Annotated in this window: 54 protein-coding genes and 1 pseudogene (2 of these 55 running past the window's edge); 33 read left to right on the top strand and 22 right to left on the bottom strand. The window is 69.7% G+C overall.

Annotated elements, in window-relative coordinates:
- Positions 1-23: the 5' end (the start) of an asparagine synthase (glutamine-hydrolyzing) gene (gene asnB / locus ACXIZN_RS03110; protein ID WP_457952476.1), read on the bottom strand. The gene continues 1,912 nt to the left of window position 1, outside the view; the window shows 23 of its 1,935 coding nt (coding positions 1-23); it begins with the start codon at positions 21-23; its stop codon lies beyond the left edge, outside the window.
- 192 nt (positions 24-215) lie between these two features.
- Here asnB and ctaC point away from each other — a divergent pair, with 192 nt between their 5' ends.
- Both ctaC and ACXIZN_RS03120 read left to right on the top strand, forming a co-directional pair.
- On the top strand, positions 216-1,154 hold the full coding sequence (ctaC, locus tag ACXIZN_RS03115; RefSeq protein ID WP_371878829.1) for an aa3-type cytochrome oxidase subunit II: 939 nt from the start codon (positions 216-218) through the stop codon (positions 1,152-1,154).
- Positions 1,155-1,194: 40 nt separating this feature from the next.
- Positions 1,195-1,614 carry a cytochrome c oxidase subunit 4 gene (locus tag ACXIZN_RS03120; RefSeq protein WP_126733782.1) on the top strand — a complete coding sequence of 140 codons (420 nt, stop codon included), beginning with the start codon at positions 1,195-1,197 and terminating at the stop codon, positions 1,612-1,614.
- A gap of 64 nt (positions 1,615-1,678) precedes the next feature.
- Here the strand turns inward: ACXIZN_RS03120 and ACXIZN_RS03125 are convergent, their stop codons facing one another.
- Positions 1,679-2,554, bottom strand: coding sequence for a DMT family transporter (locus tag ACXIZN_RS03125; RefSeq protein ID WP_457952477.1), 876 nt, complete (start codon positions 2,552-2,554; stop codon positions 1,679-1,681).
- Between the two features lie 82 nt (positions 2,555-2,636).
- On the opposite strand from ACXIZN_RS03125, the gene ACXIZN_RS03130 reads away from it, so the two are divergent.
- Positions 2,637-3,599, top strand: coding sequence for a GlxA family transcriptional regulator (locus ACXIZN_RS03130; RefSeq protein WP_457952478.1), 963 nt, complete (start codon positions 2,637-2,639; stop codon positions 3,597-3,599).
- Here ACXIZN_RS03130 and ACXIZN_RS03135 read toward each other — a convergent pair.
- Positions 3,596-3,991 (bottom strand): cupin domain-containing protein, encoded by a 396-nt coding sequence (locus ACXIZN_RS03135; RefSeq protein ID WP_457952479.1) that lies wholly within the window; start codon positions 3,989-3,991, stop codon positions 3,596-3,598. The genes ACXIZN_RS03130 and ACXIZN_RS03135 overlap by 4 nt on opposite strands.
- Before the next feature lie 52 nt (positions 3,992-4,043).
- Between ACXIZN_RS03135 and ACXIZN_RS03140 the strand changes: the two genes are divergently transcribed.
- Positions 4,044-5,009: a helix-turn-helix domain-containing protein gene (locus ACXIZN_RS03140; RefSeq protein ID WP_457952480.1), complete on the top strand. Its 966-nt coding sequence runs from the start codon at positions 4,044-4,046 to the stop codon at positions 5,007-5,009.
- Positions 5,010-5,236: 227 nt separating this feature from the next.
- Here the strand turns inward: ACXIZN_RS03140 and trpD are convergent, their stop codons facing one another.
- From trpD to ACXIZN_RS03155, 3 genes are read right to left on the bottom strand one after another with little or no spacing between them, the layout of a single operon-like run.
- Complete coding sequence (gene trpD, locus ACXIZN_RS03145) at positions 5,237-6,268, bottom strand: anthranilate phosphoribosyltransferase (protein ID WP_126733778.1); 1,032 nt, start codon at positions 6,266-6,268, stop codon at positions 5,237-5,239.
- Positions 6,269-6,272: 4 nt separating this feature from the next.
- Complete coding sequence (locus ACXIZN_RS03150) at positions 6,273-6,683, bottom strand: hypothetical protein (RefSeq protein ID WP_016336048.1); 411 nt, start codon at positions 6,681-6,683, stop codon at positions 6,273-6,275.
- A gap of 42 nt (positions 6,684-6,725) precedes the next feature.
- Positions 6,726-7,160: a hypothetical protein gene (locus ACXIZN_RS03155; protein ID WP_457952481.1), complete on the bottom strand. Its 435-nt coding sequence runs from the start codon at positions 7,158-7,160 to the stop codon at positions 6,726-6,728.
- A 95-nt stretch (positions 7,161-7,255) separates the two neighbouring features.
- Here ACXIZN_RS03155 and ctaE point away from each other — a divergent pair, with 95 nt between their 5' ends.
- Genes ctaE through qcrB form a run of 4 tightly spaced genes read left to right on the top strand, consistent with a single transcriptional unit; the run spans position 7,256 to position 11,547 of the window.
- Positions 7,256-7,879 (top strand): aa3-type cytochrome oxidase subunit III, encoded by a 624-nt coding sequence (ctaE, locus tag ACXIZN_RS03160; RefSeq protein WP_091599208.1) that lies wholly within the window; start codon positions 7,256-7,258, stop codon positions 7,877-7,879.
- A 55-nt stretch (positions 7,880-7,934) separates the two neighbouring features.
- Positions 7,935-8,753: a cytochrome bc1 complex diheme cytochrome c subunit gene (gene qcrC / locus ACXIZN_RS03165; protein ID WP_126733776.1), complete on the top strand. Its 819-nt coding sequence runs from the start codon at positions 7,935-7,937 to the stop codon at positions 8,751-8,753.
- On the top strand, positions 8,750-9,883 hold the full coding sequence (gene qcrA / locus ACXIZN_RS03170) for a cytochrome bc1 complex Rieske iron-sulfur subunit (RefSeq protein WP_126733775.1): 1,134 nt from the start codon (positions 8,750-8,752) through the stop codon (positions 9,881-9,883). Before qcrC ends, qcrA begins: the two co-directional genes overlap by 4 nt.
- A complete protein-coding gene (gene qcrB, locus ACXIZN_RS03175) occupies positions 9,880-11,547 on the top strand; it encodes a cytochrome bc1 complex cytochrome b subunit (RefSeq protein ID WP_457952482.1) in 1,668 nt (555 codons plus the stop codon). The genes qcrA and qcrB overlap by 4 nt, the downstream gene beginning before the upstream one ends.
- 76 nt (positions 11,548-11,623) lie before the next feature.
- Here the strand turns inward: qcrB and ACXIZN_RS03180 are convergent, their stop codons facing one another.
- Both ACXIZN_RS03180 and ACXIZN_RS03185 read right to left on the bottom strand, forming a co-directional pair.
- On the bottom strand, positions 11,624-11,908 hold the full coding sequence (locus ACXIZN_RS03180; protein ID WP_005154220.1) for an Lrp/AsnC family transcriptional regulator: 285 nt from the start codon (positions 11,906-11,908) through the stop codon (positions 11,624-11,626).
- 37 nt (positions 11,909-11,945) lie between these two features.
- A complete protein-coding gene (locus tag ACXIZN_RS03185) occupies positions 11,946-13,664 on the bottom strand; it encodes a DEDD exonuclease domain-containing protein (RefSeq protein WP_457952483.1) in 1,719 nt (572 codons plus the stop codon).
- A gap of 85 nt (positions 13,665-13,749) precedes the next feature.
- On the opposite strand from ACXIZN_RS03185, the gene ACXIZN_RS03190 reads away from it, so the two are divergent.
- From ACXIZN_RS03190 to ACXIZN_RS03205, 4 genes are all read left to right on the top strand, one after another.
- A complete protein-coding gene (locus tag ACXIZN_RS03190; protein ID WP_457952484.1) occupies positions 13,750-15,138 on the top strand; it encodes an NYN domain-containing protein in 1,389 nt (462 codons plus the stop codon).
- A 233-nt stretch (positions 15,139-15,371) separates the two neighbouring features.
- Complete coding sequence (locus ACXIZN_RS03195; protein WP_192741105.1) at positions 15,372-15,614, top strand: hypothetical protein; 243 nt, start codon at positions 15,372-15,374, stop codon at positions 15,612-15,614.
- 445 nt (positions 15,615-16,059) lie between these two features.
- A complete protein-coding gene (locus tag ACXIZN_RS03200; protein WP_457952485.1) occupies positions 16,060-17,112 on the top strand; it encodes a C40 family peptidase in 1,053 nt (350 codons plus the stop codon).
- Positions 17,113-17,189: 77 nt separating this feature from the next.
- Positions 17,190-18,347, top strand: a complete 1,158-nt coding sequence (locus ACXIZN_RS03205) for a glycosyltransferase family 4 protein (protein WP_457952486.1) — start codon at positions 17,190-17,192, stop codon at positions 18,345-18,347.
- 162 nt (positions 18,348-18,509) lie between these two features.
- Here the strand turns inward: ACXIZN_RS03205 and ACXIZN_RS03210 are convergent, their stop codons facing one another.
- Positions 18,510-19,133, bottom strand: a complete 624-nt coding sequence (locus ACXIZN_RS03210; protein ID WP_457952487.1) for a uridine kinase — start codon at positions 19,131-19,133, stop codon at positions 18,510-18,512.
- A 124-nt stretch (positions 19,134-19,257) separates the two neighbouring features.
- Here ACXIZN_RS03210 and ACXIZN_RS03215 point away from each other — a divergent pair, with 124 nt between their 5' ends.
- The 7 genes from ACXIZN_RS03215 to bsaP all read left to right on the top strand — a co-directional run bounded on the left by ACXIZN_RS03215 (position 19,258) and on the right by bsaP (position 28,106).
- Positions 19,258-19,611, top strand: a complete 354-nt coding sequence (locus ACXIZN_RS03215; RefSeq protein ID WP_126733768.1) for an SRPBCC domain-containing protein — start codon at positions 19,258-19,260, stop codon at positions 19,609-19,611.
- Between the two features lie 194 nt (positions 19,612-19,805).
- A complete protein-coding gene (locus tag ACXIZN_RS03220) occupies positions 19,806-21,086 on the top strand; it encodes an adenosylmethionine--8-amino-7-oxononanoate transaminase (RefSeq protein ID WP_457952488.1) in 1,281 nt (426 codons plus the stop codon).
- A 239-nt stretch (positions 21,087-21,325) separates the two neighbouring features.
- A complete protein-coding gene (locus ACXIZN_RS03225) occupies positions 21,326-23,584 on the top strand; it encodes a bifunctional SulP family inorganic anion transporter/carbonic anhydrase (RefSeq protein WP_457952489.1) in 2,259 nt (752 codons plus the stop codon).
- 252 nt (positions 23,585-23,836) lie between these two features.
- Positions 23,837-26,044, top strand: coding sequence for a SulP family inorganic anion transporter (locus ACXIZN_RS03230; protein ID WP_457960446.1), 2,208 nt, complete (start codon positions 23,837-23,839; stop codon positions 26,042-26,044).
- Between the two features lie 54 nt (positions 26,045-26,098).
- On the top strand, positions 26,099-26,815 hold the full coding sequence (gene bioD, locus ACXIZN_RS03235; protein ID WP_185927164.1) for a dethiobiotin synthase: 717 nt from the start codon (positions 26,099-26,101) through the stop codon (positions 26,813-26,815).
- 84 nt (positions 26,816-26,899) lie between these two features.
- Complete coding sequence (gene bioB, locus ACXIZN_RS03240) at positions 26,900-27,916, top strand: biotin synthase BioB (RefSeq protein ID WP_034321321.1); 1,017 nt, start codon at positions 26,900-26,902, stop codon at positions 27,914-27,916.
- Positions 27,903-28,106, top strand: a complete 204-nt coding sequence (gene bsaP, locus ACXIZN_RS03245) for a biotin synthase auxiliary protein BsaP (protein ID WP_457952490.1) — start codon at positions 27,903-27,905, stop codon at positions 28,104-28,106. The genes bioB and bsaP overlap by 14 nt, the downstream gene beginning before the upstream one ends.
- A 457-nt stretch (positions 28,107-28,563) precedes the next feature.
- Here the strand turns inward: bsaP and ACXIZN_RS03250 are convergent, their stop codons facing one another.
- Both ACXIZN_RS03250 and ACXIZN_RS03255 read right to left on the bottom strand, forming a co-directional pair.
- Positions 28,564-29,280, bottom strand: coding sequence for an LON peptidase substrate-binding domain-containing protein (locus tag ACXIZN_RS03250; protein ID WP_126733757.1), 717 nt, complete (start codon positions 29,278-29,280; stop codon positions 28,564-28,566).
- Between the two features lie 40 nt (positions 29,281-29,320).
- Complete coding sequence (locus ACXIZN_RS03255; protein WP_034321308.1) at positions 29,321-29,956, bottom strand: NUDIX hydrolase; 636 nt, start codon at positions 29,954-29,956, stop codon at positions 29,321-29,323.
- Between the two features lie 115 nt (positions 29,957-30,071).
- Between ACXIZN_RS03255 and nadA the strand changes: the two genes are divergently transcribed.
- The 4 genes from nadA to ACXIZN_RS03275 are packed head-to-tail and all read left to right on the top strand — an operon-like array spanning position 30,072 to position 34,837.
- Positions 30,072-31,082 (top strand): quinolinate synthase NadA, encoded by a 1,011-nt coding sequence (gene nadA, locus ACXIZN_RS03260; protein ID WP_240594027.1) that lies wholly within the window; start codon positions 30,072-30,074, stop codon positions 31,080-31,082.
- Positions 31,079-32,734 carry an L-aspartate oxidase gene (locus tag ACXIZN_RS03265; RefSeq protein WP_457952491.1) on the top strand — a complete coding sequence of 552 codons (1,656 nt, stop codon included), beginning with the start codon at positions 31,079-31,081 and terminating at the stop codon, positions 32,732-32,734. The genes nadA and ACXIZN_RS03265 overlap by 4 nt, the downstream gene beginning before the upstream one ends.
- Entirely contained in the window at positions 32,731-33,621 is an 891-nt protein-coding gene (nadC, locus tag ACXIZN_RS03270; RefSeq protein ID WP_457952492.1) for a carboxylating nicotinate-nucleotide diphosphorylase, read from the top strand. Before ACXIZN_RS03265 ends, nadC begins: the two co-directional genes overlap by 4 nt.
- A 46-nt stretch (positions 33,622-33,667) precedes the next feature.
- Positions 33,668-34,837 carry a S8 family serine peptidase gene (locus tag ACXIZN_RS03275; protein ID WP_457952493.1) on the top strand — a complete coding sequence of 390 codons (1,170 nt, stop codon included), beginning with the start codon at positions 33,668-33,670 and terminating at the stop codon, positions 34,835-34,837.
- Between the two features lie 63 nt (positions 34,838-34,900).
- On the opposite strand, the gene ACXIZN_RS03280 is transcribed toward ACXIZN_RS03275, so the two are convergent.
- The 6 genes from ACXIZN_RS03280 to ACXIZN_RS03305 form a co-directional block, all read right to left on the bottom strand.
- Positions 34,901-35,281 (bottom strand): hypothetical protein, encoded by a 381-nt coding sequence (locus tag ACXIZN_RS03280; protein WP_457952494.1) that lies wholly within the window; start codon positions 35,279-35,281, stop codon positions 34,901-34,903.
- A 10-nt stretch (positions 35,282-35,291) separates the two neighbouring features.
- Entirely contained in the window at positions 35,292-36,638 is a 1,347-nt protein-coding gene (locus tag ACXIZN_RS03285) for an alpha/beta hydrolase (protein ID WP_457952495.1), read from the bottom strand.
- A gap of 30 nt (positions 36,639-36,668) precedes the next feature.
- Positions 36,669-37,982, bottom strand: coding sequence for a WXG100 family type VII secretion target (locus ACXIZN_RS03290; RefSeq protein ID WP_457952496.1), 1,314 nt, complete (start codon positions 37,980-37,982; stop codon positions 36,669-36,671).
- The gene (locus ACXIZN_RS03295) at positions 37,979-38,383 is read right to left on the bottom strand and encodes a hypothetical protein (RefSeq protein WP_034319402.1); all 405 of its coding nucleotides are present in this window, start codon (positions 38,381-38,383) and stop codon (positions 37,979-37,981) included. Before ACXIZN_RS03295 ends, ACXIZN_RS03290 begins: the two co-directional genes overlap by 4 nt.
- 113 nt (positions 38,384-38,496) lie before the next feature.
- A complete protein-coding gene (locus ACXIZN_RS03300) occupies positions 38,497-38,799 on the bottom strand; it encodes a hypothetical protein (protein WP_005155348.1) in 303 nt (100 codons plus the stop codon).
- A gap of 21 nt (positions 38,800-38,820) precedes the next feature.
- Positions 38,821-39,162, bottom strand: a complete 342-nt coding sequence (locus ACXIZN_RS03305) for a WXG100 family type VII secretion target (RefSeq protein ID WP_076153289.1) — start codon at positions 39,160-39,162, stop codon at positions 38,821-38,823.
- 230 nt (positions 39,163-39,392) lie between these two features.
- On the opposite strand from ACXIZN_RS03305, the gene ACXIZN_RS03310 reads away from it, so the two are divergent.
- Together ACXIZN_RS03310 and ACXIZN_RS03315 are read left to right on the top strand one after the other, a co-directional pair.
- On the top strand, positions 39,393-40,346 hold the full coding sequence (locus tag ACXIZN_RS03310; protein ID WP_457960447.1) for a hypothetical protein: 954 nt from the start codon (positions 39,393-39,395) through the stop codon (positions 40,344-40,346).
- Positions 40,347-40,413: 67 nt separating this feature from the next.
- Positions 40,414-41,160 carry a hypothetical protein gene (locus tag ACXIZN_RS03315; protein ID WP_457952497.1) on the top strand — a complete coding sequence of 249 codons (747 nt, stop codon included), beginning with the start codon at positions 40,414-40,416 and terminating at the stop codon, positions 41,158-41,160.
- 63 nt (positions 41,161-41,223) lie between these two features.
- Here the strand turns inward: ACXIZN_RS03315 and ACXIZN_RS03320 are convergent, their stop codons facing one another.
- Positions 41,224-41,922, bottom strand: a complete 699-nt coding sequence (locus ACXIZN_RS03320; protein ID WP_257489927.1) for a S1 family peptidase — start codon at positions 41,920-41,922, stop codon at positions 41,224-41,226.
- A gap of 194 nt (positions 41,923-42,116) precedes the next feature.
- On the opposite strand from ACXIZN_RS03320, the gene cpt reads away from it, so the two are divergent.
- Positions 42,117-42,638: a chloramphenicol phosphotransferase CPT gene (gene cpt / locus ACXIZN_RS03325; RefSeq protein ID WP_457952498.1), complete on the top strand. Its 522-nt coding sequence runs from the start codon at positions 42,117-42,119 to the stop codon at positions 42,636-42,638.
- A 452-nt stretch (positions 42,639-43,090) separates the two neighbouring features.
- Here the strand turns inward: cpt and ACXIZN_RS03330 are convergent.
- From ACXIZN_RS03330 to eccCa, 3 genes and pseudogenes are all read right to left on the bottom strand, one after another.
- Positions 43,091-43,378: pseudogene (locus ACXIZN_RS03330) on the bottom strand (HNH endonuclease signature motif containing protein); the annotation flags it as partial.
- Positions 43,379-43,596: 218 nt separating this feature from the next.
- The gene (locus tag ACXIZN_RS03335; protein WP_457952499.1) at positions 43,597-44,556 is read right to left on the bottom strand and encodes a serine hydrolase domain-containing protein; all 960 of its coding nucleotides are present in this window, start codon (positions 44,554-44,556) and stop codon (positions 43,597-43,599) included.
- A gap of 9 nt (positions 44,557-44,565) precedes the next feature.
- A complete protein-coding gene (gene eccCa, locus ACXIZN_RS03340; RefSeq protein ID WP_457952500.1) occupies positions 44,566-48,507 on the bottom strand; it encodes a type VII secretion protein EccCa in 3,942 nt (1,313 codons plus the stop codon).
- 153 nt (positions 48,508-48,660) lie between these two features.
- On the opposite strand from eccCa, the gene ACXIZN_RS03345 reads away from it, so the two are divergent.
- Genes ACXIZN_RS03345 through eccD form a run of 6 tightly spaced genes read left to right on the top strand, consistent with a single transcriptional unit; the run spans position 48,661 to position 54,092 of the window.
- Positions 48,661-49,440, top strand: coding sequence for a WXG100 family type VII secretion target (locus ACXIZN_RS03345; protein ID WP_192741125.1), 780 nt, complete (start codon positions 48,661-48,663; stop codon positions 49,438-49,440).
- Between the two features lie 21 nt (positions 49,441-49,461).
- The gene (locus ACXIZN_RS03350) at positions 49,462-50,502 is read left to right on the top strand and encodes a hypothetical protein (protein ID WP_457952501.1); all 1,041 of its coding nucleotides are present in this window, start codon (positions 49,462-49,464) and stop codon (positions 50,500-50,502) included.
- Between the two features lie 17 nt (positions 50,503-50,519).
- The gene (locus ACXIZN_RS03355; RefSeq protein WP_457952502.1) at positions 50,520-51,869 is read left to right on the top strand and encodes a WXG100 family type VII secretion target; all 1,350 of its coding nucleotides are present in this window, start codon (positions 50,520-50,522) and stop codon (positions 51,867-51,869) included.
- A gap of 5 nt (positions 51,870-51,874) precedes the next feature.
- Entirely contained in the window at positions 51,875-52,393 is a 519-nt protein-coding gene (locus ACXIZN_RS03360) for a hypothetical protein (RefSeq protein ID WP_457952503.1), read from the top strand.
- Positions 52,390-52,719 carry a YbaB/EbfC family nucleoid-associated protein gene (locus tag ACXIZN_RS03365; RefSeq protein ID WP_016336001.1) on the top strand — a complete coding sequence of 110 codons (330 nt, stop codon included), beginning with the start codon at positions 52,390-52,392 and terminating at the stop codon, positions 52,717-52,719. Before ACXIZN_RS03360 ends, ACXIZN_RS03365 begins: the two co-directional genes overlap by 4 nt.
- Positions 52,716-54,092: a type VII secretion integral membrane protein EccD gene (eccD, locus tag ACXIZN_RS03370; protein ID WP_457952504.1), complete on the top strand. Its 1,377-nt coding sequence runs from the start codon at positions 52,716-52,718 to the stop codon at positions 54,090-54,092. The genes ACXIZN_RS03365 and eccD overlap by 4 nt, the downstream gene beginning before the upstream one ends.
- 423 nt (positions 54,093-54,515) lie before the next feature.
- On the opposite strand, the gene ACXIZN_RS03375 is transcribed toward eccD, so the two are convergent.
- A complete protein-coding gene (locus ACXIZN_RS03375; protein WP_457952505.1) occupies positions 54,516-55,589 on the bottom strand; it encodes a type VII secretion protein EccE in 1,074 nt (357 codons plus the stop codon).
- Between the two features lie 146 nt (positions 55,590-55,735).
- On the opposite strand from ACXIZN_RS03375, the gene eccB reads away from it, so the two are divergent.
- Positions 55,736-56,078 carry the 5' end (the start) of a type VII secretion protein EccB gene (gene eccB / locus ACXIZN_RS03380; RefSeq protein WP_257485363.1) on the top strand. 1,085 nt of this gene lie beyond the right edge of the window, so only the first 343 of its 1,428 coding nucleotides appear in the window; its start codon is at positions 55,736-55,738; the stop codon falls past the right edge of the window.

A 56,078-nucleotide genomic window follows, 5' to 3' on the forward strand; every position in this document is an offset into this window, starting at 1 on the left:
ATCAGTCCAAGCAGGCCGCACACGTCTAGTTCACACACCTCTTGTTGGCCGAGCGGGGAGAAGGGCCCAGTATGCCGGTGGGTGTGTACACCCGGATGTGGTGGGGGATACGCGTGTTGTGGTCACCCCTTGGTCAGCGCGGCGCCGCAACTCGGCTAGGCTCCGCCTGTCACGAAGATCGGTCGAGGAGGCTCTGGGTGAAAGGGCAAGGCGCAGTGGGAAATCCAGAGCGCACCCCAGTCAAGCGGTCTGGTCGCGTCGTCGCGCTCGCCGTGCTGGTGATGCTGACTGCGACGGGCTGTTCCGGGGAAGAGATCCTCCGCTTCGGCTGGCCTGCCGGGGTGACCCCGCAGTCGCACGACATGCGCACGCTGTGGACGTGGACCGTCATCGCCGCGCTGGTCGTCGGCGCCATCGTCTGGGCGCTGATCTTCTGGACCGCGATCTTCCACCGCAAGAAGAAGACCGCCGACGGCGCGGAGGAGGAACTGCCCCGTCAGTTCCAGTACAACATCCCGCTGGAGATCTTCACGGTCGTCGTCCCGACGATCATGGTCTGCGTGCTGTTCTTCTTCACCGCGACCACCGAGAACCGCGTGCTCGCCGAGACGGAGAACCCGGACGTCACGGTCGACATCGTCGCGTTCCAGTGGAACTGGGAGTTCAAGTACAAGAGCGACTCCAAGAACCACGACGACCCCGAGATCACCACGGTCGGCAGCTCGACCGAGATCCCGCTGCTCGTCCTGCCGACGAACAAGACGATCCAGTACAACCTGCGGTCGGCCGACGTCATCCACTCGTTCTGGGTGCCGGAGTTCCACTTCAAGCGGGACGTCATGCCGGACCCGGAGAAGAACAACCAGGACTTCACCTTCCAGAACTCGATCGACAAGGAAGGGTCGTTCGTCGGCCGCTGCGCCGAACTGTGCGGCACCTACCACTCGGGGATGAACTTCGAGGTCAGGGCGCTCTCGCCGGACAAGTACGCGCAGTACATCCAGCTCCGCGGCACGGTGAACCCGAAGAGCGGCAAGCCGAACACGGCGTCCGAGGCGCTGACGGCGATGAACTGCGGCGAACTGTGCTCGCCCTACGCCGTCACCACCACCCCGTTCAACACCGACCGCACCGCGCGGGTCGCGTCCAACTGACCCGGCTGTTCGAGCCCGAAACAGGAGTGAGGCAACGTCCATGAAGGTCGAAGGACGGATTTTCTTCCTCGTCGCGGTCTTCTCCGTCGTCGTGGCGGGTATCTACGCGTACATGACCGGAACGATGACCCGGGACGGCGTCGAGCCGGTCGGTGTGGTGGCCCTGATCCTCACCGGTGGCCTGGCCTTCCTGGCCGGGAGCTACCTGCAGTTCGTGGCGCGGCGCATCGAGCCGCGGCCGGAGGACCGGGAAGACGCCGAGATCAGCGACGGCGCCGGTGAGCTGGGCTTCTTCAGCCCCGGCAGCTACTGGCCGGTCGGTCTCGCGGCGGCCGCCGCGCTGACCGGTGTCGCGCTCGCGTTCTTCCACGTCTGGCTGCTGATCATCGCGCTGGGCCTGGTGATCGTCGCCATCGGCGGGCTGGTGTTCGAGTACCACACGGGCCCGAACCACGAGTGACGTCTTGACGCCGGAAGCGGCGCCTCGGTCTCCGGACCGGGGCGCCGCTTTCGCGTTCAGAGGACTAAACGCGGGCGGGGCGGCGTGTCTCGGCGCGTTTCGGGGCCAGCGCGGCGGCCAGGACGGCCAGCATGCCGAGGCCCTCCGGCCACGTCGGCCGGTGCCCGTAGGCGAGGACGTCCACCACCACCGCGACCACCGGATAGACGTAGGACAGCAGCGCCACCGTCGTGGTCGGCAGCTTGCCGATGCTCGCGTACATCAGGACGTACATCAGCGCGGTGTGCACCGTCCCGAGCAGGACCAGCCACAGCAGACCTGAGGTGTCCGCAGGCAGCGGTGTGACGAGCAGGGCGGGTGCGAGCACGATCGTGCCGGTCACCAGCTGGACGGCCGCCAGGACGTGCGGGCGGACGTGCTTGAGCTGCTTCGCGACGAAGGAAGCGCCGGCGTACAGCGCGGCCGCGCCGAGGGCGAGCGCGATCCCCTCCAAGCGCACGGGTTTCCCGTCGGCGCCGTGCGCGGACAGCGAGATGAGTGTCACCCCGCCGAACGCGATCAGCGCCCGGACCAGCTGGCTCTTCGCCATCTTCTCGCCGAGGAACGCCGCCGCGAGGCCGACCAGCATCAGCGGCTGCGTGTGGTAGACGACGGTGCTGACCCCGATCGACGACAGCGAGTACGAGGCGAACAGCAGGACCCAGTTGCCGACCAGGAACAGCCCGCCGAGGACGGCGAGCAGGAGGTCGCGGCGGCTGAGCGTCCACGGGCGGAGCCAGCCCCTGGCCGCGCTCCACACCAGGAGCAGCAGGCCGCCGACCAGGCTCCGCGCGAACGCCACGGCGGGGGCTTCGGCGCCGCTTTCGAGGACGACGGCACCGATCGTGCCGGAGAGTGCCATCGCGGCGGTCCACTGCAGCACGGGGTTGTTCTTGTTCATGGCGACCACTTTCGCCGTCGCTTCCACGGTCAACCAGTGTCAGAGATGACATCGACCGCAAAACTTGTGACACACTGGGCGGATGGATGTGAAGAAGGTCGCGGTGGTGCTCGCCGACCAGGTCTCGCCGTTCGAACTCGGTGTCGCGTGCGAGGTCTTCGGCACCGATCGCAGCGCCGACGGCATCGAGGGCTGGGATTTCGCGGTCTGCTCGCCAGGCGGCGAGAACGTCCTGAGCTGGTCCGGCTTCGGGCTCGATGGCCTGGAGAGCCTGGACTTCGCGGCGTCGGCGGATCTGCTGATCGTCCCCACCTGCGCGCCGCGAAGCGCGAGCCCGCCGGAACCGGTGCTCGAAGTCCTGCGTGACGCGGCGAGCCGGGGCGCCTGGGTCGCGGGTTTCTGCGCGGGTGTCTTCTCGCTCGGGTACGCGGGGCTGCTCGACGGGCGCAACTGCACCGTGCATTGGGTCTACGAGCAGGAGTTCCGGTCGCGCTTCCCGGCGGCGAAGGTCGACCCGAAGGCGTTGTACGTCGACGACGGCGGCGTCCTCACGAGCGCGGGAACCGTCGCCGCCGTCGACCTGTGCCTGCATCTGGTGCGGGAACTGCGCGGCGTCGCCGCGGCCACCACGCTGGCCAGGCGGATGGTCGCGGCGCCACATCGGGTCGGCGGGCAGGCGCAGTTCGTGCAGGCGCCGGTGCCCGAGACCGCCGCGCCCGACGACACCGTGCTCGCCGAGGCGCTCGAATGGATCGAGCGGCGCCTGGACCAGCCGTTCACCGTCGCCGAACTCGCCAGGCGCAGCGGACTGGGGGAGCGCACGTTCCTGCGCCGGTTCTCGGCGGCCACCGGGACGACACCGCACCGGTGGCTCACCGAACGCCGTCTCGACCGCGCGCAGTCACTGCTCGAAGAAGGCCGTCTGTCCATTGAGGACATAGCGGTCGCCTGCGGATACGCCTCCGCCGCGGCGCTGCGGCATCAGTTCGGCAAGCTGCGCGGGACCAGCCCGAGTGCTTACCGCAGGACGTTTTCCGCCGGCTAGAAGGAGATTTCCTGGCCAACGGTGACATGGACATGGTCGGGAACCTCGTCGTGCCGGTCGCCGACGGTGAGCGTCCCGGTCGGCTCGAACAGCAGCAGCGAGGCACCGTCCACTGAGGACGGTTTATGGAAGGTGCCGCGCGGGACGACGAACACGGAGCCGCGGGGGAGCGTGACCACCCGTTCGCCCGCGTCCTCGCGCAACGCGATGTCCAAGGTGCCGTCGAGTACGAGGAAGAACTCGTCGGTGTCCTCGTGGACGTGCCAGACGTGCTCGCCCGCGACCTTGGCGAGGCGGACGTCGTAATCGTTGACGTTGGCGACGATCCGCGGGCTCCAGATCTCATCGAAGGCGGCCAGCGCGGTGTCCAGATCGATCGGTTGCTTGCTCATGATCCGATCCTGGCCGCTGGACCACCGGAGCGGTGAGTGCTAGGAATCGCATATGTCGCATGATTCCTCGCACGAGGTCGCCGTCCTGGTCGACGAAGGATCCAATCCCTTCGAAATGGGCGTCGCGACCGAGCTCTTCGGCCTGCGGCGGCCGGAGCTGGGCAGGCCCTGGTACGGCTTCACCCTGTGCGCCGCCGAGCCGTCCGTGCGCATGCACCTGGGCATGTTCACGCTCACCGGGGTCGCCGGGCTCGAAGCCGTGGAGACCGCGGACACGGTGATCGTGCCCAACCGGCCCGATCCGGAGAGCCCGGCCAAGGCGTCGGTGCTGAGGGCCGTTCGCGCCGCGTCCGAGCGCGGTGCCCGGCTGGTGAGCTTCTGCACCGGCGCCTTCACCCTCGCGCAGGCCGGTGTCCTGGACGGACGGCGCGCGACGACCCACTGGAGGTGGGCGGGACTCTTCCGCGAGCTGTATCCCGAAGTACTGCTGGAACCCGACGTCCTCTTCGTGGACGACGGCGACATCCTGACCGCGGCGGGCAGCGCGGCCGCGCTCGATCTGGGGCTGCATCTGATCAGCCGCGACCACGGCGCCGAGATCGCCAACGCGGTGAGCAGGCGGCTGGTGTTCGCCGGACATCGCGACGGTGGCCAACGGCAGTTCGTCGAGCGTCCGCTGCCGCCGGTGCCGGACACCTCGCTGGCGCCGGTGCTCGCCTGGGCGCGGGAACGGCTGGACCACCCGCTCACCGTCGCCGACCTCGCCGCGCGGGCGGCGGCGAGCCAGGCGACGCTGCACCGGCGGTTCCGCGCCGAACTGGGGACGACGCCGCTGGCGTGGCTCACCACGGAACGGATCGCGCTGGCGTGCCGGCTGATCGAGCGCGGGGAGCAGCGGCTGGACCTGGTGGCGCGGGCTTCGGGGTTCGGTACCGCCGCGAACCTGCGTACGCAGCTACGGCGGGCTACGGGGCTGACGCCCACGGCTTACCGGGCGCGGTTCAGCACCGCCTCGTGACGACGCGTTTCGTCCTCTGAATGCGGTCCTTGCACGCGCAACTACCGCATTCAGAGGACGAAACGCGCTGGGAGCGTCAGGCGAAGGCGATCCACCGGTTCAGCAGGTCGGCCGCCGCACCCGAGTCGATGGCCGACGCCGCCCGCGCGAACCCGGCCGCCANTCCTCTGAATGCGGTCCTTGCACGCGCAACTACCGCATTCAGAGGACGAAACGCGCTGGGAGCGTCAGGCGAAGGCGATCCACCGGTTCAGCAGGTCGGCCGCCGCACCCGAGTCGATGGCCGACGCCGCCCGCGCGAACCCGGCCGCCAGATCGTCTTCCAGCGACCCCGAGAACCCGGTGAAAGCCGCCAGCGCGGCCGCCGAGTTGAGCAGCACCGCGTCCCGGACCGGCCCGGTCTTCCCGGCCATCACCTGCCGGAACACCTCGGCGTTGTGCGCCGCGTCGCCGCCGCGCAGGTCCTCCGCGGTCACCCGGGGGAGGTCCAGCGACGCGGGATCGAAGCTCCGCTCGGTGATCTCGCCGCCGGAGACCACCCACACCGAACTCGTGGTCGTGGTCGTGAGCTCGTCCAGCCCGTCGTCGCCGCGCACGAGCAGCACGGTCATGCCGCGCCGCGCGAACACCTCGGCCAGCACACGGGTCTTGTCCTCGTAGGCGCAGCCGATCAGCGAACTGCGCGGCTGCGCCGGGTTGGTCAGCGGGCCGAGCAGGTTGAACGTCGTCGGCACGCCGAGCTCGCCGCGGGTCGGCCCGGCGTGACGCAGGGCGGGGTGGAACTTCGGCGCGAAGCAGAAGCCGATGCCCAGTTCGTTCACGCTGCGCTGGACCGTCTCGGGCGGCAGGTCGATGGTGACGCCCAGCTCCTCCAGCACGTCGGCCGCGCCGGACTTCGACGAAGCGCTCCGGTTGCCGTGCTTGGCCACCGGCGCGCCCGCGGCGGCCGTCACCACCGTGGCCATGGTGGAGATGTTGACCGAATTGGACCGGTCGCCGCCGGTGCCGACGATGTCGACCGACGGCCTGTCGATCGTCACCCGCCTGGCGTGCGCCAGCATGGCGTCGGCCATCCCGGAGATCTCCGCCGGTGTCTCACCCTTCGCGCGCAGCGCGACGGCGAACCCGGCGATCTGGGAGGGCGTCGCCGCCCCGCTCATGATCTGGTCCATCGCCCACGCGGTGTCCTCTTCGGACAGGTCCGCACGCGCGATGAGCTGGTTGAGCAGGGACGGCCAGGTCTTGGCTGCCGAGCCCATCGGCTCAGCCGTGCACGGCCGGCACCCGCCGGGCGCGCAGCACGTCGGCGACCGTTTCGGCGGCGGTCAGCGGGTCGAGCGGGTGGACCAGCACCGCGTCGGCCTGTGACCAGGTCGCGAGCCAGCGGTCGTCCTTGCGCCGCACCGACACCACGATCGGCGGGCAGTCCTCGATCTCGTTCTTCAGCTGACGGGTCAGCCCGATGCCGCCGGTCGGCTGCGCCTCGCCGTCGAGGATGGCGAGGTCCACGTTGCCCGCGTCCATCTCGACGAGGACCTCGGAGATGCCGGACGCCTCGGTGTAGTCCACCCGGCCGAGGTCGGCGGCGGGCCTGCGGCCGACGGCGTTGATGATCGCCTCGCGCACCTCCGCCTTGTGGCTGAACACCAGGATCCGCATCGCCTGCTCGCCCATGAGCGCGCCTCCGCCTCGTTTAGTCATGTCGACCCCGCGATGTTATCCGCCATGACCGACATCACGCGGACCACCCGACGGCTGGAGCGCGTCCCAGCCCAGCGAATCCCCGCCGAGCCGCTGCGCGAGGCCCGCCATCCGTGACCGTTCCTGCGCGCAGTGCAGCGCGTCGAGGGTCTGCACCCGCACCGCGTGCGCGAGGGCGAAGTCACCTTCGTGGCCCTGTTCTCGCAGCTCCCAGCCGTCCTTGGCGAGGATCGAGGCCGCCTCCGCCACCTTTTCGGGCGGCAGCTTCAAGTGATGGCGCAGGATCGCGGGCGCTTCGGCGACCCAAGCGGGTGATCTGGCCAACGCCGAGGAATCCGCCTCGGCGGGGTCGAAGGCCTCCACGACGATCTCCACGCCGGGCGTGTCGACCGTCAGGCCTGGGAGCTTCGGCTTCTTGACCAGGTCACGGAGCCGATCTAGTAAACCCATGAGTAGCCCTGTTCCCACTTTCGTTCAGATGTGACCCGACACGCACGCGACCCGCCGTGGACCCACCCGGCGGGCCCCGTGCGTGAGAGGACATAATGCGACGCGTGACAACGGCAGCTCCCACCATCAGCCAGCGGGTCCACTCGCTGAACCGGCCGAACATGGTCAGTGTCGGCACCATCGTGTGGCTGTCCAGCGAACTGATGTTCTTCGCCGGACTGTTCGCCATGTTCTTCACCGTGAAGGCGCAGAACGCGTCCGGCCAATGGCCGCCGCCGCTGCACGGTGAGCCCTTCCACCTGAACATCGCGCTGGCGATCCCGTTCACCGTGATCCTCGTGGCGTCGTCGTTCACCTGCCAGTTCGGCGTGTTCGCCGCCGAAAAGGGTGACGTGTTCGGCCTCCGCCGCTGGTACATCATCACGTTGATCATGGGCGCGATCTTCGTGGGTGGCCAGGCTTACGAGTACCTGAACCTGATCCACGAGGGGCTGACCATCCCGTCCGGCGCGTACGGCACGGTCTTCTACCTCGCGACCGGGTTCCACGGCCTGCACGTCATCGGCGGGCTCATCGCGTTCGTGTACTTGCTCATCCGCACCAAGCTGAGCAAGTTCACCCCGGCTCAGGCCACCTCGGCGATCGTCGTGTCGTACTACTGGCACTTCGTCGACATCGTGTGGGTGGGCCTGTTCGCGGTGATCTACATCCTTCCGTGAACGAAGCCGCCACCACGACCTATCGGCCTGAACTGACAGCAAGGGTTGCCGCAAGATGACCTCCAGCAAGAACAACACGGAGCGCCGCTTCCGCAAGCGGTCGAAGGCACGCAGGCGGTTCGCCGGCGCGCTGGCGCTCGGGATCGCGCTGCTGAGCGTGGGCGGGTTGTACGCCGTTTTCGCCCCGGAGCCGCAGACCGCGCAGGCGCAGGGCGAATCCGCCCTCCTGCGCGAGGGCGAGAAGCTCTACAACAACACGTGTATCGAATGTCACGGGCCGAAGCTCGAAGGTGTCACCGACCGTGGCCCGAGCCTCATCGGCATCGGCGACGCGGCCGTGTACTTCCAGACCTCCACCGGCCGTATGCCGGCGGTCCGCCAGGAAGCCCAGGCGCAGCGGAAGCCGCCGAAGCTGACCGAGGCCGAGATCAACGCGCTGGGCGCCTACATCCAGGCCAACGGCGGCGGCGCGCAGCGTCCCGCCGAGAAGGGTGACGCGCTGCGCGGCGAGGACGTCGCGCGCGGCAGCGAGCTCTTCCGCCTCAACTGCGCCTCCTGCCACGGCTTCACCGGCCGCGGCGGCGCGCTGTCCTCGGGCAAGTTCGCCCCGAACCTGGACCCGGCCACGGAAGAGCAGATCTACACCGCGATGCTCACCGGGCCGCAGAACATGCCCAAGTTCTCCGACCGGCAGCTGTCGCCGGAGGAGAAGAAGGACATCATCGCGTTCGTGAAGTCCGTGAGTCACGGGAACAACTCACCCGGCGGTAACTCGCTCGGCGGTCTTGGCCCGGCCTCGGAGGGCGCGATCGCGTGGATCGTCGGGATCGCCGCGCTGATCGGCGTGACGTTGTGGATTGGATCGAAGGCATGAGCGCCGAAGGGCCGAAGCCGCCGACAGAGGCGGAGTTGGCGGACATGGATCGCGACCAGCTGGTCAAGCTGGGTACCGCGCTCGATGGGGTCGAGATCGTCGAATACCCGACGCCTTGGCCGGTCGAGGGGACGAAGGCGGAGAAGCGCGCCGAGCGCTCCGTCGCCCTCTGGTTCGTGCTGGCCGCGCTGTCCGGCCTCGCGTTCGTGGTCCTCATCGCGTGGCCGCACTGGTTCGAGTACAAGGAGCCGGGCACGCACGGCTACACCCAGTACACGCTGTACACGCCGCTGCTCGGGGTCACCCTCGGGCTGGCCGTGCTCAGCCTCGGTATCGGTGTGATCCTCTACACCAAGAAGTTCATCCCGGCCGAGGTCGCGGTCCAGGAGCGCGGGGACGGCGGCTCCAAGGAGGTCGACAAGGCCACCATCGTCGCCCAGCTCGCCGACTCGGGCAGCCGCAGCACCATCGCGCGCCGCTCGATGATCAAGCGGTCCGCGGGTGCCGGCGCCGGTGTGCTCGGTCTCGCCGTCGCGGCGCTGCCGGTCGCGTCCTTCATCAAGGACCCGTGGAAGGACACCGAGAACCGCGACTCGCTGTGGCACTCGGGCTGGAAGAAGAACTTCCCGGAAGAGAAGGTCTACCTGCGCCGCAACACCGGCCGTCCGCACGAGATCTCCCTGGTCAAGGCCGAGGACCTCGACGCGGGCGCGATGGAGACGGTGTTCCCGTACCGCGAGTCCGAGAAGGATGACGAGCACGCGCTGTCGGCCGCCTTCAAGCGCGTCGACAACCCGGTCATGCTGATCCGTCTCCGCCCGACCGACGCCGCCAAGGTCGTCAAGCGTCAGGGCCAGGAGGACTACAACTTCGGCGACTACTACGCGTACACGAAGATCTGCAGCCACGTCGGCTGCCCGACCTCCCTGTACGAGCAGCGGACCAACCGCATCCTCTGCCCCTGCCACCAGTCGCAGTTCGACGCGCTCCACTACGCCAAGCCGATTTTCGGTCCGGCGACGAGGCCGTTGGCCCAGCTTCCGATTACAGTGGACTCTGAGGGCTACCTGATCGCGCGCGGAGACTTCAACGAGGCCGTCGGACCGGCCTTTTGGGAGCGTAAGTCATGAGTTCACTCACCACCCCGACGAAGGGGACGAACCCGGTCGAGAAGGCCGCGGGCGCTGGTGCGAAGTGGGCCGACGACCGGTATCACCTGGCCAAGGGCATGCGGCACCAGCTCAACAAGGTGTTCCCGACGCACTGGTCGTTCCTGCTCGGCGAGATCGCGCTCTACAGCTTCATCATCCTGTTGCTGTCGGGTGTCTATCTCACGCTGTTCTTCGACCCCTCCATGGAGGAGGTCGTCTACAACGGCAGCTACACCGGCCTGCAGGGCGTCGAGATGTCGCGGGCCTTCGCGACCACGCTGGACATCTCGTTCGACGTCCGCGGCGGTCTGTTCGTCCGCCAGCTGCACCACTGGGCCGCGCTGATCTTCGTGGCTTCGATGATGGTGCACATGTTCCGGATCTTCTTCACCGGCGCGTTCCGGCGCCCGCGTGAGGCGAACTGGGTCATCGGCGCGCTGCTGCTGGTCCTGGGCATGTTCGAGGGCTTCTTCGGCTACTCGCTCCCGGACGACCTGCTCTCCGGTACCGGTATCCGCGCGACCCTGTCGGGCATCGTGCTCTCGGTGCCGGTCATGGGCACCTGGATCCACTGGGCGTTGTTCGGCGGGGAGTTCCCCGGCAACGAGATCATCCCGCGCCTGTACACGATCCACATCCTGCTGCTGCCGGGCATCATGCTCGGCCTGGTGGCCGCGCACCTCGCGCTCGTCTGGTACCAGAAGCACACGCAGTTCCCGGGCGTGCGCCGCAAGGAGACCAACGTCGTCGGCGTCCGCATCATGCCGGTCTTCGCGCTCAAGGGCGGTGCGTTCTTCGCGCTGGTCACCGGCGTCATCGCGCTGATGTCGGGCCTCTTCCAGATCAACCCGATCTGGAACATCGGCCCGTACAACGCGGCGCAGGTCTCGGCGGGTTCGCAGCCGGACTGGTACATGGCCTGGGCCGACGGCATGCTGCGGATCTGGCCCGCGTGGGAGCTCTACCTCGGGAACTACACGGTCCCGGCGGTGTTCTTCCCCGGCGCGATCGGGATGCCGCTGCTGATCGGGTTGCTGCTGATGTATCCCTGGATCGAGCGAAAGCTGTCCAAGGACACCGCGCACCACAACCTGTTGCAGCGTCCGCGCGACGTCCCGGTGCGGACCTCGCTGGGCATCATGGCCCTGACGTTCTTCGCGGTCATCATGCTCTCGGGCTTCAACGACATCATCGCGTTCGCCTTCGACATCTCGCTGAACGCGACGACGTGGGCGGGCCGGATCGGTGTCCTGCTGCTGCCGCCGATCGCGTACTACATCACCTACCGGATCTGCCTCGGCCTCCAGCGGGCCGACCGCGAGGTGCTGGAGCACGGCGTCGAAACCGGCATCATCAAGCGCCTGCCGCACGGTGAGTTCATCGAGATCCACCAGCCGCTCGGCCCGGTGGACGACCACGGCCACGCGATCCCGCTCGAGTACCAGGGCGCGTCGGTGCCGAAGAAGATGAACAAGCTCGGCTCGGCCGGGCACGCCGTCGCCGGTTCGACCTGGTCCCCGGACCCGGTCGAGGAGACGATCGCGCTGGAGCGCGCCCGGTCCAACGGGCACGGCAACGGCAAGGTCGACGACATCGGTGGCGAGCCGTCGGAGGAGCGCAAGGAGATCACCTCCGGGCACTAGCTCGTCAGAAGTACGTGAAGGCCCCCTTCACCGCGCTGGACGCGGTGAAGGGGGCCTTCACGTACTTGGGGGAGGCTCAGGCGCCTTCGACGCCGATGTCGAACGCGGACTCGCTGTCGGCCTTCGAGTAGGAGCGGAACGCGATATGCGTGACCGTGCTCAGCACACCGGGGACCTTGCCGATCTTCGCCGGGATCAGATCCGCGAGGTCCTCGTGGGCCGCGACGCGGACCGAGGCGATCAGATCGACATCGCCCGCACAGGAATAGACCTCGCGGACACCCTCGATGTCCGCGATCGCCTGTGCCGCCTCGGGGATGGCATCGGCTTCGACCTGGATCAGCACGATCGCCGTGATCAAAGGGTCCTCCTACGTCGGTGAATCCGGTGCCGGAATCCTAGCCCGCCACTCGTTCCAGTGCCGTCGCGCTCGCCGCCAAGTCGAGCCATTCCTGCCAGCCGCCCGCGGCGGCGGGCTCCGCCCAAGGACGCGTCGTGCGCACGAGACGGACGCCCGGGCGGGTCAGCCAGCGCAGCAGGATGCCGATCTCCTCCGGGATCGCGCCGAAGAGCGGTCCCGGCCCCGGGATCACCGTCTCCGCGGACGCCACGAGCATCTCGACGACGGGCATCGGCGGCACGCCGCGCCGGGCGACCCCCGCCGACGCGAGCCTGCCGTGCCGGATCACCGCCAGTTCCCAGCCGCCGTTGCCGTCCGGCCCGGCCGCGATCAGCTCCGGGATACCCGCCAGCGCCGACTGCCGGTGCGCCCGGCCGACCGCGCGGATCAGGCCGGCCAGGTGATCGCGATGCTGGGCGGCCTGTTCGTAGTGCTCCGCCGCGGACAGCCGGGCCAGCTGATCGGCGGCGGCCCGCAGCGGACGTCCGTCCGTCCCGGCGATGAGCCCGGACACCGCCAGCACGCTCGGCCGGTACGCCTCGACCGTCTGCTTCCCGGCGCACGGCGCCCCGCAGCGCCCGAGCTCGGCGAGGACACAGGGCGTCCCGTTCGGCGCCGTCGCCGAGATGCGCTGGGTGCACGTCCGCAGGCCCGAGGCGCCGGCGAGGGTGTCCGCCGCGGTCCGGGCGTCGGTCTGGGTGCGAAAGGGCCCCAGCATCCCGTCTCGCGGCATACGGACCACCGACAGGCGTGGGAACGCCTCCTCGGTCAGCGCGACCCACCAGGCGTGCCGTGGGTTCTTGGAACGGCGGTTGTACATCGGGCGGTGGGCGGCGATCAGCCGCAGCTCCCGGACGGCCGCCTCCAGCGCGTGCGCGCATTCGACCGCGTCGACCCGTTCGGCCAGCGCGACCATCTCCCGGATCCGGCCCCGGCTTTCCGAACCGGTGAAGTACTGCCGCACCCGGCGGCGCAGATCGGACGACGTCCCGACGTAGAGGACCTCGTCGCTCGGGCCGCGGAACAGGTAGACGCCGGGCCTCGACGGCAGATGCTCGGCCAGCGAACGTTTGCGGCGCTGGGCGGCGGTCACCTCGGGCAGATAGTCCAGCAGCTCCTCGAGGGTGTGGACGCCGAGGTTGCCCACCCGTTCCAGCAGGGCGTGCAGGACGTCGACGGTGGCGCGCGCGTCCGCGAGCGCGCGGTGGTTCGGCGTCGTGCGCGCGCCGAACAACGCGGCCAGCGCGGAAAGCCGGTAGCTGGGCGTCTCGTCGCGGGAGATGACGCGGCGGGCGAGCCGGACCGTGCAGACGACGGCCGTCTTCGGCCAGTGGTAGCCGTGGCCTTCGCAGGCCGCGCGCATGAAGCCGGTGTCGAAGGCGGCGTTGTGCGCGACGAGCACGGCACCGGAGATGAACTCGAGGAACGCGGGCAGCACGCGCTCGATGCGGGGAGCGTCGTAGACCATCGCGCCGGTGATGCCGGTGAGCTCGACGATCTGCGGCGGGATCGGCATCCCCGGATTGACGAAGGTGGCGAATTCGCCGACGACCTCGCCGGCGCGGATCTTGACCGCGCCGATCTCGGTGATCCCGTCCGGACCGGGTTTCGTCCCCGTGGTCTCCAGGTCGAATACGACGAAAGTGATGTCCCGCAAAGGAGTTCCCAGCTCGTCGAAGGCGAGTTGCGCCGCGCCGGGCCGCCGTCCGGTGTCCATGGTCGGGCACAGTAGGGGCGGGCACCGACAATCCTGGGGCGTCCCATCCAGCGCGCCCCGAGGGGATGGGGCCTACGCTGGAGCGATGCAACCGCAGCCCGCAGTGCCCGAAACGCCCGAGGACGCCACCGGCGGCCCCTCGGGTGTCGTGGCGTCCGCGGGCGCGCAGGAGACGGCCGAAGAGGTGCCCGCCGAAGGCTGGACGGCCTTGCCGGAGACCGTACGGGAGCGGATCGCCGAGCTGGCGGCCGCCGCCGTCGGCAAACTGCCGTCCGCCGACGTGCCGAGGCAGCTGCGCCCGGTCGCGAAGTTCGCGCCGGCGAAACGCGCGAAACTCGGCGGGACGGCGTTGCTCGCCGCGTTGGGGGAGTCTTCGCAGTTCCGCGTCGCGGTCACCGAATGGCTGCGCGACCACCGCAAGGACGCCCTCGACCCGAACGCCCCCGATTCCGTCGCCGCCGCGGCCGCCGCCGTGCTCCTCGGCGAGGCGGGCGCGGCCGGACGGGTCCGGCTGGTGGCGAAGAACGCCGAGGAGACGGCGTTGCGCGCCGAACGCGACGCCGCGCTGGCCCGCAACCAGCGGCTGGAGGCCGAGCTGGCCCAGCTGCGCGAAGAGTTGCGCGAGGCCAAGGAGATCGCCAGTGGCGCGCGGGGAGAACGCGACGCCGAGGTCGAGAAGCTGCTGAAACGCTTGCGGGAACAAGGTGTCCAGCTGCGCCAGGCGAAGGACGCAGTCGCCGAGGCGCACGCCCAGCTGGAGAGCGGCGGCGCCGAGAACGCTGAGGAGATCAAGGCGCTGAAGGCCCAGCTGGACCGTGAGCGGCAGCGTGTCGCGGCAGAGCGGGCGCGGGCCGAGAAGGCCGTCACGGACGCCGAGATCGCCCGTCAGTCCGCGCGCGAGGCGCGTCAGGCCGACGAGGTCAGGCTCGGGCTGCTGCTGGACACGATCGAAGGCGCCGTCGGCGGGCTGCGCCGGGAACTTTCGGTGAGCGCGCGGGGACAGCGGCCGGCGGACATGGTCCGCGGCGCGACGTCGGGTATCGGGGCGGGCGGCAAGATCCAGGACGTCACCGGGCTCGACCGGCATCTCGCGCTGCCCAACGTGCACCTGATCGTCGACGGCTACAACGTCACGAAGACCGGGTATCCCGAGCTGGCGCTTTCCGATCAGCGCGACCGGCTGATCCACCAGCTCTCCGCGCTCGCCGCGCGGACCTCGGCCGAGGTCACCGTGGTGTTCGACGGCGCCGGTGTGCTCTCCGTGCCCGCGGCGGTCCCGCGCGGGGTGCGGGTGCTGTTCTCCGAACGCGGCGTCCTCGCGGACGACGTCATCCGGTCCCTGGTCGCCGCGGAGCCGCCAGGGCGGCCGATGGTGGTCGCGAGTACGGACCGGGCGGTGGCGGATTCGGTGCGGCGCAAGGGCGCGCACCCGGTGCCGTCGGCGGTGCTGGTCTCGCGGCTCAGCCGGGTCTAGTTCTCGTAACTCGCGTGATCGAAGGCGTAACTCGCGTGACTGGGGACGTAACTCGCGTGATCGAAGGCGTACCTGGTCCAAACACGTGAGTTACGCCTCTGATCACGTGAGTTACGGCTCTGATCACGCGTGATCGGGCTGGACGTACGTGCCGTCCCGGTGGGCTCACAAGGCCGAAACTGTCGGTGGTCGCTCTTAATGTGCACCTCACCACTGAAAGTGAGGAGTTCGAGATGCACGACAAGGCCATCGCCGATATAGCCGACATAGAGACGCTCGTCATCGATTGCGACCGGTGCGCGGTCCGCGGTGACGCATGTCATGACTGTGTCGTCAGCGTCCTTCTCGGCGCCCCGCCGTCGCTCGAATGGGACGCCGACGAACGGAAAGCGGTCGACGCGCTCGCGGAAGCGGGGATGGTCCCGCGCCTCCGGATGGTCGCGATCGTGGAGCAGGAGCGCCGGAAAACCGCCTGAGACACGCCACTACCGGGGCATTCGGCGAGTGGTCGATCCGATCGGGTGAACGGTAGGTAGTCGCGACAGGTCCCAGGATGTAACGCCCGTCACATGTTTCCGCTCATGCTGGTCCGAAGGTGTTTCGGCGCATCACGCAGAGTTTTTGCGCCTGGCATGGTGGACGTCGTGCCCGTGGTTTCGTAACCTGTCCGAGATCTCGTGGCCGGAAGTCGTCGCCAGACGACGACACGGGATCGCCACCGAGGCAGCTTTGTCGGGGAGTTGCATCAGAACCAGCCGTGCGCCAAACCTGTTGCGATAGCTCTCGGCCAGGCGCAAGGCGGGAACGCGGGGAACCGCGCGGGCCTCACGGCCGGCGACGCGGCTTCGCGGAAGAGGGCCCCCGACCTCTTCGTCCCGGGTTCCGAGTCGGTGGCCGACAGCAAAGGAGACACGCGCGACCGTGCAGTCGCATCCAGTGAAGCGCGTGGTGTCAGGAGCTTTGGCCGCGGCCGCGGTGATCACCGCGGTGACCGTCGTCCAGGCCCCGGCCACTGCCGCCCCAGGCCCCGCCCTCCAGCAACCCCCGTCCGGCTCGGACGCGCTCGCCAGGTACCGCGACCTCGCGGCACAGGCGGAGAAGGCGAACGAAGACCTCCTCAAGGCGAAGGACGACCTCGCCGCGAAGCAGAGCGAGCTCGACAAGGCGACCGCCGACGCCGCCGCCGCCAAGGAACTCGGTGTCAAGGCGGCCGGTGACGAGAAGACGTTCCAGGCCGAGGTGAACAAGTTCGCCGGTGCCTCCTTCACCAGCGGTGTGCAGCTGAACAAGCTGTCGTCGCTGCTGTCGGGCGCGTCGACCCAGGACTTCCTGGAGCGCTCCTCGGCGCTCGAGGTCCTCGCCGCGAACAAGAACACCGCGCTGAACAACCTGAGCGGTGCCGTCGCCCAGGCCGCGGCCGCCGCCAAGCAGGCGGCGGACGCGCAGAACGCGGCCACCGCCGCCCGTGACACGGCCGCCAAGCTGACCACGGACATCGAAGCGCGGCAGAAGACGCTGAACGACCAGCTCGCGGAGATCCAGCGCGCGAGCAACAACCTCAGCGCCTCGGACCGCAACGCTCAGAAGGACAAGGGCGGCGCGTTCCCCAACGTGCCCGCTCCGGGTCCCGCCGCGGCGACCGCGCTGGCGGCCGCCAAGAGCAAGCTCGGCAGCCCGTACGGCTGGGGCGACACCGGGCCGTCGTCGTTCGACTGCTCCGGTCTGATGCTCTGGGCGTACAAGCAGGCCGGGCTCACCCTGCCGCGGTCGAGCCGTCAGCAGTCGACCTTCGGCGCCGCTGTGCAGCGTTCGCAGCTTCAGCCGGGTGACCTGGTGTTCTACAACTCGCCGGTCTCCCACGTCGGCATGTACGTCGGCAACGGCATGATGGTGCACGCGCCGACCACCGGTGACGTCGTCAAGGTGTCGCCGCTGCAGAACAACTACGTCGGCGCCCGTCGCCCGACGGCCTGACGAACAGACGAAAAGGGGCGGTACCGCGCAGGCGGTGCCGCCCCTTTCGCATGCGGCGGGCCAAGTAGCCTGCAGGGGTGCTGAGGACCCTGCTGGTGACCAACGACTTCCCGCCCCGGCCAGGCGGTATCCAGAACTACCTGAACTCGCTGGCCACCCGCCTGCCCGCCGACGACCTGGTCGTCTACGCGCCGTCCTGGGAATCGAGCACCGGCTCGCACGGCGAGTTCGACGCCGCCGCCCCGTTCGAGGTGGTGCGCCACCCGACGTCGCTGATGCTGCCGACGCCGGACGTGCTCAAACGGGCCAAGGAGATCATGCGCGCCCGCGACTGCGAGGCCGTCTGGTTCGGCGCCGCGGCGCCGCTGGCGCTGCTGGGGCATCCGCTGCGGTCCGCGGGCGCCCGACGGGTTCTGGCGTCCACGCATGGCCACGAGGTCGGCTGGTCGATGCTGCCGGGCTCCCGGCAGGCGTTGCGGCGCATCGGCGACACCGTCGATGTGATCACCTACGTCAGCAAGTACACGCGCTCCCGGTTCTCCGCCGCTTTCGGCCCGATGGCGGGGCTGGAGATGCTCCCGTGCGGCGTGGACACCGCCCTCTACCGCCCGGATCCGGCCGCGGGCAAGGAGATCCGCGAGCGGCACGGGCTCGGCGACCGGCCGACGATCGTCTGCGTTTCGCGGCTGGTCCCGCGCAAGGGCCAGGACATGCTGATCAAGATCCTGTCCGAGCTCCGCAAGCGGATCCCGGACGTGGCGCTGCTGCTCGTCGGCGGCGGCCCGTACCGCAAGACGCTCACCGGGCTCGTCGAGGCGATGGGCGTCGGAGACAGCGTCGTCATCACCGGATCGGTGCCGTGGAAGGAGCTGCCCGCGCACTACAACGCGGGTGACGTCTTCGCGATGCCGGCGCGGACGCGCGGGAAGGGGCTCGACGTCGAGGGCCTCGGCATCGTGTACCTGGAGGCCTCGGCGACCGGGCTGCCGGTCGTCGCCGGGAATTCCGGTGGCGCGCCGGAAACGGTGCTGGACGAGGTCACCGGGCACGTCGTCGACGGCCGTGACGAGCGGCAGCTGCGGGAGACGCTGGCCGCGTTGCTGGCGGATCCGGTGCGGGCGCGGCGGATGGGTGCCGCCGGCCGCGACTGGGTCGGCGAGAACTGGCGCTGGGACACCATGGCGGGCAGGCTTTCCGGGCTGCTCGATGGTGACCCCGTCGCGGCGGTGCGCTGAGTGTCCGTTGGTGAACCCGCGCCGCGACCTGGTAAAGCTCGTTCCGGTGGGTGATCAGGGGCGCCCTGCCACCGCGATAGCGGGGCCTTCGGCCGGGCGGGGTTCACGCGTTACGTCCGTTCTACGAGGCCGTCCTCAGCTCCGCCGACAGGCTCTGAGGCGTCAGGGTTCGTAGCGCGCCGGATGCTTCGGATCGTCGACGCGGATCACCACGTCGGACAGCGCCGACGGGTCGACTTCCTGTTCGTAGCGTTCATAGGCGGGCAGCGCCCATTGCTCGGGCACCCGCCGCTTGAGCGCGGCGGGCGAGAGCCACAGGTGCACGCTCAGGTCGAACGCGAGCCCCGCCCCGAAGAGGAATTCACCGTCCAGCAGGACGACGCCACCCTCGGGCAGGCCGACGCGCTCGGCACGCGTGGCGCGATCGCGGACCGGATCCCACAGCGACGGGAGGACCAGCCCGCTGCCGTCCTCGGCGAGCGGGTCCAGCACCTCGCGCCGCAGGGCACCGAGGTCGAGCCAGTCGGTGTAGCGCGAATCCGGGTCTTCCTTGCCACGTTCGAAACGCAACGAGGCCGGCCTGAGGAAGTCGTTCGCCGAGACCCGCAACACCGCGTGACCGGCGACCCGCAGGGGATCGACCAGGGCGTCGGCGAGTTCTGTGGTGTTGGTCGCACCGGCCGCGCCGTCGATCGCGACCGCGATCCGGCGGCGGCCCGTGATCGCCGTGATGCGCTGGGTCAGTTCGGAGACCAGCAGAGCGGGAGAAATCGGACGGTAGCGCACAGACAGAGATCCTCCACCCGGACCGGTGACTGTCGCACGGTACACCCGATGGGATGATGGCCCGGTGGTGAAAGCAACGGCCAAGACAGCCGGAAGTGGTTGGCAGGTAGGCGTTTCCCAGACGGTGCCGTACACCAGCACCCAGGTCTGGGACTTCCTGGTCGGACGCGAGGGTGTCGGGATCTGGCTCGGCCCCGGCGCCGAGCTCGGCACCGAGCTGGGCGCGGCGTACGAGACGGCGAACGGGACGACCGGCGAGATCCGCGGTCGCTCCGAGGGCGACAAGCTCCGCCTGACCTGGCGGCCGAAGGATTGGGACCACGACTCGACCCTGCAGATCACGGTGAGCGGAACCGAGCAGAAGACCACGCTCCGCTTCCACCAGGAGTGGCTCGCGGGCGCCGACGAGCGTGAGGAACAGCGGGCATACTGGACCGAAGTGACCGAGCGGGTGGTGGCCGCGCTGGCCGAACGCTGACCGTCGCGCCGGGGGAGCTCCAGGCCGCCGCGGCGAAGATGCACGCCTACCTCTTCGACCTCATCGAGGAGAAGCGCGCCGACGTCACGCGGTCGGGCCGGAAGCCTTGCGGTGGCTGAAAAGCACGCTCGTCCACGGCCTGGAAACCCTCCCTGTGCGCCTGCGCTGAGGGGCGGGTGTCGTAGGGTCGCCGGATGGACGCCGCCGAACTCCTCGCGCTCGACGCGGAACACGTCTGGCACCCGTACGGGCCGATGCCGAGCACGATCGATTCCCTGCTCGTACGGGAGGCGAGCGGTGTCCGGCTCACCCTCGACGACGGCCGTGAGCTGGTCGACGGCATGTCGTCCTGGTGGGCGGCGATCCACGGCTACCGGAACCCGGTGCTGGACGCGGCGCTGGCCGAACAGGCGGGCCGGATGAGCCACGTGATGTTCGGCGGGCTCACCCACGAACCGGCCATCAGGCTGGCGAAGACGCTGGTCGACCTCGCTCCGGACGGGCTGCGGCACGTCTTCCTGTGCGATTCGGGGTCGGTGTCGGTCGAGGTCGCGGTCAAGATGTGCCTGCAGTACTGGCAGTCGTTGGGGCGCAAGGAAAAGCGGCGCCTGATGACCTGGCGCGGCGGCTACCACGGCGACACGTTCACGCCGATGAGCGTCTGCGATCCCGAGGGCGGGATGCACTCGCTGTGGCGCGGGATCCTGCCGGACCAGCTGTTCCTGCCCAAACCGCCCGGCGGTTTCGCCGACGAGCCGGATCCGGCGTACCTCGAACTGCTCGCGACCGAGATCGAGCGGCACGCGGGCGAGCTGGCCGCGATCATCGTCGAGCCGGTCGTGCAGGGTGCCGGCGGAATGCGGTTCCACCCGCCCGCGTACCTGCGCGCGCTGCGCGAGATCACCGAGGCCAACGGCGTCCTGCTCATCTTCGACGAGATCGCCACCGGTTTCGGCCGCACCGGCACGATGTTCGCCGCCGAACACGCCGGCGTCACGCCGGACGTCCTGTGCCTCGGCAAAGCGCTGACCGGCGGGTACCTCACGATGGCGGCCGCGCTGTGTACGCCGGAGATCGCCGACGGGATCTCGCGCGGCGAGCTGCCGGTGCTGGCGCACGGCCCGACGTTCATGGCGAACCCGCTGTCCTCGGCCGTCGCCAACGCCTCGCTGGGGATCCTGGCCGAGGGCGGCTGGAAGTCCGACGTCCCGCGGATCGAGGCGGCGCTGAAAGCCGGGCTCGAACCGGCTCGCGAGCTGCCCGCGGTCGCCGACGTGCGGGTGCTCGGCGCCATCGGCGTCGTGGAGCTGGACCATGCCGTGGACATGGCGATGGCGACCGAGGTCCTCACCGCGAACGGGGTCTGGCTGCGCCCGTTCCGGAACCTGATCTACACGATGCCGCCCTACATCTCCCAGGCGGACGACCTCGCCGCGATCACCTCCGCAATGGTCTCGGCCGCCCAAAAAGCGTAAAAACGGCAAAATTCAGCCCAAAGAGTGTGACAGCGGCCACAGCAAACGGGAGACGCCACGCTGGGTACAGAGCGTGGTCGCGAGTTGATCTTGGTCAAGCGAACGGGCGAGTCCGATCGAGGTCCAACTCGGGCACTTTGTCGTCAAAGCGTGGTTCGTCCTAGTTCCCTGGTGCACAAGCAAACCTGAGAATCCTTTGCGTAGCGGACTTTTGCGCGCCGATCGGGTTTCCTGCCCCCATGATCGACTTCGTTGGTGACGAGCACGACACCGGGCCTCCGGGCCGCCGCAATCCCGCATCGACCCTCCTGAAGAACCTCCGCCACGACCTCCCGGCTTCGGTCGTCGTCTTCCTCGTGGCCGTCCCGCTTTCGCTCGGCGTCGCACACGCCGCCGGGGCCCCCTTGCTCGCCGGACTCGTCTCCGCCGTCGTCGGCGGGATCGTCGCGAGCCTCTTCGGCGCCTCCGTCCTGCAAGTCAGCGGTCCCTCCGCCGCGCTGACCATCGTCATCGCGGAGACCATCGCCACCTTCGGCTGGGCGGCCACCTGCGCGATCACCGCCGCGGCGGGCGTGGTCCAGATCCTCTTCGGCGTCTGCCGCGTCGCGCGGGCCAGCCTGGTGATCTCGCCCGCCATCGTGCACGGCCTGCTCGCCGGGATCGGCCTGATCCTGGTCCTCGGCCAGCTGCACGTCGTGCTCGGTGGCACGCCGCGGAGTTCCGCGATCGAGAACGTCCTCGCGCTGCCGGGCCGGATCGTCGGGCACCACGACCAGGCCGCGCTGATCGGTGTCGTCACCGTCGGTGTTCTGCTGGCCTGGACGCGGATGCCGCGTTCGGTGCGCCGCGTCCCCGGCCCGCTCGCCGCCGTCGCGCTGGCGACCGGCCTCTCCGTGGCGGCCGGGATGGACCTGCCGCGCGTCGACCTCCCGAACGGCTTGCCAGGGCTGGGTTTCGTCCCCGAGGCGCCGTCCGGTTCCTGGGCCGCGATCATCGCCGCCGTCCTCTCCATCGCGCTCATCGCCAGCCTGGAGAGCCTGCTTTCCGCCGTCGCCATCGACAAACTCCGCGAGGGGCGGCGCACCGACCTCGACCGTGAACTGATCGGGCAGGGCCTGGCGAACGTCGCTTCCGGGTCGCTCGGCGGATTCCCGGTCACCGGCGTCGTCGTGCGCACCATGACCAACTTCGAAGCGGGCGCCCGCACCCGGATGTCGGCGACCCTGCACAGCGTCTGGATCCTCGGCTGCTGCCTGTTCCTGGCGGGCGTGCTGCGGCTGATCCCGCTGGCCGCGCTCGCCGGCCTCCTCGTCTACGTCGGCGCGAAACTGGTCAACCTCACCAATCTCCGCGAGGTCCGCCGCCACGGCGATCTGCCGGTCTACCTCGCGACCCTGCTCGGCGCGGTCGCGGTGGACCTGCTCACCGGCGTCGCCGCGGGAATCGTGGTGGCGCTCGGGCTGATGCTGCGCCGGATGCTGTTCTCCGGCATCCACGTCGAACGGGACGGCCCTCGGAGCCGCGTCGTCATCGAAGGCGCGCTCACTTTCCTTTCCGTGCCAAGGCTCACGACCGTTCTCGCCGAAGTGCCCGGACGTTCGGAGGTGACGCTCGAACTGTTCGTCGACTACCTCGACCACGCCGCTTTCGACTGCCTGCGCGGCTGGCAGCGCGCGTACGAACGCGCCGGGGGGACCGTGATCGTCGACGAGATCGGGCATCCGTGGTTCGGCCGCGGCAAGGCGGGCGTCCCGACCGTGCGCCGCGGTGTCGCCTCCCGCGTGGTGCCGCGGTGGCTCGCGCCGTGGTCGCAATGGCAGGCCGAACATCTCGAACTGCCGAGCCAGCGCGGTGGCAGCGTTCCGTTGTGCCGTGGTGCTTCCGAGTTCCAGCGGCGGACGGCGCCGCTGCTGCGGAGCACGTGGGACGGGCTGGCGAACGGGCAACGGCCGCACACGTTGTTCGTCACCTGCGGCGACGCGCGGATCGTGCCGAACCTGATCACCACCAGCGGGCCGGGCGACCTGTTCACCGTGCGGAACATCGGAAATCTCGTCCCGCACGCCAGTGCCGAGGCGGATTTCTCTGTGGGGGCGGCGATCGAGTACGCCGTCGGGCTGCTGCGGGTACGGGAAGTGGTGGTGTGCGGGCATTCCGGCTGCGGGGCGATGAAGGCGCTGCTCGGTGACGCGCCCACCGGTCTCGTGCACCTCGGTGGCTGGCTGCGCCACGGCGAGGCGACTTTGCGGCGCAGGGAAAGCGAAGGGCCGGTGCTGCTCGACGGCGCCCGTCCCGGCCACGAGGCGGATCTGCTCGCGTTGCACAACGTGGTGCAGCAACTGGAAAACCTGCGCTCGTACCCGGTGGTGGAGGCCGCGCTGGCGCGTGGCGAACTCCGGTTGACGGGGATGTACTTCGACGTCGGGAAGGCGAACGTGTACCTGCTCGACGAAGCGATGCGGTCGTTCACTTCGGCCGCGACCCCGGTGAAGTCCTGAGTTCTCCGCGAGTCCGTGAAGGCCTCCTTGCCTACCTTCAGGGTAGGGAAGGAGGCCTTCACGGACTGTCGAGTTGACCGGGCGGCCGACCGATACATCCCAGGATTCGGGAGCCCGTAAGGCTTTTCGCAATGCCGCGGACACCTTCGGGCAACAAAACAGGCCGAAAGTGGGCCACGCCACCCGCCAGTGGGGTGATATTCACTCGATAGGGTGGTGCATATCGGACAATTCACCAGTTACCTGGTGATCATGATGGTGATCATCAAGAAACCTCTCGCCGTGCTCCGGCACGACCTGCCCGCCTCGTTGGTGGTGTTCCTCGTCGCCGTCCCGCTGTCACTCGGGATCGCTCTCGCGTCAGGGGCGCCGATCGTCGCGGGGTTGATCGCCGCCGTGGTGGGAGGTGTGGTCGCCGGTGCCCTCGGCGGCTCCGCCCTCCAGGTAAGCGGCCCGGCCGCCGGGTTGACGGTGATCATGGCCGAGACCATCGCGACCTTCGGCTGGGCGACCACCTGCGCGATCACCGTCGTCGCGGGGGCGCTCCAGATCCTGCTGGGCCTGAGCCGCATCGCCCGCGCGGCGCTCGCGATCTCGCCCGCCATCGTCCACGGCATGCTCGCCGGTATCGGGGTCACGATCGTCCTCGGCCAGCTCCACGTCGTACTGGGCGGAACGGCCCAGAGCTCGGCGCTCAAGAACATCGCCGAACTGCCCGCGCAGATCGTCGGCCACCACGACACCGCCGCGTTGATCGGCGTGCTCACCATCGGCATCCTGCTGCTGTGGCCGCGGCTTCCCGCCTCCGTCCGCAAGGTGCCCGGCCCGCTCGCCGCGATCGCGCTGGTGACCGTGCTGTCCGTCGCCGCCGGGATGACGCTTCCCCGCGTCGACCTTCCGGGCGACCTGCTCAACATCCGCTTCGCGCCGGAATTCCCGGACGCGGGCTGGGGCGCGTTCGCCGTCGCGGTCATCACCATCGCGCTGATCGCCAGTGTGGAAAGCCTGCTCTCCGCCGTCGCCGTCGACAAGATGCACACCGGACCGCGGTCGAACCTCGACCGCGAGCTGATCGGGCAGGGCGCCGCGAACATGACCTCGGGCGCGCTGGGCGGCCTCCCGGTCACCGGCGTGATCGTCCGCAGCTCCACCAACGTCGCCGCCGGCGCCCGCACCCGCGTGTCCGCGATCCTGCACGGCGTCTGGATCCTGGTGTTCGTCGCCGCGTTCGCCGGGCTGATCCAGAACATCCCGCTCGCCGCGCTGGCGGGCCTGCTCGTCCACGTCGGCGCGAAACTGGTCAACCCCGGCCACATGAAGCAGGTCCTCAAACACGGAGACCTGGGGCTGTACCTGGTGACGCTCGCCGGGGTCGTCGTCTTCGACCTGCTCACCGGAGTCCTGCTCGGGATCGCGCTTTCGGTGCTGCTGATGCTCCGGCGCACGGTGTGGTCCGGGATCCACGCCGAACGCGCCGGTGACGAATGGCGCGTCGTCGTCGAAGGCGTCCTGACGTTCCTTTCGGTACCGAGGCTGAGCCGGGTGCTCGCGACCGTGCCCGACGGCGCGAAGGTGACCCTGGAGCTGGTCGTCGACTACCTCGACCACGCCGCCTTCGAAAGCCTCTCGAACTGGCAGCAGGCGCACGAACGCGCCGGCGGGCAGGTGATCGTCGACGAGGTCGGGCATCCGTGGTTCGCCAACGGCAAATCCGGCGACCCCACGCTGACCAGGACGGCCGCGATGCGGTCGGTGCCGCGGTTCCTCGCGCCGTGGTCCGACTGGCAGGCCAAGGACGTCGAGGTGCCCGGTCAGCGCGGCGGGCCGACCCTGCGCGGGGCGACCGAGTTCCAGCGGCGCACGGCCGCGCTCATGCAGCCCGCGCTCAGCAGACTGGCTGGCGGCCAGTCGCCGCACACCCTGTTCATCACCTGCGGTGACGCGCGGATCGTGCCGAACATGATCACCACCAGCGGCCCCGGCGACCTGTTCACCGTCCGCAACATCGGGAACCTGGTGCCCGCCCGCCGGGCCGATCCGTCGATGGGTGCCACCGTCGAGTTCGCCGTCGGTGTGCTGAAGGTGCGCGAGATCGTGGTCTGCGGGCATTCCGGCTGCGGCGCGATGCAGGCGCTGGCCACCGGCGCCCCGGACGGCGCGCCGATGCTGGCCTCCTGGCTGCGGCACGCCGAGCCGAGCGCGAACCGCAAGGCGGCGGTGACCCTCGACGGTGAACGCCCGGAAACCGAGGTCGACCGGCTGGCCCTGCAGAACGTGCTGCAGCAGTTGGAGCACCTGCGCCACTACCCGCTGATCGCCGAGGCGGAGGCACGTGGCGAACTGCACCTGACCGGGATGTACTTCGACGTCGGCGCGGCGCAGGTCTACCTGTCCGACGACGAGAGCCCGGCGTTCGCACCGGTCGGCGCGGTCGCCGCCGTGCCCGAACAGGGGAGCTGACCGGCCCGTTCAGCCATCCTTCACCACGACCCACTAAGTTCAACGCACGTGAGCATGCTGGTCATGACCGGCACCGGTACGGGTGTCGGCAAGACGATCTCCACCGCCGCCATCGCCGCTCTGGCCGCCGGTCAGGGCCAGCGTGTCGCCGTGCTGAAACCGGCGCAGACCGGAGTGGGCCCGGACGAACCGGGCGACCTCGCCGACGTGCTCCGGCTCGCCGGTCCGGTCACCACCCGTGAGCTGCGGAGATACCCGGATCCGCTGTCGCCGGAGGCGGCCGCCAGGCTCTCGGGGCTCCCGACGTTGACCCCGAGCGAGATCGCCGCCGCGGCGAGCGATCTCAATGGCGAGCACGACCTCACGCTCATCGAGGGTGCGGGCGGCCTGCTGGTCCGCTTCGACGCCGCCGGGGCCACCCTTGCCGACGTCGCGTGGTCGCTGGGCGCGCTGGTCATCATCGTCGCGGAGGCCGGGCTGGGCACGCTCAACGCGACCGCCCTGACCGCCGAGGTCGCCACCAAACGCGGCCTCACCGTGGCCGGGGTGATCATCGGCTCGTGGCCCGACGAGCCGGATCTGGCGGCGGTGTCGAATCTGGCCGACCTGCCGGTCGCCGCCGGGGCCCCGCTGCTGGGCGTGCTGCCCGCCGGACTGGGCACGGCGGGGCCCGAGGAGTTCGCCGACCGGGCCAGGGCGGGTCTCTCGCCGTGGTTCGGCGGGGAGTTCGACCCCGAATGCTTCGTCGGCCGCGCGTCGGCCCAGAAGTGACCTGCGTCGCTGTGGCCGAGGCGCCCGGTCGTGCACGATGATGTGCCTTCGCTTCACCGCCCCACCCCGAACAGGAGCCGCCCCGTGACCACTGCCCCGGAGACCGTCGACATCCTCGCCGTGGCGCGTGACCAGGTCCTCGAGCGTGGTGTCGGGCTGAGCGAAGAGCAGATCCTCGAGGTCCTGCGGCTCGACGACGACCACCTGACCGACCTGCTGGCGCTGGCCCACGAGGTCCGGATGCGCTGGTGCGGCCCAGAGGTCGAGGTCGAGGGCATCATCAGCCTCAAGACCGGCGGCTGCCCCGAGGACTGCCACTTCTGCTCGCAGTCCGGCCGCTTCCCGACGCCGGTGCGTTCGGCGTGGCTGGACATCCCCGGCCTGGTCAAGGCCGCCCGCCAGACCGCCGAGACCGGCGCGACCGAGTTCTGCATCGTCGCCGCCGTCCGCGGCCCCGACAAGCGGCTGCTCTCGCAGGTCCGCGAGGGGATCAAGGCCATCCGCGAGGACGGCAACGACATCCAGATCGCCTGCTCGCTCGGCATGCTCACCCAGGAGCAGGTCGACGAGCTCGTCGAGATGGGCGTCCACCGCTACAACCACAACCTGGAGACCGCGCGCTCGCATTTCGCGAACGTCGTCACCACGCACACGTGGGAAGAGCGCTGGGAGACCCTGCGCATGATCCGCGAGGCGGGCATGGAGGTCTGCTGCGGCGGCATCATCGGCATGGGGGAGAGCATCGAGCAGCGCGCCGAGTTCGCCGCGCAGCTGGCCGAGCTGAACCCCGACGAGTGCACGATGAACTTCCTCATCCCGCAGCCGGGTACGCCGTACGAGGGATACGAGGTCGTCGAGGGCAAGGACGCGCTGCGGACCGTCGCCGCGTTCCGGCTGGCGATGCCCCGTCCGCTGCTCCGCTTCTCCGGCGGCCGTGAGCTGACCTTCGGTGACCTCGGCACCAAACAGGGCATGCTCGGCGGTATCAACGCGATCATCGTCGGCAACTACCTGACCAACCTCGGCCGCCCGGCCACCGCGGACCTGGCGATGCTCGAGGAGCTGAAGATGCCGGTGAAGGCGATCAGTGACGTCCTCTGACGAACCCGCGTTCTGCGTCCACTGTGGACAGCCGTCCGGCGGTGGCGCGGAACATCCCGCCTGCCACAACCCGAGAACGGCGCTCGAACCGCCGCGCTACTGCACGTACTGCGCGCGGCGGATGGTCGTCCAGATCACCCCGGTGGGCTGGACGGCCCGGTGCAGCCGTCACGGGGAACTCGACGGCTGACTTCCCGCGTTTCGTCCTCTGGATGCGGTGGTTGCACGCGCAACGACCGCATCCAGAGGACGAAACGCGGTGNAAGTAAGGCCTCGTGAGTGGCTAGGACGGTTCTAGCCAACGGTGTCTCAGATACCTACTGGCTTCCGGAGCGGGTGTCGCGAACGCCACTTTCGGGACACCAGATGTCTCGAAAGTGGCTTTCGCGACATGGTCGCCAGGGCGGTACCGGTCCGGGCACGGCCAACCCCAGCGCCCGACAGGGACCCGGCGAGTACATGAAGGCCCCCTTCCTGTACCTAGGCGCAAGGAAGGGGGCCTTCATGTACTGGGGAAGGTGTGAAGGTCGAGTTTCCTCGACTGAGCCGAGGGAACGGGCCTTCACGCGCGGCCACTGTCAGCCGCGGCCGAATCCAGTAGGTACCCCACATCCGACCCGGATCGCCGCTCACGAACCGCTGCCGCCTCAGTTCAGGTTCGAGGGGCGGGTGAACTCGCCGAGTTCTCCCGGCGGCATCGGCACGGCGCCGAGCGTGCTGAGGAACCCGGCCTCCCGCGTCAGCAGCCGGCACGCGATCCGCAGCCGCCGCAGCGGGTTCGTCTCCTCCAGCAGGCGCTGCCGGTCCTCCAGCGGGAGCAGGCAGTCCGCGGTGAGCCGGTACGCGAGCGCCGCGATGTCGCCGTCCTCGGGCGGGGTGGTCCAGTCGTCGGCGTGCCAGGCGGATTCGCAGTAGCGCCGGTGCGCGGCCTTCGCGACGTCGGCGAGCCTGTTCACGGTGTCGCCGGGTACCGACGCGACCCGGTCGTCGGGCACCCATTCGACCGCGCCGATCAGGTACGGCGCGGAAACACGGTCGATCTCGAGCAGCCGGAACCGGCGCCGCGCGGTGGTGACGACGTCGAATCTGCCGTCCGGCAGCCGTTTCGCCTCGCGCAGCACCGTGCTGCAGCCGACCTCGTGGACGTGCTCCGGCCCGCTGACCTCCCTGACCATCGCCGAACGCAGCGCGACGACGCCGAACTCGCGGTCCGGCACGACCTCGCCGACGAGGTCGGCCATCAGCTGCCGGTACCGCGGCTCGAAGATGTGCAACGGAAGGTGTGTTCCGGGCAGAAGCACGGTCTGTAGCGGGAACAGCGGCAAGATCGCCTTCCCGGTGGACTCCTCGCTCGGCTCGGTCACCCGTTCAAGGTACGGGGACCGGGAGGACTTCGCAGGACGGTCACTTCCCGGCGGGCGGGCGGAAGACCGCGAACGGGTCGGTGATCTGCATCCCCTTGCCCGCGAAGGAGAAGAGCGCCGCCGGACGTCCGCCGCTGCGCCCGGGCGGGGCGGTGTGCCCGGTGGGGACGAGCAGCCCGCGCCGGGACAGCACCCGCTGCAGGTTCGTCGCGGACACCCGGTAACCCAGCGCAGCCGAGTACAGGCCCCGCAACGCCGATACGGTGAACTCTTCCGGGGCGAGCGCGAACCCGAGATTCGTGTAGCAGAGCTTCGAGCGCAGCCGGTCCCGCGCGCGCAACACGATGGACTCGTGGTCGAACGCCGTGCGCGGCAGCTCGGAAACGTCGTGCCACTCGGTGTCTTCGGGTACCTCGGGGTCCACATCGGACGGTACGAGGCCGAGGAACGCCGTCGCGACGACCCGTGGTCCCGGCACCCGGTCCGGCGCGCTGAAGACCGCAAGTTGCTCCACATGCTTCAGCTGGCGTACGTCGACCTTCTCCGCGAGCTGCCGCCGGATGGACGCCTCGACGTCTTCATCCGGGCGAAGCCTGCCCCCGGGAAGGGACCAGCGGCCGAGATGCGGATCGAGGGCGCGCCGCCACAGCAGGACCCGGAGTGTGTCGGAGCGCACTTGCAGGACCGCTCCCAAAACCTCGTGGGCGAGGGGGGTCTGGGTGTTAAGATGACTTCGCACGGTTTTCGATTGTAAGGCGAAAACCGGAGATCGGTCCAGGAGGGCCAGAACGATGACGAGCACCCTGCAGAACGACCTGACCCCGTACGGCGGAGTTGTCGCCGACGCCGCTTGGGCGGAGGAGGTGCGGAGCCTCGCCCGCAAGCGGGACGCCGTCCTGCTCGCGCACAACTACCAGGTCCCCGAGATCCAGGACATCGCCGATTTCACCGGCGACTCCCTCGCGCTGAGCCGGATCGCGGCGAGCAGCGACGCGTCCACCATCGTCTTCTGCGGCGTGCACTTCATGGCCGAGACGGCGAAGATCCTGGCGCCCGGAAAGACCGTCCTGATCCCGGACGCGCGGGCGGGCTGCTCGCTCGCGGACTCGATCACCGGCGCCGAACTGCGCGCCTGGAAGGCCGAGCACCCGGGCGCGGTCGTCGTGTCGTACGTGAACACCACGGCCGAGGTCAAGGCGGAGACCGACATCTGCTGCACCTCGTCGAACGCCGTCGACGTGGTCGCCTCCATCCCCGCTGACCAGGAGGTTCTCTTCCTGCCGGACCAGTTCCTCGGCGCGCACGTCAAACGCGTGACCGGCCGGGAGAACATGCACATCTGGGCCGGGGAGTGCCACGTGCACGCCGGGATCAACGGCGCCGAGCTGGCCGAGCGGGCCTCGGAGAACCCGGACGCCGACCTGTTCATCCACCCGGAATGCGGCTGCGCGACCTCGGCGCTGTACCTCGCCGGCGAGGGCGCCGTCGCCCCCGAGCGGGTCAAGATCCTTTCGACCGGCGACATGGTCCACGCCGCTCGCGACACCAAGGCGAAGTCGGTGCTCGTGGCCACCGAGATCGGGATGATCCACCAGCTGCGCAAGGCCGCGCCGGAGATCGACTTCCGCGCAGTGAACGACCGGGCGTCCTGCCGGTACATGAAGATGATCACGCCGGCCGCCCTCCTGCGGTCGCTGCGTGAGGGCGCCGACGAGGTCCACGTCGACGCCGAGACCGCCGCCCGTGCCCGCGCTTCCGTGCAGCGCATGATCGAGATCGGGCAGCCTGGCGGCGGAGAATGACCGACCAGGTTACCGCCCTCCAGGCGAAAACCCACCCGGTCTGGGAGGCCGCCGCCGATCTCGTGGTGATCGGCAGCGGCGTCGCGGGGCTCACCGCGGCCCTGCGGGCGCGGGAGCTCGGGCTGCACGTCCTGGTGGTCACCAAGGCGACCGTCTCCGACGGCAACACCCGCTGGGCACAGGGCGGTGTCGCGGTCGTCCTGGAGGGTGAGCACGAGCGAGGGGATTCGGTCGGCAAGCACGCCGAGGACACCCTCACCGCCGGCGCCGGGCTCTGCGACGAGGACGCCGTCCGGTCGATCATCGCCGGTGGCCCCGCCGCGGTGGCCCGCTTGCGCGCGGAAGGTGCGCGCTTCGACCCGGCGGCCGAAGGGCAGCCCGAGCTCGCCCGGACGCGAGAAGGCGGGCACAGCGCGTTCCGCGTCATCCACGCCGGTGGCGACGCGACCGGCGCGGAGGTCGAGCGGACGCTGGTCGCGGCGGCCGGTGACCGGCGGATCCCGGTTCTGGAGCACCACATCGCCGTCGACGCGATCCGCACCGCCGCGGGCGAGGTCGTCGGCGTGACCGTCCTGGACCGCAACGGAGTGCCCGGGGTCGTCCGGGCGCCCGCGGTGCTGCTGGCCAGCGGCGGGCTGGGGCAGCTCTACCAGGCGACGTCGAATCCGGAGATCGCCACCGGCGACGGGCTGGCGCTCGCGTTGCGCGCGGGGGCGCAGGTCGCGGACGTCGAATTCGTCCAGTTCCATCCGACGGTCCTGTTCACGCCCGGCGCGCGTGGCCGTCTCCCGCTGGTCACCGAGGCGGTGCGCGGCGAGGGCGCGACGTTGCACGACGCGACGGACGCTTCGGTGATGCGGGGAGTCCACCCGCTCGGCGATCTCGCGCCCCGGGACGTCGTCTCGGCGGCGATCACCCGCCGGATGGTGCAGGCGCCCGGCGGAGTCGACGACCACGTTTTCCTCGACGCGACAGGGATCTCCGGGTTCGCCAAGCGGTTCCCGACCGTGCACGCGGCGTGCGCGGCGATCGGGCTGGACCCGGCGAAGGAACCGATCCCGGTCACGCCCGCGGCGCATTTCGCCTGCGGTGGCGTGGTGACCACTGTGGACGGACGCTCCGGCGTCCGCGGTCTCTACGCGGCGGGCGAGGTCGCCAGGACCGGCCTGCACGGCGCGAATCGCCTGGCCTCCAACAGTCTGCTCGAAGGCCTGGTCGTCGGGCAGCGGGTGGCGGAAGCGGTCGCCATCGATCTCTCCGCCGGATTGCTCGCCGACCCGCGCCGCGGTGTGCTCATGCCTCCGGCGAAGGTCGCGGTGGCCGATCGCGACGCCTTGCAGCGCGCGATGAGCCGGTACGCCGCCATCGGCCGGGACGCGGAAGGTCTTTCGGTCATGGGTTCGGTGCTGGATCTTTCGGTCACCGAGAGTCCTTTGTGGACTCCACGGGTGGTCGAGGACGCGGCGCTCACCTTGGTGGCGGAAGCACTGGTCGCGGCGGCGGCGCGCCGGACGGAGTCCCGCGGCTGTCACGTGCGGACCGATTTCCCCGAACGCGACGACGACGTCTGGCAACGCGGTCAGCTCATCCGGCTCAGCCCGTCGGGGCAGCCGGTGCTGGCCGATCCGATCGCTTTGGAGGGTGTGGCATGAGCGAATTCTCCCCCTGGGTCGTCAAGGCGCTGGCCGATCACGGTCTCGACGCCGCCGATGTGCATCGTGTCGTCACGACCGCGCTGGCCGAGGATCTGCGGTACGGCCCCGACGCGACGACGAACGCCACCGTGCCCGAATCCGCTCGCGCGCTGGCCGAACTCACACCGAGGACGGCCGGTGTGGTCGCCGGGATCCCGGTGGCGCTGGCGGTGTTCGACGTGGTGCTCGGCTCGGGCCTGGAGATCCTGGCCGCCCGCGACGACGGCGACCGGCTGACCGCCGGGGAGCCCGCGCTGGTCGTGCGGGGGCCGGTGCGCGGCCTGCTCACCGCCGAACGCACCGCGCTGAACCTGCTGTGCCACCTGTCCGGTATCGCCACCGCGACCGCCGCCTGGGTGCGCGCCGTGGAGGGAACCGGTTGCCGGATCAGGGATTCCCGCAAGACACTGCCCGGGCTTCGGTTGCTGGAGAAGTACGCAGTGCGCGCGGGCGGTGGGGTGAACCACCGGCTCGGGCTCGGCGACGCGGTGCTGATCAAGGACAACCACGTGGTCGCCGCCGGTTCGGTGACCGCCGCGCTCGCGGCCGCGCGCGAGCACGCGCCCGGACTGCACTGCGAGGTCGAGGTCGACGACCTGGCCCAGCTGGACGAGGCGCTCGCCGCGGGGGCCGACGAGGTGCTGCTGGACAACTTCACGCCCGACGAATGCGCGAAGGCCGTCGACCGGCGCGACGAGGTCTCCCCGAAGACCCGCCTGGAATCCTCGGGCGGTCTGCGGCTCGACGTCGCGCGGGCGTACGCGGAGTCCGGTGTGGATTTCCTCGCCGTCGGAGCGCTCACGCATTCCTCGCCCGCGCTCGACCTCGGGATGGACCTGCGCTGAGGTGCGGCACTAGAATTCCCTTGTGTGACAAGGTAATTCTGGAGGAATGGTGGGCTTTGCCGGTAAAAGTGCCGTCGCGGGATGCGTCGGTTTCGTGGCACTGCTCGGCACCCCCGTCCCGTCGACGGCGGTCGCCGAGCAGTGCGCGAACCCGACGGGCACCTACACCGCGGCCGTCTCGTGGGGACAGCGGCTGATCGATCCCGTGCGGATCTGGCCCCTGTCCCGCGGCACCGGCCAGCTGGTCGCGGTGATCGGCACCGGGGTCGACGGCGGCAACGGCCAGTTCGCGCCCGGCCAGCTCCTCGGCGGCCAGGGCACCCAGGCCGACGACTGCGACGGCCGGGGCACCATCGCGGCCGGAATCGTCGGCGCGCAACCGGATCCGTCCACGACGTTCACCGGGATCGCGCCCGGCGCCAAGATCCTGCCGATCCGCTACACCCAGGTGAACGGCGGCGGCGACCCCGGGCAGCTCGCGGGCGCCATCGAAACCGCGCTGAACCGCGGCGCCGGGATCATCCTGATCGCCGTCCCGGCCGCCTCCGACAGTCCCGCGCTGACCGGTGCCGTGTCGCGTGCCAAGGAGAAAGGCGCGCTGATCGTCTCTCCCGCCGCGGGGACGCAACAGGGCCAGACTTCCTACCCGACCGCGACACCCGGCGTGCTCGCGGTGGGATCGACCGACCAGACCGGTGCGGCGGTGCAGACGGAATCCGGTTCCTACGTGGGGATCTCCGCGCCCGGCGCCGAACTGGTCAGCACGTCCGCGGGCGCGGGCGGGACCGTTGCGCACCGGTGGCCGGTGAGTGATCCGAGCCTGGCCGCCGCGCACGTCGCGGGGGTCGCGGCGCTCGTGCGCGCGTATCACCCGGAGCTGTCGCCGGAGCAGGTCGTCACACGGCTGACGCTGACCGCGCATCGCGGGCCGAGCGGTGGGCACGATCCCCGGCGGGGCTGGGGCGCGATCGACGCCTACGCCGCCGTTTCCGCCTCGATCCCGGCCGGCACGCCCGGCCCGGGAGGCCCGCCGAGCGCGGGCCCGGACAACTTCGTCGTCCCCGCCGCCGCGCCCGCGAGGGCCAACGCGGACAAGGTTTCCGGTGTGCTCGCCATCTCCGGGGTGGCCGCGGCCATCGCGGCCGGCGTGGTGGTGGCCGCGGTCCGGCGGGGCAAGCGCCGGGGCTGGAAACCTTCGCGGTTCCGCGCCTCGTGAGCGGCAGCGGTGTACTGGGGGACACCGCCGCCGCTCACGAGGTCTTTCGCGACCCCCTGGGGTTTAGGGGACGACAGGTACGCAGGCCGTCGAGCCCACGATGGCCACGCCGTCGCCGGCGCGGGAGACGTGCACATTGAAGTCGGCGCCGTCGCGGCTGAACTGGGCGATCAGCTCACGCGGGTTGCTGCGGTCGCGGGTGCGCCAGCCCTGGCTTTCCAGCAGTGGCAGGACGACGTCGACGAGTTTGCGGATCGTGTCGGTCGCGTCGTCCACCCGGAGGCCGTACTGCCAGCAGAGCAACCGGCCCGGCTGCGTCGGGTCGCAGTCCAGCTCGCCTTCCACGGTGCGCTCGGCGCTGGAGCCGAAGGTGCCCGCGACGCCGTCGATGACCGCGGTCAGGTCCTCGGCCAGCGGGTCGAGCTCGGTGTTCCTGGTGATCATGGTGAACCCCTCACAAGCCTCGTCCGACGCCTTCGATGACCATCTCGCGCAGCGAGCCACCGGTGAAGCCCTCGTGGGTGACCGCGCCACCCGTGATCACACCGTAGATGTTGTTCCATGAATCGGAACCCGGCTTGAGCACACCGCTGTGGGACTCGAGTCCCCACTGCAGATCGCCGTTCGCGTCGCGGCCGGTTTCCAGTTCGACGACGCCGGGGAAGCGGTCGGGGTCCGCTCCGTGCCCGGCGCCGAGCCATTCGACGAGTCCCGCATTGCCCTGAGCCACCACGATCGGGTCGAAGGGGGCCGTCATGGAGTACCGCTGCACGCCAGCCTGGCTGGCCGGGAGATCGTCCGGGCTCCAGATGCCGTGCCCCATGCCCGCGGACTCGACGTGCAGCACCTGGTCGGCCCGCAGGCCGAGCTGCTCGGCGAGCCCCACGGTCGCGCCGCCGTAGCTGTGCCCGACGGCGGTGACCACGACGCCCGGTCCGGCGTGGCTGTCGATCTGGCCGCGCAGTTCGTCGCCGAACGCCTTGAGATCGGGCGCCATCGTCTGCGCGTAGTGCGCGGCCGGCCCTTCGGTGACGACGTTCTGCGGGAAGACCCCGTCGGCCCAGACCACCATCGCGGTTCGTCCGGTGGCGTCCGCGGCGACCAGGCTCTTGCCGAGGTCGGCGTAACTCTGGAAGTTGTCGAACGAGGTGTTGACGCCGGGGACGAACAAGCCGACGTTGCGGGTGCCCGGCTCGATGCGGCCGACGAGTTCGGCGATGCGTCCGTTTCCGGACGGGTCGAACCGCAGGATCTGCCGGTCGTTGGCGAGGATGTCCTCGTACAGCGCGATCCGGGTGCGCGCGCTCGCGATGTCGTCGGCTTTCCCGCCCTGTGCCAGGAGGTTCGCGAGCCGCTCGCGTTCGGCGGTCAGCGCGTCGGTGACCTTCGCGCGGTTCTCGGCGATCGCGGTGGCCCACGAGCCGGTGTCGGCCGCGCCGCCCACGCCTGCCGGATTCCCGGCCTTGGGCAACGGGTTCTCCGGCATGAGCGACCGGTACGCGGCGGCGATCTGGACGTCGGCGCGCCGGTAGCCGCCGCCCGCGGCCGTCAGGCCCTGGTGGATCACCGTCGCCTTGGTGATCTGGCCGTCGAGTTTGCCCGCGACGTCCTTGATCGTCTTGGTGTACGTGGCCGAAGCCGCGCCGGAAGCCGAAACCTGGCCGAACGCGGTGGCGGGGACGTTCTCACCCGCCAGCGCGGTCTGCGCGGTCTTGAGCACGCCTGCGCGCTGTTCGAGTTCGGCCGCCGCCGCTTCGAGCCTGGCGGGGGCGACTCGGTAACCGCCCGCACTGGATGCCATCACCGAGCCGCCTCTCCTGGTGGAAAACGATCAGTACTGTTCGGGTTCTTCGCCGAGCACGGCGGGGGCGACCGGGGACGACTGGCCCCAGACGTTCTCGGTCTCCACGAGCCACGGCGGGATACGCCGCCCGGAGCCCATGTCGCCGCCCGCGCCCATGCCCATCGGCATCATGGGCATCATCGGCATCGCGCCCTTGGCCGCCGCCGCGCCCGCGGCGCCGGCCGCTCCGCCCGCCAGGCCGCTCATCGCGCTGCCCGAGCCGCCGTCGCCCGCCAGACCGGAGAACGCCGCCGGGGCCTCACCGGGACCGGAGAATCCGCCGCCGCCTCCGCCGGCGCCGATCGCGCCGCCGTCCAGCGACGGCGCTCCGCCACCGCCGATCGGGATGCCGCCGCCGGCGCCGCCCGCGGTCGCGCCCGCGCCACCGGCACCGCCGCCGACGACCTCGCCGTCCTTCTTCTCGTCCTTGGGGTTCTTGCCGTTCGCCCACGCGGGCACCCGCGGCATGATCGAGCCGAACCGGCCGAACGCGGCGGCCGAGGCCGCGGCGAGACCGGCGGTGAACATGTCGCCGAACAGCGGGTTCGACTTGGGCACCTGGCCAGGCTGCCCGGTGGTGGGCGGCATGGAGCCGTCGGACGGCAGCGGATGCGTGTTGTCGCCCGGCACCAGGCCGACGCCGGGGGTTCCGCCGATGTCGTTGCCGACCGAGCCACCCGGGGCGGTGCCGCCACCGGTGACCGGCGGCGGGGCGACGGCGTTCGGCGAGGCCGGAATGGACTCCTCCGCGGTGGAGTACTCGCCCGCGAGCTGGGTCATCACCACGATCGCCTTGCTGTGCGCCGCGCTGGCCGCGCCCGCGGCCTGCTGCTGCGCTTCGACGTTCGCGATGGCCTGCTGCCGCTGCTGCGCGGCGTTGATGATCGTCGCCTGCGACGAATCCGGCGGCAGCAGCGGCGGGTTGACGGCCAGCGCGAGATCCGCGGGGGAGACGTCGGGCACCGCGACCGGCGGCGGCATCTCCTTCTTGGCCTTCACCAGCGCGTCCGCGGCGTCCTCGAGGAGGTTGTTCATCGCCTGCGCGGTCTGGGCGACCTTGCGGATTCCGCCGACGAGGTCGCTGATCATCGTGTGGTACTTGTCGGCGGCGCCACCGGTCCAGTTGCCGGAGAACTCCTTCAGCTCGCCGGTCAGGTTCTCGGCCTGTTCGAAGAGCCCGAGGCCGGTGGACTGCCATTTGTGGGCCGCGTGGCGCGCCGTGTTGGGGTCGCCCGCCTGCAGCATCGCGTAGAGCTGCTGGTGCGAGTACGCGGCGAAGTTCGTGTGCGCGGTCTCGGTCATCCCTTGTTCCCCCCGCCGTTCGAGCCGCTGTTGCCGCCCAGCACGCCCCCGAGGACGTTGAGCAACGGATCGAGCAGCCCGGTCTGCTGGCTCGCATGGTTGATGTCGCCCGCCACCGAGTCGTCTGCCGCCGCGTAGCCGTCGGCGACGGTCGTCGTGACGTCCTGCGCGAACGTGATCGCGCCCTTGACCTGGTCCAGCAGGCCCTGCATCTCGGCGACGGCCGCCTGGTGCGCCTTGGTGAGTGAACCCGCCTCACCGAACTCGCCGAACAGCAGCGGCTGTTCGGTCAGGGTCAGCAGGAAGTCGTTCGGCTTGGACATCGCGTGGATCTGGGTCTCCAGTTCCCGCACGAAGTCCTTCAGTGATTCCAGATGGACGTAGTACGACTGGTCTTGCATTGATCCCGGCTCTCTCGTGAACGGCCACGCCGACAAGGGGGACGACTACGCGCGCAAAGCCGGCCGGCCGGTGCCGAGGGGGGTGAAAGCACCGGCCGGCCGACGGATGGGGATCAGCCGGCGAACAGGCCCTGGTTGCGGTTCTCCAGGCTGTGCTGGAGATCGTGGGCGTCGCCGACCTTGCCACCGAACTGCGCGATGATCGCCACGATGTCCGCGGTGGCCTGGCGCAGGCGGGTTTCAGACGCACGGGCGGCCTCACCGGCGGAGCTGCCGGAGGCGTACCAGGTCTGGGTGATCGGCTGCAGGTTGGTGTGCAGCTGTTCGAGCTGGGACGTGAGCGCCTTGGCCTTGGCGGCCAGCGAGGCCGAGCTGTGCTGCAGCGCGGCGAAGTTGATTTCGACGACGTCAGCCATGATTGGTGGTCCTCTCGCGGATCAGGGGTTCAGCCGGTGGATCACGGTCTGGTCGACGACTCCGCTGACCCCGGTGAGGCTTTCCCGGACCTGCTCGTCACCCGAGTTGTAGTTCCGGTTGCTCTCGTGCACGAGGCGCGACATCGTGTTGAGCTCGTTCACGGCGATGGTCATCTTCTCCTGCAGACGGCGCTGCAGATCCCAGAACGCGACCGCCTGGTCACCCTTGTAGTTGTGCAGGGTCTGGGTCAGCTCGCTCTCCAAGCTGGCCATCGTGGTCTTGGCGTTCGACGCGGTCTCCTCGAACCCCTGGACGGCGCGCGCCATCGCAGCTGCGTCTGCCTGATATCCCGTACCGGTCATTGATGGGCCACCTCCTCTCATCTCGCTGGAAATCCCGGTGAGCACCAGGGGACGCCCTGTCTGCTCTTGTGAAGGACACGCTAGAAAAGAGGGGAGTGCGGTCAAACGGCACAACTGCCGGTCGCGCTGACGGCACTATTACCCACAGGTCGGTGGTAGGGCTTTCCCCACCCTCGATCAGGGGGAGCGCTCCAGTGTCCGGATCGGAGCTTCCCGGCACGCTCGATCCCATGGTGGACAAGGGATCCAGGGTTGTGCTGCATAGGCCGTTGATGATCTTGGCGGCGGCGATGGCGGTGCTCGGGGTCGTCGCGCTCGGGGGCCTCGTTTTCGACGATCGCAGCCTCGTCAACGCGCCCATCTGGCTCAAACCGCTCAAGTTCACGATTTCAGTCGGGCTCTACGCGGTGACGCTGGCCTGGCTGATCGGGCAGCTGACCCGGGGCAAGCGGCTCGGCTGGTGGCTCGGGACGGTGTTCGCCGCCGGGCTCGGCCTGGACATGGCGTTGCTGTTCTGGCAGATCGCCATCCGCGGCCGGACACTCCACTTCAACCGGGAGACACCCGCCGATCAGTGGATCAACAACATGGTCGCGAACGGCGCCTTCACCGGCTGGGGAGCGACGGCGGCCATCGCGCTTCTCCTGTTGTTCCAACGTCTTCCCGACCGGGCGATGAACTCCGCGTTACGCGCGGGTGCCGCGCTGTCGGTCGCCGGAATCGGGGTCGCGCTGCTGATGTTCGGGCCGAACGAACAGCAGATGGCCCAGTTCCGCGCCGGCGAACGGCCGTCTGTCCTCGGCGCCCACGCGGTCGGTGTCCCCGACGGCGGCCCGGGATTGCCGGTACTGGGCTGGAGCACCGTGGGCGGGGACATGCGGATCCCGCATTTCTTCGGGATCCACGCGATCCAGGCGCTGCCACTGGTCGCCTTCGGGCTGCTCAAGCTCGCCCGGCGGTATCCGGTGCTCGAATCGGAATTCGTGCGGCGGAATCTGGTGCGGACCGCGTCGGTGGGTTTCGCGGGGGTGCTCGTGCTGCTCACTTGGCAGGCTCAGCGAGGACAGTCCATCGTGCACCCGGATTTCTGGACGCTGGTCGCGGGCGCGGGGATTCTCGCCGTCGTGGCGGCCGGTTCGGCTCTCTCGCTTCGGACTGCGCGGCCGATGCGTCAATTGACGTGATCTTCGCGAAATCCGTTCGGCACCTTCGTCGCGATCCGATAGCTTTCGGAGCGACAAAGGGGGAACTGTGACTCGTAGACGGTTGACGGGCGTCGTGCTCGTCGCCACGGTGGTAGCGATCGGCGGGGTGGCCTGTTCGTCGGGATCTTCTCCCGACGCGGCCGCTCCGGCGGCGCCCGAGGTGTTCGGTCCGGCGGGATATCGCGGGCTGACCTTAGGCATGGCAAAGGACGCCGCGCTGGCGGGCGGGAAGCTCGCGACCGCGCCGACGTCCACTTTGGATGGTTGTACCGATTTCTCCTACATCGGCGGTCCGGCACCCGACCCGGCGCGGATGAAGGCGGAAGCGGATGTCGAGACCAAGGCCAAGGAACTGAACAAGAAGGCCGACGAGCTCGAGGCCGATCCGGAGGCGAAGCCGGGCGCGTCCGCGGAGGAGAGCGCCGAATCGGCGGAGAAGTCCGCGAAGGACGCTCAGCTGTTCGCCGACGCCGCTCAGGCGTCCGCGGACCTGGCGGGCAAGCGGGAGGAACGGGACAAAGCCTTCGTGGTCGCCGGAGGCGCTTCGTTCGGCAAGGACGGGCTACGTGAACTCGCCGCTCCTTCGGGCGCGAAGACGGCCGAGGGGATCGGTGTCGGTTCATCGCTGGTGGAACTCAAAGCGGCTTACGACGCCAAGGGGATGAAGGTCGGCGACAACGGCCGGTTCCAGGTGCCTGTCGACGGGAAACCGGGCTGGGTCTATGAGTTCACCGTGAACGGGGACAAGGTCGGCTCGGTGTCGATGATCGACCCGAAGGCGAAGTGCGCCTGAGTTTCCGGGTTTTCAGGCAGGCGAAAAGGGCCGATCCTTTCGGACGGCCCTTTTCTCGTCGGGTCAGACTCCCGCGGTGGTGCGGATCCAGTCGCGGCTCGCCGCGACGCTGGCGTAGTTCTGGGTGCCCTGCGGGTTCGTGCCGGAGTTGCTGCCGGTCGAGCAGACCCCGACCTGGACGCCGTTCGAAAGCTGCGGGCCGCCCGAGTCGCCGTGCCAGGCCGAACCGTTGACGCCGACACTGGCGATGGCCTGGCCGCCGTACGCGTCGCTGCTGGTGCCGGTGATGCGGACGTCGGCCGTCTTCAGGACGCTCGACGGCGGGTTGTTGCCCTGCGTACGGCCCCAGCCGTAGATCTGGTTGGTGGTGCCGTTGGCCGGATTCGCGGTGCCGAGTTTCATGTACGTGGTGCTGACCGCGGTCGTGAGGTGCAGCAGCGCGATATCGCCGCTCGGGGCGGCCTTCTGCTGGTCGACGTCTGCCTCGGTGCCCTGGTTCAGGTTGACGTTGCCGACCTTGACGTGCATGCCGGGCTTGTTGAGGCAGTGTTTCGCGGTGAGGACCCACTGCGGCGCGATGATGGTGCCGGAGCAGTTGAAACCGCCGAACGCGGTGGCGTCGTCCCAGTAGATCTGGGCGCCCCACGGCGCGGAACTCACGGTACCGCCGCCGATGATGTCCTGGCCGGCGTTCGCGGCGGGGGTGGCGGCAAGGGTCAGCGCCGCGGCGGCACCGGCCACCGTTGCGACGATCTTGGACATGCGCATGAATACGCCCTTCGACCTGCGTCGGGGATTCCGTTTCGGTTTCACCAAGTTAGGCCGCGGTGAGGGTTTTTGTAACCTACCGAAGTCGGTTATCCGTCCTGGGTGAATTTCGGAATCGGGTGGATGCTGCCCTTTGCCGGGGACGTCCGTTGCATCCGTATTCGCGAGCCGACGTCTAGGGTGTTCGCGTGACGACAGTGATCGTGCTGAACGGCGGTTCCAGTTCGGGTAAGTCGGGGATCGCCAGGTGCCTGCAAGCGGTGTTGCCGGATCCCTGGCTCACTCTCGGCGTGGACACCTTGATCGACGCCATGCCGTCCACTGTGGACGAGGGGATCGACTTCGCGACGGACGGCGGGGTGAGTGTCGGATCCGGTTTCCGGCGGCTCGAGAACGCGTGGATGGCCGGTGTCGCGGCGATGGTGCGCGCGGGAGCCCGGGTCATCATCGACGACGCGTTCCTCGGTGGGGCCGCGTCGCAGCGGCGGTGGCGTGACGCGTTGGCCGGACTCGAGGTGCTGTGGGTCGGGGTCCGGTGTGACGGCGCCGTGGCCGCCGGGCGGGAGATGGCGCGGGGAGATCGGGTCACGGGGATGGCTGAGGCGCAGGCCGAGATCGTGCATCGAGGCGTGGTTTACGACCTTGAGGTGGACACTGGGGTGACGGAGGCCTTGGTTTGTGCGCGGGAGATCGCGGCTCGGGTCGGGTGATTTCGGTGGGCGCGATGGCGGCGAGCTTGGCCGGCGGGGCCTGCCCTGGCGTCTACCGGAGCCGGGGCAGTGTGATCCAGTCGTGAGCGCGTCGCATCTTGGTGACCAGGCTTGTTCGCGCTCGCGTCCGGATCCAAGGTGGACAGAGCTGAGAGGGCATGACCGAGCCGCCAAGGTGTCTCCTGTGGGGTCTTAGTGGAAGTCGGACGGCACGCTCCAAAAGGTGGGGTGCCGTCCTCTCCGGAGTGGACACTGGGTCGAGGAAGCCTCGGCTTGCGCCCGGGAGATCGTCGCATGGGCGGAGTGATTTCGCTGGGCGCGATGGCGGCGAATGGCATCTTGACGGCCGGCCTTGCTCCGCACTCGTGAAAACTCCAAAGTGGACAGACCCCGCATGGCGTGATCGAGTCGCGAAGGCGCCTTGGGAGCCTTCGCCAAATTCGGTCGGCGTTCTAGAAGGGTGGGGTGTCGTCGTCTGGTTGGGGTCGTGGGTCGTGGAGTGGTTCGGGGGTGGTGGTGTAGGTGTGGCCGGTGGGGGTGGTGATGGTCATGCCGCCGTTGCTGGTGGTCCAGCCGGGTTCTTCTTTGAGGTGGTTGTGGATGGTGCAGGCGGCGTGGCAGTTGTGGTGGTCGGTGTTGCCGTTGCGGGCCCAGGTGGTGATGTGGTCGATGTCGGAGAATTCGGCGGGCCGGTGGCAGCCGGGGTGGGTGCATTCGCGATCCCGCGCCTTGATCAGGCGGNGCGACACGGAACACCCCTTCACTACCCAGAACGAGCATTATCCCCAGCCGGTGCACTGACCATCTGAGGCCAAGGTCTTCGGACCAAGTATGCGAGTTTCTTTTGGGGCAAGGTGATCGCGGTCGAGGATGGTGGTGCCTGCTTGTCTGTCCAAAGGTGCCCGGTTCTAATTCTGGTTGCTGACTGCGTCTCCTGCTGTCACAACAGAAGCAGAACTCACCTCGCCACAGGAACAGCATCCGAAACGTCCCGCACGAGTTCCTCGACCCCCCGCCCCCACCGCGAAACGATGACGAGATCCCGACTGGGGTCGACCCACAGCAAGTGCTGATCGGCGTTACCACGCGCGGCCCGGCCGGTCGGCGGCGTGGACGGGAACGGGTCGAGCCACCAGAGATAGCCGTAGTCCGGCTTCAGCGGACAGGGCGTCCAACTGCGCTCGATCCAGCTTTCGCTGAGCAATCCGTTGCGGGGAAAGAGCAGGGCGAGATCGGCGGCGGAGATCCACAGCCCACCTCCCCAATGGGCGCCACCGCTGACCACCGGCACGGTCTCGCCGCCGATGGTGGTCAGCGAGTTCCGGTAGCCGTGCCAGGACCACGTATCGGACGCGCCGAGCGGGCCGAGGACGTGTTCGTCCAGCACCGAAGGCAACGCTCGGCCGAAAAGGTGGGTGAGGGCAAGGCAAAGGAGGTTGACGCGAACGTCGTTGTACTCCCAGGCCGACCCCGGCGTGCCGTCGCGGCGAGGGCCGTCCAGCCAGGACGGTTTGCCCCAGAGGTACCCGTCCCATTCGCTGGTCTGCTGCAGCAGGTGATGCCAGGTCACCGAGGTCCCAGCCAGTTCCGGCAGGTCGACAGTGTCCGCCACGGGCCGGTGCGGGTCGGGGAGCAGGCCCCGGTCGAACGCGACCCCGGCGACGATCGACACGACGCTCTTGGTGACGCTGAAGGCCATTTCCGGCGTCTCGGGATCACCCCACGCGGCGATGCGCTCGCCGCGGTGAAGGATCACCCCGCTGGCTCCGGACGCCGGCAGCAGCGGCCCCAGCACCTCACGGTGCGAACGTTCCTTCACCTGGCTCGCCAGATACGCGCTCATGTCGCCGATGCCCGGCGTGACGCGCTCGGCCTGCGCCGCCGCGGCGGCGTGGACAGCGGGCAGATCCAGTGCCATGCCCCGAGATTAGTCCTCCACGGGCTTCGTCCAAGCCACCTGCACCAGCCCCGTCCCGTGCCGCCGCGACACCAGCACACCGCGCCCGGCGGGCTGAGGCCCGGGCTTCACCTCCCCGAGCAGCGCCCCTTCGTCCCGCGACCCGGACATCACGAGACCGGGTGAACCCAGTTCCCGGATCCGTTGCAGCACAGGCTCGAACAGGGATCGCCCGGCGCCGCCGCTGCCGCGCGCGATGACGAGGTGGAGTCCGATGTCCCGCGCCTGCGGCAGGAATTCCAGCAGCGGCTGCAACGGATTGCGGCCCACGGTGGCGACCATTTCGTAGTCGTCGACGAGGACGAACAGCTCCGGCCCCCGCCACCAAGACCGGTTCCGTAGCTGATCCGGAGTGACGTCCGCGCCGGGCAGCCGGTTCCGCATGGCCTGCTGGCATTGGTCGATCAGCCCGGTCAGCACGGTTTCGGAACCCGCGTAACCGAGCAGATGCGAATCCGGCACCGCCCCCAGCATCCCTCGCCGGTAATCGGCGACGACGATCGCGGCCTCTTCCGCCGAATACTTCGACACGATGCCCTGCGCGATCGCGCGCAGGAGCGAGCTCTTGCCCGACTCCACGTCGCCGAAGGCCAGGAAATGCGGTTCGGTGGCGAAGTCGAGGTACACCGGCCGCAGGTTCGATTCCGCGATACCGAGCGTGATCTGCTTGCGCGGCCCGGCTTCCAGCGAGTCCAGCGGGACCTCGGGAGGCAGCAGCCGGACCTGCGGCGCCGCCGCACCAGTCCAAGCCGCCGAAATCCGGCGGTTCAGGTCCAGGCCACCGGCGCCGATGGTGTCCGGGCGCTGGTCCGAGTCGATCCGCGGGAGCGCCGCGAGGAAGTGGAGCTTGTCCGCGGTCAATCCTCGGCCCGGCCGGTCCGCCGGGACGTTCTGCGCGATCTTGCGGTCGATCAGCGAGTCCGCCGGTTCACCGAGCCGCAGTTCGAACTTGGTGCCGATGGCGTCGCGCAGCGTCGCCCGCATACCCATCCACTGGTTGATCGAGACGACGACGTGGATGCCGAAACCGAGCCCGCGTGAGGCCAGGCTGGTGATCTGTTCCTCCAGCTGCTCGTATTCCTGACGGATCGTGGTCCAGTTGTCCACGAACAGGAAGACGTCGCCGAACTCGCGGCCCTCCGTGCTCTCCCGGAACTCCGAACGCCGCTGGCGGAACGTCGTGATCGACTCGATCCCGTTGGCGGAGAAGAACTCCTCGCGCTGTTCGAGCAGCGTCGTCAGTTCCGCCACCACCCGGCGGCAGCGCTGGGCGTCGCGCCGGGTCGCGTAACCGGACACGTGGGGCAGCCCGGCGATCGGTGCCAGCGCGCCACCGCCCATGTCCAGCACGAACAGCTGGACCTCTTCCGGCGTGTGGGTGAGCGCGAGCATCGCGGCGATGTCACGCATCAGTGTGCTCTTGCCGCTCTGCGGTGCCCCGACGATCAGCGCGTGCCCGGCGGCACCGGAGAAATCGGCCCACAGCATGTCGCGGCGCTGTTCGAACGGCTTGTCCACCAGCGCGACCGGGATCATCAGCTTGCCGTTGCCGCCCCAGCCCAGCGGGCACAGACCTCGCGAAGGGTCTTCGCCGAGCGGCGGCAGCAACTGGTCCAGGGTGGGCGGTTCGGCGAGCGGCGGAAGCCAGATCTGGTGCGCCTCCGGGCCTTTGCCTTCGATCCGCGAGATCATCGCGGCGATGATCGTCTCGCCGGTGCCCTTCTCGACCGGCTCCTCCGCTTCGACGGTCACCGGGATCTCCACCGGCGCCAGCGTGAACGGCATCAGCCCGAGACTCTGGCCGTCCTTGCGCACGATCTTGCTGCGCGGCGGCAGTTCTCCCGAGACGTACGCGGCCTTGAGCCGGATGAGGGTGTCGTTGTCGGACTTGAGATACGCCGAACCCGGCACGGGCGGCAGCTGGTAGGCGTCGGCGACACCGAGCACCGCGCGGCTCTCCGACGCGGAGAACGTCCGCAGGCCGATCCGGTACGACAGGTGCGAATCCAGCCCGCGCAGGCGTCCTTCCTCCAGCCGCTGCGAAGCCAGCAGCAAGTGGATCCCGAGACTTCGCCCCAGCCGCCCGATCGCGACGAACAGGTCGATGAACTCCGGCCGCGACGACAGCAGCTCGCTGAATTCGTCGATGATCACCAGCAGCGACGGCAACGGCCGCAGGTTGGCCCCCGATTCCCTGGCCTTTTCGTAGTCCCGCACGGACGCGTAGTTCCCGGCCGCGTGCAGGAGTTCCTGACGCCGCAGCAGTTCGCCGTTCAGCGCGTCCGCCATGCGGTCGACCAGCGCGAGATCGTCGGACAGGTTGGTGATGACGGCGCAGGTGTGCGGCAGCCCGGTCATCCCGGCGAACGTCGCACCGCCCTTGAAGTCGATCAGCGCGAGGTTCAGCTTCTCCGACGAATGCGTGACGGCGAGCGCGGTGACCAGCGTCCGCAGCAGCTCGCTCTTGCCGGATCCGGTCGCGCCGATGACCAGCCCGTGCGGCCCCATCCCGCCTTCGGCCGATTCCTTCAGGTCGAGTTCGACCGGCCTGCCCTCGGGATTCACGCCCAGCGGGATGCGCAGCCGGTCCCGCGCGGACCGCGGTGCCCAGGTGACCTCGGTGTCGGTGTCGCGCGGATCGCCGATACCGAGCAGCCCGGCCAGCCCGAACGTCGCCGACATCGGCGCCTCGCTGACCACCGCCGCGCCCTGGAACAGCGGCGTCAGCATCCGGGACAGCGCTTCGGCGGCCCCGCGGTCCAAGGTGTCCGGCTTGCCGAGGAAGCCGAGCCGTTGCTCCGTCCCGTCGCCGACGACCATCCCGAGCTGCTCGGGGCTCATGTGCAGGCTCAGCAGCCGTTCCGACGAGACCGACCGCGGCTGCTCCGTGCCGATCTCGATCACGGTGACACCGAGCTTGCCCTCTTCGGCGACGAGCCGCGTGTCGCCGTGGGTGTGCCCGCCGTCCACGATCACGACGATATGCGGCAGGTCCAGCCGGGCGTCCGGCCGCCGGGTGAACGCGGGCCGGTCGCCGAGGTCGGGGCCGAGGAGTTCGGCGAGCTTCCCGGCACCGGAGTCGACCAGCCGCCGCGGACCGGCGGCGTCGGCGGCGCTGGAGGCGACGTGCGGCAGCCACTTCGCCCATTCCCAGTCGTGCAGCCGGTCGTCCTTGACGCACAACGCGATCCGCAGGTCGCCGGGCGCGTGGAAGGTGGCGAGCTGGGTCAGCAGCGCCCGCGCGGTCCCGAGCGTGTCCGGCCGGCGGCCGGACAGACTGACCTGCGCGAACGACCGAAGGGAGACCGCGACCGGGAGCCCGTCGACCGTCGAATACGTGCGGATGAAGTGCTTGAGGTTGGTCGAGCACACCGGGTCGAGGTCTTCCAGCGGGACGGTCTGCGGCGCCTTCAACGGGGTCGCCAGCCGCTGTGGCCCCGTCCCGATCCGCACCTGCCCGAACTGCGCGTCGGACCGCCGCCGATCCCACAGCCTGCCCGTCTCGACGCAGGCCCACAGATCCGCCGGGGCGGGCTGCAGCGCCGTCATCGCCGCGCGCTGGTTGTCCGCGATGTCCCGGACCTGGCCGCGCAACCCGGTCAGATACCGCTGGTAGTCCCGGCGTTCCTCGTTGATCTGCGCCTTCTTCTGCGCGCCGCCGCGGCCGAGCGACATCACCACCATGCCCACCATCGCGGTGAGGAACAACGCGCCGAAGATGTACGTCATCACGCCACCGTCGCGTCCGATGTAGACGAACGACATGGCGCCCATGCCCAGCATCATCGGCATGAACATCAGCAGCTGCATGGCTCCGCCGGAGGAGCCCTTCGGCAGCATCGGCGGGGACTGCAGGACGATTTCACCGGGCTGCTCGCCCAGGGCCGGCAGGCGGTCGCGAGTGGCGCTCATCAGGGTCTTTCTGGCCGCTTGTGGGTAATCCTGCCGATCATTCTGGCCACTCGTGCCGCCCTCGCGGTGGGTACTTTTGCCGTCCGCTCACGTCTGGTGGCGAACTTACGCTGCTGCTCAACGCAGACGTGGGGGAAGAGAGTAAGGAGAGCCATGGTCGGCACGGGCGAGTACCGGGCGGAGCCCGAGGCCATGCGCTCGGCGGTCGGGAACCTGGGCGGCATCATCATGCAGGGCATCAACGTCGTCGCCGACCTCGAACGCACCGTCCTCCAGCCGATGTCGTTCGCCACGTTCGGCAGCGCGGTGGCGGCGGCAAACACGGCCATGCAGAGCCAGCAGGTGGTCGCGGTCCGGACGCTCCTGCAGCTGCTGCAGCAGATCAACGGCTTCATCAAGAGCAGTGCCGACGCCTACCAGGCCGCCGACGAGGCGGTCGCGGGCGGATACGGCGGCCGTCCCGGTGGCGGCGCGGGTTCCACGTCGTCGTCGATCTGGGGCAACTCGCACGCCTCCGAACTGGCGACCCTGGCCATCAACGACAGCGCCGGCGGGCAGGGCGAGCCGTCGTCGGTCGGCAACGTGCTGCGCTACCTGGGGGACGCGCGGCTGGGACAGCTCGGCGACCACCCGATCACCGACACGCGGTTCCACGGTGTCTCGGATTTCAACGACTGGCTGGCCGGTGACGCCGACAACCAGGCGCGGGTCGGGGTCATCGAGGTCTACGCCGGTACGGCGCGCAACTTCGGCGACGTGCCGGGCGGGGTGCACAGCGGCGACGTCGTCGTGGTCGAACCGCTCCTGTTCTCCGACCGCGAGCCGGTCATCGCCATCGCCGGAGAGGGCGGGCTGCTCTACAACCACGGAATCGTCGACGCGGACATCAACGGCCTGGCGAAGGTCAGCGTCTACCGCCCGGCTTCCGTCTGACTTCCGGCCTGAGGAGCGACCATGCTGACCTACCCCAATTCCAGCGCGATGGACGCCACGGCGTCCTCGGGCGGGCCGATCACGATCCTGCCGCAGATCCTCACCGGCCAGCCGGAGCAGATCGCGAAGCACGTCCTCGAAGTGCTCAAGAAGGCCAACGAGTTCCTCACCATGTACAACGAGGTGACGAAGGCCGCCGAGCAGCTGGGCAAGATCTGGTCCGGCGCCGCGTCGGACTCCGCGTTGAAGAAGATCACCGACTCCCTGAACTCACTGACCAAGATCATCCAGGTCGTGCAGAAGGGCGCCGAGCTGCTCGGCATCGCCGGGACGCTGATCAAGACCGCGCAGACCGCGTACAAGGCGGTGGTCTCGGCGGTGAACCCGACGGTCGCGGGACTGATGTCGAATCCGTGGACCTACGGTGCCGCGGTCGCGCTTTCCACCGCCACCAGTGCTTCGCTGCGCGCGTTCATCACCGCGATCGGCGCGCTGCTGAAGGCGCTGGGCGTGGTCGACCTCGCCAACCAGATCACCCAGATCGCCACCATCATCGGCGAGGTCCAGAAACTGTTCGGGCACAACGACGCCGGGGACAACGGCGCGGCGGGCAACTCGGCGGTCTCCGGCACCCCGGTCACCAATCCGCAGGCGCCGGGTTCGGTCGCCAGCGGTTCGGGACAGGCGGCCATCGGCGGTTCCGGTGGCGGAGCGGGCGGTGGTTCGACGCCGGGCGAGACGCCGCCGTTCACCCAGTACCGGCCGCCGGCGCTGGGCGGCAACGGTTCCCAGGGCAACTGGCCCGGCGGCGCCGACGCCTGGATCCCGGTGGACAGACCCTCCGGCGGGGGCGCGGGTTCCGGCGGCTCGTACCCGGGCCCGGCCGCGGGCAACGGGAACACGGTCACCATCACCACCGACCTGAGCACCGGCAAGTCCACCGTGCAGGCACCGGGCGGTCAGGACATCGATATCGACATCGACATGAACTACGGCGGAAAGCACTTCGAGCAGCACATCGACATCGATGCGGGTGCTGACTCACCGGCGAAGGGCAGGTAGCCGTGTGGGGGAGCGGTGTGGTCGACGCGTCGGGCGTCGTCAGTTCGATCCTGTCGAACTACCGGCGGCTAGTGGTCGAGTACCAGCGGCGGGTCACCGGTGATCCTTCGGCGCTGACCGCGGCCGGTCAGCGGTGCGGTGACCGGGCGTCGACGGTTTCGGGCCGGGCGGACGAGATCGGCAAGGCGGCGAAGGCGCTCAACGCGTCTTGGGAGGGTGACGCCTACACGGCGTTCTCCATCTCCGCCACGAAACTGAGCCAGGAGCTCGGCGAGCTCGGTACGAAGCTGAGCGACCAGTCGAACCGGCTGCGGGCGGGCGCGCAGGCCCTGCAGGGTGCGAAGTCCTGTGTGGACTCGATCCTCGCCCAGTTCGACCAGTACGCCGCGCAGCTCATCAGCCAGGCGCGGACGGCGAACGCGAACGCGGTCGACGCGTTCATCTCCGCGGCCCGCCAGCTCGGCGAACGCGCCGCGCAGGCGGCGCAGGAGATCGCCGACGAGCTGAGCGAAGAACTCGCGCGGCTGTTCCCGCCGGAGGGCACCGGCCGGATCGAGCACGAGCTCGGCAAATGGGGCCGCGGCCCGCTGTACTGGCTCAACGGCGAAACGCTCGACGGCCGTAAACGCCCGCGTTCGCATCCTTCGTGGTTCGGCAATTCCGGCTGGAAGAAGCTCACCTGGGACGGTCTGGAAGGCACGCGCGCCCCGCGCGCGGCCGACACCCCGTTCGGCAGGCCGAAGCCGGAGAGCCTTGGCGAAAAGGCCTGGGGCAACACCGAGATCACCTATGCCAAGTGGAAGCAGGAACAGGACGGCTTCATCCCCGGGTGGGACGCCAAGATCTCCTCACAGGGCTGGGACGTCAAGGCTTCCGGGCACGCGGAATTGGCCGCCTTCAAGGAAGAGCTCGAACGCAAGGGCGAGTGGGGCGTCGCTTCGGGCAGCGCCAAGGGAACCGCGTTCGTCGGCGGTGAGGTGAACGGTTCGCTGCAGGCGGGCGCGCACGGGGTCGGTGTGCACGCCAACGCCTTCGTGGGCGGCAAGATCGAAGGCGAGCTCGCGGCGGACGTGGCCGGGGTGGGCGTCGGCGCGAGTGGAACCCTCCAATATGGACTCGGCGCGCAGCTCGACGGCCAGGCCGTCTACGACGCCGGGCATATCAAGGTCAACTTCAAGGCGGGTCTCGCGCTCGGCCTCGGTGCCGGGATCGGCGCGAAGATCGACATCGACCTGCCGAAGATCGCGGACACCGTCGGCGAGTACGGTGGCGCGGCCGTCGACGCGGTCAGCGGCGCGGCGGGCCAGGCGGCGGACGCCGTCGGCGAGGCGTGGGACGACGCGATCACCTACGTGGGCACGTGGTGACGGGGATGAGCGAAGCGATGACGCAGGACCGGGTCTCCCTCCCGCTCGGGTTCGACATCCCCGAGGGCTGGGTGCCGGTCGAGCCGGCGTCCGTCGGCGCCGAGGGCGCGGTCTTCGTGGCGGTCCGCTCCGGGACGCACGCGGAGTTCACCCCCAACATCACCCTGAGCATCGGGCAACGGCCCGACCAGGCGGAGATCACCGGCATCGCCGACGAGGCCGTCGAACGCCTCGGCCGGACCATGGCCGCGCTCGAAGTGGTGCGGCGCAAGGTGATCGGCACCGGGATCGCGCCGGGGGTGACGCAGGTGCTGCGCGTCCGCACCGGCGAAGGACAGGATCTCGTGCAGACGCAGGTGCTGCTGACCGTGCCGGGGGCGACCCCGGCCGAGCGGCTGATCCTCGAAATCGCCTGTACCGCAACGCCCGAGGCGGCCCGTGGCCTCGGCGACGACTTCCGGCGGTTCGTGGGCAGTGTCCACGTCCGGCGGGATTTCACCGCAGATGAAGGAGAAGACTCGTGACCACCGACCCCTACGCCATGCCGGACATGGACGAGTTGCTGGACCAGGTCCGCAAGCAGACCGAAGAGGTGCAGCGCATCCAGCGTTCGGTCGAGGCGATGGAGGTCAAGGCGCACTCGCGGCAGAACGAGGTCACCGTCGTGCTGCGCGGTGACGGCCGGTTCACCTCGATCGACATCGACCCGCGCGCGGTGCGGCAGTACGACGCGCGCAACCTCTCGGAGATCGTGCTGGAGGCGGTCAACAACGGGCTGCAGAAACTGGCCGAGGCCAGCAGCGCCAAATTCGCCCCGGTCATCGAGTCCGCCAAGTCGATCGAAGCATGACGGCCGCGATCGCGGGCTCCACCCGGCGCGTCACGGTGGTGACACCGAGGGCGCGCGTCGACGTGGCGCTGCCGCAGCAGAGCACGTTCGCCGAACTCGTCCCGCAGCTCGTGCGGCTCGCGGGTGCTTCGGGGCAGGCGTCGGCCGAGCATCCCGGCTGGGTGCTGTCCCGGCTCGGCGGCGCTCCGCTCGCGCTCGGGCTCACGGTCGCCGCGGCGCAGGTGCGCGACGGCGAAGTCCTCCATCTGACCCCGCGGGAACGCCCGCGGGGTCCGCTGCTGTTCGACGACGTCGTCGACTCGATCGCCAGCGTCGCCGAGTCGGGCACCGGGCGGTGGGGGCCGTCCGTGGCGCGCAAGGCCGGCATCGTCGCGTCCGTGGTGCTGCTGCTCGCCGGTGGGCTGCTGGTGCAGGCCGCGGCGTCCGGCAGTGTGCTGGCGCCGATCGGGACCGGGCTGCTCGCGCTGGTACTGGTGCTGGGCGGTGGCGCGCTGAGCCGCGCGTACGGCGACGCGGAGGCCGGTGCCGCCGGCGCGCTCGCCGGGGTCGGCGCGGCGCTGCTGGCGGGGATGTCGATCCTGCCGCCGCATCCGCTGTTCTCGCTGTCGGCCGGGCCGCTGGCCGCCGGGCTCGCGGTGGTGACCGTCTATGGCGTGATCGCGGCCGTTTCGGTGGCGGACCGGCTGCCGTGGTTCGTCGCGGTGACGGTGTCGGCCGGGCTCGGCGCGATCACCACCGCCATCGTCCTGCTGGCCGACGTCCGCCCGGTTTCGGCGGCCGCCGTGGTCGCGGTGGTGGCGACGGCGCTGGCCGCGGTCGCGCCGATGATGGCGCTTCGGCTCGGCAGGCTGCCGCTGCCGCGGGTGCCCGACGACATGGACGCGTTCCGTGCCGACGAAAACCCTTCGCTCGGCGAGGACATGGTCGGCGGCACGACGTACGCGCAGGCGTTGCTGACCGGGCTGCTCGTCGCGCTCGGGCTCGTCGTGGTTTCGGCGTCGGTGGTCCTGTCTTCGTCCGGCGGTGCTTGGGAAGCGGGCTTGAGCGCGTTGCTGGGTCTGGCGCTGATGTTGCGTTCGCGCGCCTTCGCCGGCCGTTCGCAGCGGGTGGTGCTCATCGGTTTCGGCGCGGCGGCCCTGGCGGCGGCCGGATTCTGGCTCGCCGCGGGCGGTCCGCGTTCGTTCGTCTTCGCCGCGGGATGCGCCGTGGTCGTCGCGGCCGGGGTCTGTCTCACCTACGCGACGCGTGTCGCGAAGGGACGTCGTTCTCCTTACTGGGCAAGGACTCTCGATATCGTCGAGTTCCTGGTGCTGCTCTCGCTGATCCCGTTCGTCGGCATGATCGCCGGCGTCTACGAGGCCGTGCGAGGCTGATCTCTCCGGCCGCATTCAGTTGACGGGTAAGGCTCCGCTGACGTTGCGAAAGTGGCTTTCGCAACCCGCTACCTTGCCGGTCTCTCTGTGCGCGACTGCCCCACACTCAGAGGACGAAACGCGCCCAAGCCTTTCGGTTCATACGGCGCCGATAGAGCCGGTCCGACGTGGCAGTGATGTCGCGAAAGCCACATTCGCGACGTCTGGTGTCCCGAAAGTGGCGTTCGCGACGTCCATGTGTAATCCGGGACCGTGCAATAAGNCCCACCCCCGCAGCGGCGCCGGGGGGGCCCCCCCCGGGCCCCCCCCCCACGTCCATGTGTCATCCGGGACCGTGCATTCAGAAGACCTAAATGCGTTACGTCCGTGAAGGACTCCTTCCCTACCCTCAGAGAAGAAAGGAGTCCTTCACGGACCGTCCCCTCAGTGCTCCAGCGCCAGCGGCAGGGTCCGCCGGACCGCCGCCGCGTGCCGTCCGTGCAGCGGGGTCACCGCGATCCCGGCCGGCCGCACCGGTTCCGCTCCCGGCCGTCCGCCCACCCGGATTGTCACCTCGGACTTCTCGCGTCCGCCAGGCGACCGGTACAGCGTGTACGAAGTCGCGGTGAACGCCGAGCCGGGCACGTGAAGATCCAGTGTCCGCGCGAGATCCCGTTCCGACCGGGGCCGGTAGCAGACCTGCGACGCCCCGCCCCAGTCCCAGGAACGCCAGCCGTCCACCGGCGCGTCCTGGCCGCTGCCGAGCGCGACGCGGAGGTTCTCCGTCACCTCGCCCGCTTCGAGCACGGTGCTCTCGAACCCGGCTTCGGCCAGCGTGCCCATCAGGCGTAGCGCCGCGCAGGCGGTGCTCCGCAACGCGCCGAGTTCTCCGCCGCCTCTGGCGAGCGCGGCGATCGGAGCCTCCTCGGGCCGATACCGGACGGTGAGCCAGCGGACCCGCAGCAGGGACTGTCCATTGGGGACGGTCCAGGTCAGCAGTTGCGCGCTGGACAAAGGGATCCCGGTGCTCGTGTACGCCTCGCGCAGGATGCCGACGAGCGTGTCCGGCGACGGTGCCACGGTGCCGGGGGTGAGCCGCACGATGGCGCTCCACCCGTCGCTCACCTCGGCGACGCCGAACCGGTTGCCCGCGCGGTCGACGTGCTGGCGCACCCGGACGGGACCGGCGAGCCGGTGCAGTGGATCGGGGACTTCGTTCTTGTCGCGGCGCTTCAGTCGATACCTGGCCCAGGTGAGTGCCCAGCCCGCGGCGTGGCGTCCGGCGAAGCGGACCGAAGTCGTCAGCACGAGGACGCCGGCGACAGCGACGATACTGATCCACGCGGCCTGTGGGATCCCGTCGACGGTCAGGGCCAGCAGGATCGCGATCCCGGCGATCTCCCAGAGCGCCGCCTGCAGCGGGCGGATCGGCAGCAGCCAGGGCAGCGGCGCCGCCCCCGCGACCCCCCGCGCGGGCGCCTGTTCCGGGGCCGGTCGGGCCGGGGCTTCAACCGACAAGGAATTCCCCTCCTCCGTGCACGCGCACGACGGTAGCCCCGCCCCGCGCGGGGGAGGGGCGTAAAAAATACCCTCACCGCGAACCTGGCCGGAACCTAACGTGAGCACCCTCGAACGGGTGGGCAAGAGCGGCGGGGGACGGGAGCGTGTGGACGCAGCGGGACCAGATCCAGGCCTACCAATTCCTCCGCAGGAGACTGGTTTCGGCACTGGTCTCGGCTGACGCCAACCATCCGGTCGCCCCGAGCCGCAGGCTCGTCATCGGAACCCTTTGCGGCCTCGGCGTCGCGTTGCTGGTCACCGCGGTGTTCGGCGTGATCGGCCTGCTGAACCCGTCCGGCGGCAAGGACTGGCTGGCGGGCGGCAAGGTGATCGTCGAAGAAGGCACCGGCGCGCGCTACATCCTCGGCCAGGACGGCGCGCTGCACCCCGTGCTCAACTACGCCTCCGCGCGGTTGATGGCGGGCGGCAACGGCGAGGCCACCGTGA

This window comes from Amycolatopsis sp. TRM77291, from assembly GCF_054166285.1.

Bases quoted from the DNA above. Each gene is read 5' to 3' on its own strand.
- bioD (WP_185927164.1), top strand. From the start codon at position 26,099: ATGCTGGTCATGACCGGCACCGGTACGGGTGTCGGCAAGACGATCTCC.
- eccCa (WP_457952500.1), bottom strand. From the start codon at position 48,507: ATGAGCGCCACTCGCGACCGCCTGCCGGCCCTGGGCGAGCAGCCCGGT.
- ACXIZN_RS03130 (WP_457952478.1), top strand. From the start codon at position 2,637: ATGGATGTGAAGAAGGTCGCGGTGGTGCTCGCCGACCAGGTCTCGCCG.
- ACXIZN_RS03190 (WP_457952484.1), top strand. From the start codon at position 13,750: ATGCAACCGCAGCCCGCAGTGCCCGAAACGCCCGAGGACGCCACCGGC.
- ACXIZN_RS03345 (WP_192741125.1), top strand. From the start codon at position 48,661: ATGGTCGGCACGGGCGAGTACCGGGCGGAGCCCGAGGCCATGCGCTCG.
- ACXIZN_RS03220 (WP_457952488.1), top strand. From the start codon at position 19,806: ATGGACGCCGCCGAACTCCTCGCGCTCGACGCGGAACACGTCTGGCAC.
- ACXIZN_RS03335 (WP_457952499.1), bottom strand. From the start codon at position 44,556: ATGGCACTGGATCTGCCCGCTGTCCACGCCGCCGCGGCGGCGCAGGCC.
- nadA (WP_240594027.1), top strand. From the start codon at position 30,072: ATGACGAGCACCCTGCAGAACGACCTGACCCCGTACGGCGGAGTTGTC.
- trpD (WP_126733778.1), bottom strand. From the start codon at position 6,268: ATGGGCTCGGCAGCCAAGACCTGGCCGTCCCTGCTCAACCAGCTCATC.
- ACXIZN_RS03275 (WP_457952493.1), top strand. From the start codon at position 33,668: ATGGTGGGCTTTGCCGGTAAAAGTGCCGTCGCGGGATGCGTCGGTTTC.
- ACXIZN_RS03280 (WP_457952494.1), bottom strand. From the start codon at position 35,281: ATGATCACCAGGAACACCGAGCTCGACCCGCTGGCCGAGGACCTGACC.
- ACXIZN_RS03265 (WP_457952491.1), top strand. From the start codon at position 31,079: ATGACCGACCAGGTTACCGCCCTCCAGGCGAAAACCCACCCGGTCTGG.
- eccD (WP_457952504.1), top strand. From the start codon at position 52,716: ATGACGGCCGCGATCGCGGGCTCCACCCGGCGCGTCACGGTGGTGACA.
- ACXIZN_RS03120 (WP_126733782.1), top strand. From the start codon at position 1,195: ATGAAGGTCGAAGGACGGATTTTCTTCCTCGTCGCGGTCTTCTCCGTC.
- ACXIZN_RS03195 (WP_192741105.1), top strand. From the start codon at position 15,372: ATGCACGACAAGGCCATCGCCGATATAGCCGACATAGAGACGCTCGTC.
- ACXIZN_RS03360 (WP_457952503.1), top strand. From the start codon at position 51,875: ATGAGCGAAGCGATGACGCAGGACCGGGTCTCCCTCCCGCTCGGGTTC.
- qcrA (WP_126733775.1), top strand. From the start codon at position 8,750: ATGAGCGCCGAAGGGCCGAAGCCGCCGACAGAGGCGGAGTTGGCGGAC.
- ACXIZN_RS03185 (WP_457952483.1), bottom strand. From the start codon at position 13,664: ATGGACACCGGACGGCGGCCCGGCGCGGCGCAACTCGCCTTCGACGAG.
- qcrC (WP_126733776.1), top strand. From the start codon at position 7,935: ATGACCTCCAGCAAGAACAACACGGAGCGCCGCTTCCGCAAGCGGTCG.
- ACXIZN_RS03225 (WP_457952489.1), top strand. From the start codon at position 21,326: ATGATCGACTTCGTTGGTGACGAGCACGACACCGGGCCTCCGGGCCGC.
- ACXIZN_RS03290 (WP_457952496.1), bottom strand. From the start codon at position 37,982: ATGACCGAGACCGCGCACACGAACTTCGCCGCGTACTCGCACCAGCAG.
- ACXIZN_RS03300 (WP_005155348.1), bottom strand. From the start codon at position 38,799: ATGGCTGACGTCGTCGAAATCAACTTCGCCGCGCTGCAGCACAGCTCG.
- ACXIZN_RS03310 (WP_457960447.1), top strand. From the start codon at position 39,393: ATGGTGGACAAGGGATCCAGGGTTGTGCTGCATAGGCCGTTGATGATC.
- ACXIZN_RS03155 (WP_457952481.1), bottom strand. From the start codon at position 7,160: ATGGGTTTACTAGATCGGCTCCGTGACCTGGTCAAGAAGCCGAAGCTC.
- ACXIZN_RS03230 (WP_457960446.1), top strand. From the start codon at position 23,837: ATGATGGTGATCATCAAGAAACCTCTCGCCGTGCTCCGGCACGACCTG.
- ACXIZN_RS03320 (WP_257489927.1), bottom strand. From the start codon at position 41,922: ATGTCCAAGATCGTCGCAACGGTGGCCGGTGCCGCCGCGGCGCTGACC.
- ACXIZN_RS03140 (WP_457952480.1), top strand. From the start codon at position 4,044: ATGTCGCATGATTCCTCGCACGAGGTCGCCGTCCTGGTCGACGAAGGA.
- qcrB (WP_457952482.1), top strand. From the start codon at position 9,880: ATGAGTTCACTCACCACCCCGACGAAGGGGACGAACCCGGTCGAGAAG.
- nadC (WP_457952492.1), top strand. From the start codon at position 32,731: ATGAGCGAATTCTCCCCCTGGGTCGTCAAGGCGCTGGCCGATCACGGT.
- ACXIZN_RS03295 (WP_034319402.1), bottom strand. From the start codon at position 38,383: ATGCAAGACCAGTCGTACTACGTCCATCTGGAATCACTGAAGGACTTC.
- ctaE (WP_091599208.1), top strand. From the start codon at position 7,256: ATGCGACGCGTGACAACGGCAGCTCCCACCATCAGCCAGCGGGTCCAC.
- ACXIZN_RS03150 (WP_016336048.1), bottom strand. From the start codon at position 6,683: ATGGGCGAGCAGGCGATGCGGATCCTGGTGTTCAGCCACAAGGCGGAG.
- ACXIZN_RS03125 (WP_457952477.1), bottom strand. From the start codon at position 2,554: ATGAACAAGAACAACCCCGTGCTGCAGTGGACCGCCGCGATGGCACTC.
- ACXIZN_RS03285 (WP_457952495.1), bottom strand. From the start codon at position 36,638: ATGGCATCCAGTGCGGGCGGTTACCGAGTCGCCCCCGCCAGGCTCGAA.
- ACXIZN_RS03135 (WP_457952479.1), bottom strand. From the start codon at position 3,991: ATGAGCAAGCAACCGATCGATCTGGACACCGCGCTGGCCGCCTTCGAT.
- ACXIZN_RS03305 (WP_076153289.1), bottom strand. From the start codon at position 39,162: ATGACCGGTACGGGATATCAGGCAGACGCAGCTGCGATGGCGCGCGCC.
- ACXIZN_RS03350 (WP_457952501.1), top strand. From the start codon at position 49,462: ATGCTGACCTACCCCAATTCCAGCGCGATGGACGCCACGGCGTCCTCG.